This window comes from Microbacterium testaceum StLB037 (assembly GCF_000202635.1).
Taxonomy (GTDB): Bacteria; Actinomycetota; Actinomycetes; order Actinomycetales; family Microbacteriaceae; genus Microbacterium; species Microbacterium testaceum_F.
Window position 1 is genome coordinate 2,053,722 of record NC_015125.1, and the last position, 56,864, is coordinate 2,110,585.

47 protein-coding genes and 1 pseudogene (1 of these 48 only partly in view) are annotated in these 56,864 nt (G+C 72.2%); 32 read left to right on the top strand and 16 right to left on the bottom strand.

Annotated elements, in window-relative coordinates; all coding sequences use genetic code 11:
- Positions 1-55: 55 nt before the first annotated feature.
- A complete protein-coding gene (locus tag MTES_RS09395) occupies positions 56-1,030 on the bottom strand; it encodes a zinc-binding dehydrogenase (RefSeq protein WP_013585015.1) in 975 nt (324 codons plus the stop codon).
- Between the two features lie 236 nt (positions 1,031-1,266).
- On the opposite strand from MTES_RS09395, the gene MTES_RS09400 reads away from it, so the two are divergent.
- Entirely contained in the window at positions 1,267-1,851 is a 585-nt protein-coding gene (locus MTES_RS09400) for a TetR/AcrR family transcriptional regulator (RefSeq protein ID WP_013585016.1), read from the top strand.
- A gap of 23 nt (positions 1,852-1,874) precedes the next feature.
- Here MTES_RS09400 and MTES_RS09405 read toward each other — a convergent pair whose 3' ends face one another.
- The gene (locus tag MTES_RS09405; protein ID WP_013585017.1) at positions 1,875-2,189 is read right to left on the bottom strand and encodes a YbjQ family protein; all 315 of its coding nucleotides are present in this window, start codon (positions 2,187-2,189) and stop codon (positions 1,875-1,877) included.
- Positions 2,190-2,329: 140 nt separating this feature from the next.
- On the opposite strand from MTES_RS09405, the gene MTES_RS09410 reads away from it, so the two are divergent.
- The 3 genes from MTES_RS09410 to MTES_RS09420 all read left to right on the top strand — a co-directional run bounded on the left by MTES_RS09410 (position 2,330) and on the right by MTES_RS09420 (position 5,903).
- A complete protein-coding gene (locus MTES_RS09410; protein WP_013585018.1) occupies positions 2,330-3,874 on the top strand; it encodes an MmgE/PrpD family protein in 1,545 nt (514 codons plus the stop codon).
- Positions 3,874-5,052, top strand: a complete 1,179-nt coding sequence (locus MTES_RS09415; RefSeq protein WP_013585019.1) for a thiolase family protein — start codon at positions 3,874-3,876, stop codon at positions 5,050-5,052. Before MTES_RS09410 ends, MTES_RS09415 begins: the two co-directional genes overlap by 1 nt.
- 140 nt (positions 5,053-5,192) lie before the next feature.
- Positions 5,193-5,903, top strand: a complete 711-nt coding sequence (locus MTES_RS09420) for a Type 1 glutamine amidotransferase-like domain-containing protein (protein ID WP_013585020.1) — start codon at positions 5,193-5,195, stop codon at positions 5,901-5,903.
- Positions 5,904-5,966: 63 nt separating this feature from the next.
- On the opposite strand, the gene MTES_RS18855 is transcribed toward MTES_RS09420, so the two are convergent.
- Positions 5,967-9,431, bottom strand: a complete 3,465-nt coding sequence (locus MTES_RS18855; RefSeq protein WP_013585021.1) for a choice-of-anchor I family protein — start codon at positions 9,429-9,431, stop codon at positions 5,967-5,969.
- 168 nt (positions 9,432-9,599) lie between these two features.
- On the opposite strand from MTES_RS18855, the gene MTES_RS09435 reads away from it, so the two are divergent.
- From MTES_RS09435 to MTES_RS09445, 3 genes are all read left to right on the top strand, one after another.
- Positions 9,600-10,319 (top strand): VIT1/CCC1 transporter family protein, encoded by a 720-nt coding sequence (locus MTES_RS09435; protein WP_013585022.1) that lies wholly within the window; start codon positions 9,600-9,602, stop codon positions 10,317-10,319.
- Positions 10,320-10,615: 296 nt separating this feature from the next.
- Entirely contained in the window at positions 10,616-11,785 is a 1,170-nt protein-coding gene (locus tag MTES_RS09440) for an acyl-CoA dehydrogenase family protein (RefSeq protein ID WP_013585023.1), read from the top strand.
- Positions 11,786-11,864: 79 nt separating this feature from the next.
- Entirely contained in the window at positions 11,865-12,653 is a 789-nt protein-coding gene (locus tag MTES_RS09445; protein ID WP_013585024.1) for an enoyl-CoA hydratase-related protein, read from the top strand.
- A gap of 19 nt (positions 12,654-12,672) precedes the next feature.
- Here the strand turns inward: MTES_RS09445 and MTES_RS09450 are convergent, their stop codons facing one another.
- Positions 12,673-13,200: a MarR family winged helix-turn-helix transcriptional regulator gene (locus MTES_RS09450; protein ID WP_043361281.1), complete on the bottom strand. Its 528-nt coding sequence runs from the start codon at positions 13,198-13,200 to the stop codon at positions 12,673-12,675.
- 261 nt (positions 13,201-13,461) lie between these two features.
- Here MTES_RS09450 and MTES_RS09455 point away from each other — a divergent pair.
- The 3 genes and pseudogenes from MTES_RS09455 to MTES_RS19870 all read left to right on the top strand — a co-directional run bounded on the left by MTES_RS09455 (position 13,462) and on the right by MTES_RS19870 (position 17,235).
- Positions 13,462-14,239 (top strand): annotated as a pseudogene (locus MTES_RS09455) (electron transfer flavoprotein subunit beta/FixA family protein).
- Positions 14,239-15,192 carry an electron transfer flavoprotein subunit alpha/FixB family protein gene (locus MTES_RS09460; RefSeq protein WP_013585027.1) on the top strand — a complete coding sequence of 318 codons (954 nt, stop codon included), beginning with the start codon at positions 14,239-14,241 and terminating at the stop codon, positions 15,190-15,192. The pseudogene MTES_RS09455 and the gene MTES_RS09460 overlap by 1 nt, the downstream one beginning before the upstream one ends.
- 1,053 nt (positions 15,193-16,245) lie before the next feature.
- Positions 16,246-17,235: a cytochrome b/b6 domain-containing protein gene (locus MTES_RS19870; RefSeq protein WP_231848064.1), complete on the top strand. Its 990-nt coding sequence runs from the start codon at positions 16,246-16,248 to the stop codon at positions 17,233-17,235.
- Between the two features lie 346 nt (positions 17,236-17,581).
- On the opposite strand, the gene MTES_RS09470 is transcribed toward MTES_RS19870, so the two are convergent.
- The gene (locus tag MTES_RS09470; protein ID WP_013585029.1) at positions 17,582-18,136 is read right to left on the bottom strand and encodes a TetR/AcrR family transcriptional regulator C-terminal domain-containing protein; all 555 of its coding nucleotides are present in this window, start codon (positions 18,134-18,136) and stop codon (positions 17,582-17,584) included.
- Positions 18,137-18,205: 69 nt separating this feature from the next.
- Between MTES_RS09470 and MTES_RS09475 the strand changes: the two genes are divergently transcribed.
- Genes MTES_RS09475 through MTES_RS09495 form a run of 5 tightly spaced genes read left to right on the top strand, consistent with a single transcriptional unit; the run spans position 18,206 to position 22,253 of the window.
- The gene (locus MTES_RS09475; protein ID WP_013585030.1) at positions 18,206-18,802 is read left to right on the top strand and encodes a biotin transporter BioY; all 597 of its coding nucleotides are present in this window, start codon (positions 18,206-18,208) and stop codon (positions 18,800-18,802) included.
- Positions 18,799-19,878, top strand: a complete 1,080-nt coding sequence (locus tag MTES_RS09480) for a class I adenylate-forming enzyme family protein (RefSeq protein WP_013585031.1) — start codon at positions 18,799-18,801, stop codon at positions 19,876-19,878. The genes MTES_RS09475 and MTES_RS09480 overlap by 4 nt, the downstream gene beginning before the upstream one ends.
- Positions 19,862-20,968, top strand: a complete 1,107-nt coding sequence (locus MTES_RS09485; RefSeq protein ID WP_013585032.1) for a thiolase family protein — start codon at positions 19,862-19,864, stop codon at positions 20,966-20,968. Before MTES_RS09480 ends, MTES_RS09485 begins: the two co-directional genes overlap by 17 nt.
- Positions 20,965-21,651 carry an energy-coupling factor ABC transporter ATP-binding protein gene (locus MTES_RS09490; RefSeq protein ID WP_013585033.1) on the top strand — a complete coding sequence of 229 codons (687 nt, stop codon included), beginning with the start codon at positions 20,965-20,967 and terminating at the stop codon, positions 21,649-21,651. The genes MTES_RS09485 and MTES_RS09490 overlap by 4 nt, the downstream gene beginning before the upstream one ends.
- Entirely contained in the window at positions 21,645-22,253 is a 609-nt protein-coding gene (locus tag MTES_RS09495; RefSeq protein WP_013585034.1) for an energy-coupling factor transporter transmembrane component T, read from the top strand. The genes MTES_RS09490 and MTES_RS09495 overlap by 7 nt, the downstream gene beginning before the upstream one ends.
- Positions 22,254-22,405: 152 nt before the next feature.
- Here the strand turns inward: MTES_RS09495 and cofE are convergent, their stop codons facing one another.
- Positions 22,406-23,158, bottom strand: a complete 753-nt coding sequence (gene cofE, locus MTES_RS09500) for a coenzyme F420-0:L-glutamate ligase (RefSeq protein ID WP_013585035.1) — start codon at positions 23,156-23,158, stop codon at positions 22,406-22,408.
- Position 23,159: 1 nt separating this feature from the next.
- Positions 23,160-23,666, bottom strand: a complete 507-nt coding sequence (locus tag MTES_RS09505) for a GNAT family N-acetyltransferase (RefSeq protein ID WP_013585036.1) — start codon at positions 23,664-23,666, stop codon at positions 23,160-23,162.
- Between the two features lie 97 nt (positions 23,667-23,763).
- On the opposite strand from MTES_RS09505, the gene MTES_RS09510 reads away from it, so the two are divergent.
- Positions 23,764-24,666 (top strand): DUF817 domain-containing protein, encoded by a 903-nt coding sequence (locus MTES_RS09510; protein WP_043361284.1) that lies wholly within the window; start codon positions 23,764-23,766, stop codon positions 24,664-24,666.
- Between the two features lie 48 nt (positions 24,667-24,714).
- On the top strand, positions 24,715-25,275 hold the full coding sequence (locus tag MTES_RS09515) for an acyl-CoA thioesterase (RefSeq protein ID WP_013585038.1): 561 nt from the start codon (positions 24,715-24,717) through the stop codon (positions 25,273-25,275).
- A gap of 19 nt (positions 25,276-25,294) precedes the next feature.
- Here MTES_RS09515 and MTES_RS09520 read toward each other — a convergent pair whose 3' ends face one another.
- Entirely contained in the window at positions 25,295-26,275 is a 981-nt protein-coding gene (locus tag MTES_RS09520) for an acetylxylan esterase (protein ID WP_013585039.1), read from the bottom strand.
- 162 nt (positions 26,276-26,437) lie between these two features.
- Here MTES_RS09520 and MTES_RS09525 point away from each other — a divergent pair, with 162 nt between their 5' ends.
- Complete coding sequence (locus MTES_RS09525; protein ID WP_013585040.1) at positions 26,438-30,190, top strand: proline dehydrogenase family protein; 3,753 nt, start codon at positions 26,438-26,440, stop codon at positions 30,188-30,190.
- Between the two features lie 195 nt (positions 30,191-30,385).
- Here MTES_RS09525 and MTES_RS09530 read toward each other — a convergent pair whose 3' ends face one another.
- Entirely contained in the window at positions 30,386-32,482 is a 2,097-nt protein-coding gene (locus MTES_RS09530; RefSeq protein ID WP_013585041.1) for an RICIN domain-containing protein, read from the bottom strand.
- Between the two features lie 192 nt (positions 32,483-32,674).
- Here MTES_RS09530 and MTES_RS09535 point away from each other — a divergent pair, with 192 nt between their 5' ends.
- From MTES_RS09535 to MTES_RS09560, 6 genes are all read left to right on the top strand, one after another.
- Positions 32,675-33,685: a LacI family DNA-binding transcriptional regulator gene (locus tag MTES_RS09535; RefSeq protein ID WP_013585042.1), complete on the top strand. Its 1,011-nt coding sequence runs from the start codon at positions 32,675-32,677 to the stop codon at positions 33,683-33,685.
- A gap of 136 nt (positions 33,686-33,821) precedes the next feature.
- Entirely contained in the window at positions 33,822-35,081 is a 1,260-nt protein-coding gene (locus MTES_RS09540) for an ABC transporter substrate-binding protein (RefSeq protein ID WP_013585043.1), read from the top strand.
- Between the two features lie 70 nt (positions 35,082-35,151).
- Positions 35,152-36,114: a carbohydrate ABC transporter permease gene (locus tag MTES_RS09545; RefSeq protein WP_013585044.1), complete on the top strand. Its 963-nt coding sequence runs from the start codon at positions 35,152-35,154 to the stop codon at positions 36,112-36,114.
- Positions 36,111-37,004 (top strand): carbohydrate ABC transporter permease, encoded by an 894-nt coding sequence (locus tag MTES_RS09550; RefSeq protein ID WP_013585045.1) that lies wholly within the window; start codon positions 36,111-36,113, stop codon positions 37,002-37,004. Before MTES_RS09545 ends, MTES_RS09550 begins: the two co-directional genes overlap by 4 nt.
- Before the next feature lie 11 nt (positions 37,005-37,015).
- On the top strand, positions 37,016-38,272 hold the full coding sequence (locus MTES_RS09555; protein WP_013585046.1) for a family 1 glycosylhydrolase: 1,257 nt from the start codon (positions 37,016-37,018) through the stop codon (positions 38,270-38,272).
- Positions 38,269-39,783: an alpha-N-arabinofuranosidase gene (locus MTES_RS09560; RefSeq protein WP_013585047.1), complete on the top strand. Its 1,515-nt coding sequence runs from the start codon at positions 38,269-38,271 to the stop codon at positions 39,781-39,783. Before MTES_RS09555 ends, MTES_RS09560 begins: the two co-directional genes overlap by 4 nt.
- Here MTES_RS09560 and MTES_RS09565 read toward each other — a convergent pair whose 3' ends face one another.
- Both MTES_RS09565 and MTES_RS09570 read right to left on the bottom strand, forming a co-directional pair.
- On the bottom strand, positions 39,784-40,677 hold the full coding sequence (locus tag MTES_RS09565; RefSeq protein WP_013585048.1) for a hypothetical protein: 894 nt from the start codon (positions 40,675-40,677) through the stop codon (positions 39,784-39,786).
- A 399-nt stretch (positions 40,678-41,076) separates the two neighbouring features.
- Positions 41,077-41,658 carry a 1,2-dihydroxy-3-keto-5-methylthiopentene dioxygenase gene (locus MTES_RS09570; protein ID WP_013585049.1) on the bottom strand — a complete coding sequence of 194 codons (582 nt, stop codon included), beginning with the start codon at positions 41,656-41,658 and terminating at the stop codon, positions 41,077-41,079.
- A 216-nt stretch (positions 41,659-41,874) separates the two neighbouring features.
- Here MTES_RS09570 and MTES_RS09575 point away from each other — a divergent pair, with 216 nt between their 5' ends.
- From MTES_RS09575 to mtnK, 4 genes are read left to right on the top strand one after another with little or no spacing between them, the layout of a single operon-like run.
- Positions 41,875-42,969, top strand: a complete 1,095-nt coding sequence (locus MTES_RS09575; RefSeq protein WP_013585050.1) for a substrate-binding domain-containing protein — start codon at positions 41,875-41,877, stop codon at positions 42,967-42,969.
- Positions 42,966-44,528, top strand: a complete 1,563-nt coding sequence (locus tag MTES_RS09580) for a sugar ABC transporter ATP-binding protein (protein WP_013585051.1) — start codon at positions 42,966-42,968, stop codon at positions 44,526-44,528. The genes MTES_RS09575 and MTES_RS09580 overlap by 4 nt, the downstream gene beginning before the upstream one ends.
- On the top strand, positions 44,525-45,571 hold the full coding sequence (locus tag MTES_RS09585; protein ID WP_013585052.1) for an ABC transporter permease: 1,047 nt from the start codon (positions 44,525-44,527) through the stop codon (positions 45,569-45,571). The genes MTES_RS09580 and MTES_RS09585 overlap by 4 nt, the downstream gene beginning before the upstream one ends.
- The gene (gene mtnK / locus MTES_RS09590) at positions 45,568-46,764 is read left to right on the top strand and encodes an S-methyl-5-thioribose kinase (RefSeq protein WP_013585053.1); all 1,197 of its coding nucleotides are present in this window, start codon (positions 45,568-45,570) and stop codon (positions 46,762-46,764) included. The genes MTES_RS09585 and mtnK overlap by 4 nt, the downstream gene beginning before the upstream one ends.
- A gap of 444 nt (positions 46,765-47,208) precedes the next feature.
- On the opposite strand, the gene mtnB is transcribed toward mtnK, so the two are convergent.
- From mtnB to MTES_RS09605, 3 genes are read right to left on the bottom strand one after another with little or no spacing between them, the layout of a single operon-like run.
- Positions 47,209-47,841 (bottom strand): methylthioribulose 1-phosphate dehydratase, encoded by a 633-nt coding sequence (mtnB, locus tag MTES_RS09595; RefSeq protein WP_043361288.1) that lies wholly within the window; start codon positions 47,839-47,841, stop codon positions 47,209-47,211.
- Positions 47,838-48,539, bottom strand: a complete 702-nt coding sequence (gene mtnC, locus MTES_RS09600) for an acireductone synthase (protein WP_013585055.1) — start codon at positions 48,537-48,539, stop codon at positions 47,838-47,840. The genes mtnB and mtnC overlap by 4 nt, the downstream gene beginning before the upstream one ends.
- Positions 48,536-49,720 (bottom strand): translation initiation factor 2B subunit, eIF-2B alpha/beta/delta family, encoded by a 1,185-nt coding sequence (locus tag MTES_RS09605; RefSeq protein ID WP_013585056.1) that lies wholly within the window; start codon positions 49,718-49,720, stop codon positions 48,536-48,538. Before MTES_RS09605 ends, mtnC begins: the two co-directional genes overlap by 4 nt.
- A gap of 393 nt (positions 49,721-50,113) precedes the next feature.
- On the opposite strand from MTES_RS09605, the gene ddaH reads away from it, so the two are divergent.
- Together ddaH and rocD are read left to right on the top strand one after the other, a co-directional pair.
- Positions 50,114-50,998: a dimethylargininase gene (gene ddaH, locus MTES_RS09610; RefSeq protein WP_013585057.1), complete on the top strand. Its 885-nt coding sequence runs from the start codon at positions 50,114-50,116 to the stop codon at positions 50,996-50,998.
- Complete coding sequence (gene rocD, locus MTES_RS09615; protein ID WP_013585058.1) at positions 50,995-52,212, top strand: ornithine--oxo-acid transaminase; 1,218 nt, start codon at positions 50,995-50,997, stop codon at positions 52,210-52,212. Before ddaH ends, rocD begins: the two co-directional genes overlap by 4 nt.
- Positions 52,213-52,315: 103 nt before the next feature.
- Here rocD and MTES_RS09620 read toward each other — a convergent pair whose 3' ends face one another.
- The gene (locus MTES_RS09620) at positions 52,316-53,854 is read right to left on the bottom strand and encodes a molybdopterin-dependent oxidoreductase (RefSeq protein WP_013585059.1); all 1,539 of its coding nucleotides are present in this window, start codon (positions 53,852-53,854) and stop codon (positions 52,316-52,318) included.
- A 49-nt stretch (positions 53,855-53,903) separates the two neighbouring features.
- A complete protein-coding gene (locus MTES_RS09625; RefSeq protein WP_013585060.1) occupies positions 53,904-54,845 on the bottom strand; it encodes an SDR family oxidoreductase in 942 nt (313 codons plus the stop codon).
- 151 nt (positions 54,846-54,996) lie between these two features.
- Here MTES_RS09625 and MTES_RS09630 point away from each other — a divergent pair, with 151 nt between their 5' ends.
- A complete protein-coding gene (locus MTES_RS09630) occupies positions 54,997-55,836 on the top strand; it encodes a helix-turn-helix transcriptional regulator (protein WP_013585061.1) in 840 nt (279 codons plus the stop codon).
- A gap of 103 nt (positions 55,837-55,939) precedes the next feature.
- A protein-coding gene (locus MTES_RS09635; protein WP_013585062.1) for an alpha/beta fold hydrolase crosses the window boundary here: on the top strand, positions 55,940-56,864 show its 5' portion. The gene runs 242 nt beyond the window's last position; the window shows 925 of its 1,167 coding nt (coding positions 1-925); its start codon is at positions 55,940-55,942; its stop codon lies off the right edge, out of view.

Consider the following 56,864-nt stretch of genomic DNA (forward strand, 5'->3'; position numbering starts at 1 on the left):
CGGGTGTCTTGGACACTCAAGGGGCGGGCGGCGGTCGCGGCGGCCGCGCCTCAGCTCACGGGCGCAGCAGCACCTTGCCGACGCGGGGCGAGTCGCTCGCCGTCACGGCGTCGACGATGTCGTCGAGGCCGAAGGTCGCGGCGACCGGGAGGGTCAGGGTGCCGTCGGCGAGGTAGCGCGACAGCTCTCCGAACAGGGCGCCGCGGGTGTCGGCATCCATCGTCTTGCTGACGACGCTGCCCCAGAAGCCCTTCACGGTGGCCTGGCGGAAGATGAGGTCGCCGGCGCCGAGCTCGAGCTTGCCCGCGCCCATCGAGCCGAAGATCACGAGGGTGCCGTTCTCGCTCAGCAGCGACAGCACCTGACCGGCCGCGGGACCACCGACGGAGTCGACGCCCGCGACGACGGTGCCGTCACCGATGAGGGCGAGGGCCTTGTCGCGCCAGTCGTCGGCGTCGGTCGACACGACGTTGTCGATGCCCTGCGCGGCGAGTTCCTCGACGGCGCTCTGGCGACGGACGAGACCGAGGACGTGGATGCCACGGGCCTTGGCGATCTGCGCGACCATACGGCCGACCGCGCCGTTGGCGGTGTTCTGCACGATCCAGTCGCCGGCCTTCAGGTCGAGCGAGTGCAGCAGGCTGATGGCGCTGAACGGCATGGACACCAGCTGCGCGGCCATCTCGTCGGGGAGACCGTCGACGACGGGGATGAGGCCGGCGGCCTTCGTGACGACCTGCTCGGCCCACACGCCGAACGTGCCGCCCGTGGCGACGCGCTGGCCGACCGTCAGGCCCTCGACGCCCTCGCCGAGCTCTTCGATGACGCCGACCGCTTCGGTGCCGGCGCGGGCGGGCAGTTCGGGCTTGAAGCCGTAGGTGCCGCGGATCGTCCACAGGTCGTGGTTGTGGATGGGCGACATCAGCACGCGCAGGCGCACCTCGCCGGGGCCGGGGGTCGGGTTCTCGACCTCTTCGACGCCGAGGACGTCGGCCGGTTCGCCGAACTCGTGGTGGATGACTGCGCGCATGGATTCCTCCTGTGGTTATTTTGTAACGACTGGTCTAATATAGACCCTGGCCCTGCGAACGCAACCGTGAGGACCCTGAGCGTGTCGAGGGGTCCGCGGCGGCTTCGACAGGCTCAGCCACCATCGCGGGGCAGCGGCCTCGCGGCGCAGGAGCCTGAGCTTGTCGAAGGGTCCGGGAGCCGACGGGGCTGGTGGCTTCGACAAGCTCAGCCACCTCGGGGAGAAAAGGGAAACGCATGGGCAGGACGCCGAGCTTCGAGCGCGCCGCCGTCGTCGACGCCGCGCGCGACGTGTTCTGGCAGCGGGGTTACGCCGAGACGGGCATCGCCGAGCTCGAGGACGCCACGGGACTCACCCGCTCGAGCATCTATAACGCCTTCGGCAGCAAGCGCGGACTCTTCGACGCGGTCCTCGCGGCCTACCTCGACGACGTCGTGCGCACGCGCCTGCGCCCGCTGGGCGGGGGAGACCCCGGCGCACTCGAGGCGTACGTCGCCGAGATGATCGACGGGATCGCCGCCGACACCCCGCGGGCGCGGCTCGGCTGCCTCCTGCTGAACGCCGGCTCGTCGCCGCTCGCGACCGACGACGCCGAGGTCCGCACCCTGGTCTCGGACTACGCGGCCGAGATGCGCACGGCGATCCGCGCGGCGGTCTCCGATCGTCGCCCCGACCTGGGTCCGGATGCCGTCGACGCCCTCGCCGCGGTCTGCGCCTCGCTCGTCGTGGCGGGACTCACTCTCGCCCGCGCCGATCGCGACGCGGCGCTCGCGACCCTGGCATCCATCCCCACGACCCTGGAGTCGTGGGGCCGGGGCTGACCGCTCTCGCCGGGACCCGCGGCTCAGGCCAGCTTCACCGCGGTGCCGTAGGCCACGACCTCTTGGAAGTTCTGCGCCACCTCGCTCGTGTCGAAGCGCATCGCGATCACCGCGTCGGCGCCGAGGGCCTGTGCTTGTTCGATGAGGCGCTGCTTGGCCTCGTCGCGGCTCTCCTGGAGCTGCTTCGTGAGGCCCTGCAGTTCACCGCCGAAGATCGACTTGAGGCCGGCGCCGAACTGCACGCCGAGGTTGCGCGCGCGGACGGTCAGGCCGGTCACCTCCCCGAAGACTTCGGTGATCTGGCGGCCGGGGACATCGTTCATCGTCGTGACGAGCATGCGCTCAGTGTGGCAGCGGGTGAGCCCGGAGGCGAGAGGAAAAAGCCTCGGGTTTCGTGTGCGCCCGGTGTGTGTCCGGTGTCCTGCGTCTGTCGTCCTCCGGATGCCGCTGACCAGGCGATTCTGCCTACGCTGGGGTCATGACGATCACGCACCATGTTCGTGTCCACCGCAGCGAGGAGAATCTGGCTCGGGAGGGGCAGCTCGCGTGGTCTCTCGCGCGGGTGGCGGTGGACCCGGTTCCGGTGGATGCGGATGTGGTGGACATGATCATCAACCGGGTGATCGATAACGCGGCGGTGGCGGCGGCGTCGCTCAGTAGGGGGCCGGTGAGCGCGGCGCGGCAGCAGGCGTTGGATCACGCGGTGTCGATCGGGGGGTCGGGGGCGACCGTGTTCGGGTGCGCGTTGGAGCGACGGTCGAGCCCGGAGTGGGCGGCGTGGGCGAATGGGGTCGCGGTGCGCGAGCTGGACTACCACGACACGTTCCTCGCCGCGGAGTACTCCCACCCCGGCGATAACATCCCCCCGGTCCTGGCCGTGGCCCAGCACACCGGTCGCGACGGTGCCGCCGTGGTCCGCGCCCTCGCCACCGCGTACGAGATCCAGATCGATCTGGTTCGTGCGATCAGTTTGCATAAGCACAAGATCGATCACGTCGCCCACCTCGGCCCCGCCGCCGCCGCCGGCATCGGCACCCTCCTCGGTTTGGACCAGGCGACGATCTATCAGGCGATCGGGCAGGCACTTCACACCACCACCGCGACCCGCCAGTCCCGCAAGGGCGAGATCTCCACGTGGAAGGCGCATGCTCCGGCGTTCGCGGGGAAGATGGCGATCGAAGCCGTCGACCGGGCCATGCGCGGGGAAACGTCCCCGTCCCCGATCTATGAGGGGGAGGACGGGGTGATCGCGTGGCTGCTGGACGGCCCCGACGCGTCCTACGACGTCCCCCTGCCCGGTGACGGGGAACCCAAGCGCGGGATCATCGACTCGTACACGAAGGAGCATTCGGCGGAGTACCAGGCGCAGGCGTGGATCGACCTCGCCCGCCGCCTCGGCACCCACCGCCCCGAGCTGCGGGACCCGGCGAACATCGCCTCGATCGTCCTGCACACCAGCCACCACACGCACTACGTGATCGGCTCCGGCGCGAACGACCCGCAGAAATACGACCCCACCGCCTCCCGGGAGACGCTGGATCACTCCATCCCGTACATCTTCGCCGTCGCCCTGCAGGACGGCGCCTGGCACCACGTCCACTCCTATGCTCCCGCCCGCGCGAACCGCCCGGACACGGTGGAGCTCTGGCACAAGATCACCACCGCCGAAGACGCGGAATGGACCCGCCGGTACCACTCCGAGGACCCGAACGAGAAAGCCTTCGGCGGGCGGGTGGAGATCACCCTCACCGACGGCACCACCGTCACCGACGGCACCACCGTCACCGACGAGATCGCCGTCGCCGACGCCCACCCCCTCGGCGCCCGCCCCTTCGCCCGCGACGACTACCTCCGCAAGTTCCGCACCCTCGCCGAACCCGTCCTCCTGCCCGAGGAGATCGACCGGTTCCTCAACCTCGCCCAACGCCTCCCCGAACTCACCCCCGCCGAGGTCACGCAGCTCACCATCGTCGCCAAACCCGGCATCCTGGCATCCGCCCCCGCCCCGAAAGGACTCTTCTGATGTCTGAGCCGCGGATCGTCCTCGTTGCGGGAGCCCGCACGCCGATCGGGTCGTTCGGCGGGTCGCTGTCGAGCGTCGACGCCTACGAACTCGGCGCCGTCGCCGTCACGGAGGCTCTTCGACGAGCGGGTGTGGAGAAGGATGCCGTCGACGAGGTCGTCATGGGCTGCATCGCGCAGAACGGCCCCGACGCCTACAACGCCCGGCGGGTGGCCCTCGCCGCGGGGCTCCCCACGCGCGTCCCCGCGTTCACGGTGAATCGCCTCTGCGGCTCGGGTCTGCAGGCGATCTGGTCCGCCGCGCAGGAGCTCCGCTGGGGAGGCATCGACATCGCCGTGGCCGGCGGCGACGAGAGCATGTCGCGCACGCCGTTCCTGGAGTACGGTGCCCGCGGCAACGCGCGGCTCGGCGACCGGACGCTCCTCGACGGCACCCTCGCGATCCTCACCGACCCCTTCAGCGGCCGGCACATGGGCACGACGGCCGAGGTCGTGGCATCCCGGTACGGAGTCTCGCGCGCGGAGCAGGACGCCTTCGCCGTCGAGAGCCAGCGGCGAGCGGCCCTGGATGCCAGCCGCGCGGCCTTCGCGGAAGAGATCGTGCCCGTGACCACCGGGGGGAAGCGGCCGGTCGAGGTCTCGGTCGACGAGCATCCGCGGCCGGGAACCACCCTGGAGGCCCTCGCGGGCCTCCGCCCAGCCTTCGAGAAGGACGGGTCGGTGACGGCGGGCAACTCGTCGGGCATCAACGACGGCGCCGCCGCGACCGTACTCATGCGCGAGAACGACGTGCGCGACCGCGGGCTTTCGGGCCTCGCGACGCTCGAGGCCGTGACGACGGCCGGCGTCGACCCCGAGATCATGGGATACGCCCCGGTGCTCGCTCTGCAGCGCCTGTGGGACCAGACGGGACTGACCCCCGCCGACGTCGATGTGATCGAGCTGAACGAGGCCTTCGCGTCTCAGGCCGTCGCGGTGATCCGCGATGCGGCCCTCGATCCGGCAAAGGTGAACCCGTACGGGGGCGCGATCGCCCTGGGCCACCCGGTCGGGGCGACGGGCGCGATCCTGACTGTTCGCGCGGCCCTCGACCTGCAGCGCCGCGACCTCGAGTACGCGGTCGTCACGATGTGCATCGGCGGCGGCCAGGCGCTGGCGGCGTTGCTGCGGCGGTACTGACAGCCCCGTCCGGAGGTGCCGTCCCGCGGAGTCCGTGGCCGAAACGCCGCGCCGGACCGGGATCCCGCGGCACGTGAGGCGTGATCTCCGCGAGACGGTCGGCCGGTGGCATCCGCTGCTCCGAGCGGGATACTGGGCGGATGAGTGTTCATCTTCTCGGTGGCGGGCGCGACGTCGCGCGCTGCGGTGGCCTGCTGGAGCCCTTCGTCGCGGAAGCGCGGGAGCGGGCGGGGGATCGCGACCCGGTGATCGCCGTGCTGCTCGTGCTCGAGGCCGATGACGACAGCTCGGTCGCGCGTTTCCGCAGCGTCCTCGAGGCCGCGGGCGCGGAGAGCATCCGGGTGGAAGCGATCGTCGAGGGAGAGAGCTTCACGAATGCCGCGATCGAGGCCGACGGCGTCTTCGTCGGCGGCGGCCTGACCCCGGCGTACCACGATGCGTTCCGCGTGATCCGGGAGGAGCTGCGCGAACGGGTGGGCCAGGGGATGCCGTACGCCGGCTTCTCGGCGGGAGCGGCGATCGCGGCCGAGCGTGCGCTCGTCGGGGGATGGCTGCGCGGCGGCGTCGAGGTGTGCGGGGAGGACGCGGCCGAGGAGCTCGGCGAGCTCGAGGTGCGACCGGGCCTGGGACTCCTCGGCTTCGCCGTCGACGTCCACGCCGCCCAGTGGGGCACCCTCTCGCGTCTCGTGGCCGCGGTCGACGCGGGCCTCGTCACCGATGGCGTGGCGATCGACGAGAACACGGCCCTGGTGGTCTCGGCGCAGGCGGCCCCGGCCGTGCGCGGCAGCGGGCAGGTCTGGCGCGTCGAGTCCGCGGCATCCGGAGTGCTGGTTCAGTTGCTCCGCGCCTGACGGCCCCGACGAAACAGAAACGGCCCCCACCCGCGAAGGTGAGGGCCGTTCCGGTTCGATGGGTCAGACCGCGCGACGCCGGCGCAGAGCGAAGGCCAGGCCGCCCGCGACCACGAGGAACCCGCCCGCGAGCGCCAAGCCCCACGGCGCCTCGGTGCCGGTGTTCGCGAGGCCCTGGCCGGGACGCTGGCCCGGCTGCTCGGCATCCGGTCCCGGCGTGCCGGGCTGCTCGCCGGGGTTCTCTCCCGGTGCCTCGCCCGACGCCACCACCGCGCGACCGAGCGGAGCCGGGTCGACCACGGGGGTCGCCTCGAAGTACGCGAGCGTGGCGTCGAGGTCGATCTGTCCGGTGTCGGTGCGGTCGGTGCCCGCTGCGAAGGTCGGGAAGCCGTCGCCGCCGTTCGCGAGGAACGAGTTCGTCACGACCGTGAAGGTGTCGCCGTCGGCGATCGTCTTCCCCTGGTACGCCATCGACACGACCGAACCCACGCGGGGGTTGGCGGCGTCCTGCTCGTACTCGTACGAGAAGCCCTCCGACACGCCGAGGTGCAGCTTCGGGCGGTCGCCCTCGGCTTTCCACTGCTCGTTCAGGATGCCGCGCAGCTGCTCGCCCGTCAGCGTCACCGTCACGAGGGTGTTGGCGAACGGCTGCACGAGCGCGGCCTCCTTGTAGGTGACCACCCCGTCGTCGCCCTTGAGCAGGTCGGCGCGGAGTCCGCCCGGGTTCATCAGCGCGATCTGCGCCTTCGTGCCGGCGTAGGCGGGGTTCGCGGACGTCGCCCAGAGGTACACGTCGGCCACCCCGTTGCCCATCGACGACTCGACGCCGCGGTCGGCGCCCGACGGGGTGCCGCCGCGCAGGATGTCGCCGCTGATCCGGCCGACGGGCTTCGCGCCGATGACGTCGGCCTGCGCGACGTACTCCGCGACCTTCGCCTCGATCGCGGCATCCGGAGCGAAGGCCCCCGCGAGCGGGAACGTCGTCCCGGAGAGGGATGCCAGCGAGTCGGTGCGCGTGTCCCACGTGAGCGAGAGCCGGCCCATGGCCTTGCCGTACTCGTACGCCTGGATGACCGGGCGGGTGCGGTCGGTGCCCGCCACGGGCAGGTCGCACGCGTACGTCTGGTGCGTGTGCGCCGAGACGATCGCGTCGATCTCGGGCGAGGCGTTGACCGCGAGCTTGCCGAAGCCGGCCTGGTCGGCGGCGATCGCGGCGCAGTCGTCCGAGACCGCGGCACCCGAGTGGGTGAGCAGCACGATGACGTCGGCGAGGTCGCCTCTCGTGATCTCGTCGGCGACGCGGTTCGCGGCCTCGAGCTGGTCGCCGAACTCCAGGTCGGCGATGCCGGCCGGGTCGACCATGGTCGCGGTGTCGGGAGTCACGGTGCCGATGAAGGCCACGCGCACGCCGTCGACGTCCTTGACCGCGTACTCGTCGAGTGCGGGCTCCTTCGTGCCCTTCTTGTAGACGTTCGCGCCGAGGCCGTACTCGCCGCCGCCGTACTCGGGGAGCACCCGGTCGGTGAGGTCGGCGAAGCCGCGATCGAACTCGTGGTTGCCCACGGCCGAGACGTCGAGGCCCGAGGCCTTCAGAGTGTCGATGGTCGGCGAGTCTTCCTGGATGAGCGACGTGAAGGTCGACGCGCCGATGTTGTCACCGGCCGAGACGAACAGCGTGTTCGGGTTCGCGGCCTCGGTGGCCTTGACCGCACCCGCGATGACGGCCGCGCCGGCCTCGCCCTGGGAACCCGCTTCGAGGCGGCCGTGGAAGTCGTTGACCGTGAGGATGTCGATGTTCTTGAGGTTCGGGTTCGAGACCTCGAACAGGGTCGTCGTGCCCGACACCTCGTTGCCGACGGCGACCAGCGGTCGGCCCGTGGGCGACGCATCGGCGGCGATGAAGTCCACGCCCTCGGGCCCGAGGTCGCCGGCGCGCGAGAGCAGCTCGCGGTCGACGGTCTCGTCGCCGGTGAGCTGGTCCTCCACCGAGACCGAGAAGTCGCGGTTGTTCACATACCCGGCGTAGGTCGCCGCGGCCGGGTCGGTGATGTCGTAGGTCATCACGCCGCCGACGCGCTCGAGACCGACGAACGCGTAGGTGCGTCCGTCGACCTCGCCGATCGCGAGGTTCTCGGGCTCGGGGCCCTTGTCGTCGCTGCGGCCCTCGAGGTTCGAGGCCGAGTGGTTCGAGTTGAAGAAGTCGGGGTTCGCGTCGTGGGTGATGCGCTCGACGTCCGAGCCCGAGTCGAAGACCTGCTCGCCCGCGGTGTTCCACACCGAGAAGCCGCGACCGCCGAACGTGTAGAGCTCGGAGTAGCAGGTGCCGTCGGCGTTCAGGCCCATGTCGGTCGCGACGTTGAGGCGGCCGAGGTCGGCGTCGTCGAGCGAGCCGGCCAGCGGGCTGTCGGCGCAGACCGGGGCGAGGCCGTCCTCACCGAGGTCCTTCACACGGGCGGTGTCAGTGAAGTCGCCCCACTCGCGGCCGTCGCCCTCGTTGGCGGTGACGAGGAAGGTCTCGCCGTTCGCCTCATAGGCCTGGATGCCGTCGGGCATGTACATGCCGAACAGGCCGGGGTAGCTCTTCTGGGTATAGGTCGGAGCGTCCTCGGGGTCGCGGTCGCTCGCGTCGAGCGTCTCGACGCCGTAGTCCTTGAATCCGAGGGGACGGATGCCGGTGACCTCCGCCGACGCCAGGTCGACGACCGCGATGGCGTTCGCCTCCTGCAGGGCGACGTACGCGGTACCCCCGGCGATCGCGACGTACTCCGGCTCGAGGTTGCGGCTCACGCGGTTCGCGGCGAGGGGGGTGTCGCCCTGGTCGGGGGCGGCGACGTCGGGACCGAAGACGCGGACGGCGGGGTCGAGGGTCTGAGACCCGCCCTGCTCGAAGCCTCCGAAGCCGGCGGTGCGCACGGCATCCTGGGTCGGCGCCGCCTTCTCGGCGGGAAGGGCGACGACGCCGATCGAGCCCTCGGGGTCGGTGGAGAAGTCGTCGGCGGGCTCGCCCTCGTTCGCGACCACGGCGACGGTGCCGTCGGCCGAGATCGTGACCATGTCGGGGAGGGCGCCGACGGTGACCTCGCCGAGCACGGTCGGCTCGGCGGCATCCGCGTCGAAGAAGACGAGACGGCCCGGTGCGGTCTTGTTGGCGGCTTCGAGGGCGATCACGCCGAGGCCGTCGGCGCGGACAGCGAGGGAGTTCGCCACGCCGGTGCCCGCGATCGAGTAGAGCTTGGTGGGCGTGGCGGGTGCGCTCATGTCGAGCACGTCCACGGCCCCGGCCTGCGCGTTCACGACGAACAGGCGGTTCTTGTACGCGTGCACGATCTCGGCGGCCGACTGGTCGAAAACGCCGGTTTCGTACGTGCCGATCGGGCGCAGGCTCATCGCGCTGTCGGCGGGGGTGTCGCGCACCGGATCGACGACGATCGCGGCGGATGCCGCGGTGACGCTCGAGAGAGCGAGCGCGCAGACGGCCGCGGTCGTCGCGGCCAGCGCGACGGTACGGCGAAGGAAGGGCGAAGGCATGGCTGTGTCCTCGGGGGCAGGGGGCGGCGTGCGGCGGGGGCGGCACGGGCGCGCCGCGGGGGCGGCGAACGCGCCGAGTCTGCCCGCGGACGGTGACGTGGCGGTGAACGAGGGCAGAACGTCGCTCTCGCCGTCCGGCGGCGCGCGGCCGCGGTCTAGCCTGAGCGGATGACCACGCTTCCCGGTGCCCACCCCGACGAGCCGCACCGCCAGGGACTCGCCCAACGGCTGAACGGCCTGCGCGCCGGAGTCCTGGGGGCGAACGACGGCATCGTCTCGACCGCCGCGGTCGTCGTCGGTGTGGCCGGAGCGACGAGCGAGGTCGGGCCGGTTCTCATCGCCGGGCTCGCCGCTCTCGTCGGCGGAGCCGTGTCGATGGCCCTCGGCGAGTACGTGTCGGTCTCGAGCCAGCGCGACAGCGAGCGGGCGCTCATCCAGAAGGAGCGCCGGGAGCTCGCGGAGGATCCGGATGCCGAGTTCTCCGAGCTCGTCGGGTTGTACGAGGCCCAGGGGCTCACGCGCGACACGGCGACCCGGGTGGCGACCGAGCTCACGGCATCCGATGCGCTGAAAGCCCACCTCGCGATCGAGTTGAACATCGACGCCGACGACGTGGTGAGCCCGTGGACGGCGGCTCTGGCCTCGGCGGTGGCGTTCACGGTCGGGGCGCTGCTGCCGCTGCTGACGATCCTGCTCGCGCCGGTCGGGATCCGCGTGCCGCTGACGTTCGCGGCGGTGCTCGTGGCGCTGGCCGTCACGGGGTACGTGGCCGCGTGGATCGGCGGGGCGCGCCGTGGTCGATCGATCCTGCGCACGGTGATCGGCGGCGCGCTGGCGCTCGGGGCGACGTATCTCGTGGGGTCGCTGTTCGGCGTCGCCGCGGGGTAACGCCGGGTGCCCGCACCGATCACCGCCGTTTGGGGTGTGAAACGGTATGTCGCCCTCGGCGTGAGCGCCGGGCATCGCCCATAAACGCCGTTTCGGGTGAGAAACGGTGTGTCGCCGGCGGCGTGAGCGCCGGGCATCGCCCATAAACGCCGTTCCGGGTGAGAAACGCGGTGTCGCCGCGTTTCCCGACAGGAACAGCGTTTATCGGTAGGGTGCTTGCGGGGCCTAGCGGATAGTAGGACGTCCAGGTAATCTGGCCAGAGCGACGACGCCGTCGCCCCACGAAGGAGAGCCGCATGGACACCATCCCTGCTCCCGCGCTCGACGCTCCGGTCCTGTCCGCTGACGAACGCGCCGCCATCCTCGACGCCGTCCGCGACTTCGCCGCCACCGAGCTCGCCCCGCACGCCCTGGAATGGGATGCCGAGAAGCACTTCCCCCGCGACGTCCTCCGCCGCGCCGGGGAGCTGGGCCTCGGCGGCGTTTACGTCCGGGACGACGTGGGCGGCGCCGGGCTGTCGCGCCGAGACGCCGTCGCGATCTTCGAGGAGCTCGCCTACGGCGACCCCACCGTGACGGCGTACATCACGATCCACAACATGGTCGCGTGGATGATCGACGCCTATGGCACGTCGGTGCAGCGCGAGCGATGGCTCCCCGGTCTCGTGGCCATGGACGATCTCGGCGCCTACTGCCTCACCGAACCGGGAGCGGGCTCCGACGCGGCGGCGATCACGACCTCGGCGATCCGCCACGGCGACACCTACGTGCTCACGGGCGTGAAGCAGTTCATCTCGGGTGCCGGCGAGGCATCCGTCTATGTCGTGATGGCGCGCACGGGCGAGCCGGGCGCGCGCGGGATCAGCGCGTTCCTCGTCCCCGCCGACGCTGAGGGACTCTCGTTCGGCCCCCTCGAGAAGAAGATGGGCTGGAACGCGCAGCCCACGCGGCAGGTCATCCTCGATGAGGTGCGCGTGCCCGCCGAGAACCTGCTCGGCGGCGAGGGCCGCGGCTTCTCGATCGCGATGACGGCGCTGAACGGGGGCCGCCTCAATATCGCGACCTGCTCGATCGGCGGGGCGCGCTGGGCACTCGACCGCGCGATCGCCTACGTCCACGAGCGCTTCACGTTCGGCGAAGCGCTCGCCGAGAAGCAGTCGGTCGTGTTCGCGGTGGCCGACATGGCGACCGAGCTCGAGGCCGCACGTCTGCTCGTCCGCGAGGCGGCGACGGCTCTGGATGCCAAGGACCCCGACACCGCGACCCGCTGCGCGATGGCCAAGCGCTTCGCGACCGACGTCGGGTTCCGCGTCGCGAACGAGGCGCTGCAGCTGCACGGCGGATACGGCTACCTGCAGGACTACGGCATCGAGAAGGTCGTCCGCGACCTCCGCGTTCATCAGATTCTCGAGGGCACGAACGAGATCATGCGCCTCATCATCGGTCGGAGCGTCCTGGCGGCATGACGTCGAGCCCCTGGCGGTGTCGGGGGATCGTGGGAACATGCGGGGGCGGGGTCGTCCGCGCCGACAGAACGGGAGCACCATGACGGAACAGGATGCCGGGTACGAGACGATCCGCGTCGAACAGCGCGCACGCGTCGGGTGGATCACCCTCGACCGGCCCGAGGCGCTGAACGCGCTGAACACGCGGACCATGCACGAGGTCGTCGCCGCGGCGGAGGCGTTCGACGCCGACGAGGGTGTCGGTGCGATCGTGGTGACGGGGAGCGAGAAGGCGTTCGCCGCGGGAGCCGACATCAAAGAGATGGAGGGCAAGTCCAGCGTCGAGATGACTCTGACCGATCACTTCGGCGGTTGGTCGCGGTTCGCGGCCGTCCGCACCCCCGTGATCGCGGCGGTCTCGGGCTACGCCCTCGGCGGCGGGTGCGAGCTCGCGCTCATGTGCGACGTCATCCTCGCCTCGGATCGCGCGAAATTCGGCCAGCCCGAGGTGCAGTTGGGCGTGATCCCGGGCATGGGCGGGACGCAGCGACTCGTGCGGGCGCTCGGGTACTACAAGGCTGCCGAGCTCGTCCTGACCGGACGCATGATCGACGCGGCCGAGGCCGAGCGGGTGGGGCTCGTGTCGCGGGTGGTGCCCGGGGCCGACCTGCTCGACGAGGCGCAGGCGGTCGCCGAGACGATCGCCGAGAAGCCGCTGCCGGCCCTGTACGCGGCGAAGGCTGCTCTCGACGCCGCTCTCGAGACCTCCCTCGCCGAGGGCCTGCGGTTCGAACGTCAGGCGTTCGCGGGCCTGTTCGACACGGCCGATCAGAAGGAGGGGATGGCGGCGTTCCGCGAGAAGCGGGCTCCGTCGTTCACCCACCGATGAGCGCGACGACGGGCGGGTCTCACAGCGGGTCGGGCACCGGGGCGGGGTCGGCGAAGTCGCCGGCGCCCTTGCGGAAGCGCGCGATGATCCGCACGAGCTCCGTCGCGTCGTCGTCATCGAGCCCGAGGTCGGCGAACACCGCGTTCAGCGCCGCCGTGGCCTCGTCGACCCGTCGGCGTCCGGCATCCGTCAGCGCGAGAAGTGCGGCGCGCCCGTCGGTGGGGTGCGGCTCGCGCGTCACGAGCCCGTCGCGCGTCAGGCGCTCGACCGTGTTCGTCACGCTCGTCGGATGCACCTGCAACCGGGCGATCGCGCTGGCCATCGGCATCCGCCCCTCCCGCGTGAACGCGAGCAGTCGCAGCAGTTCGAAGCGCGAGAACGACAGGTCGAAGGGCTTGAGGGCTCGTTCGATGGATGCCATGAGCAACTGGTGCGCCCGGATCACCGAGGTCACGACCGTCATGCCGTCGGCCGCGTCGTCCCACCCGTGCGCGAGCCACTGGCGTTTGGCTTCGGCGATCGGGTCGACCGGCAGTCGTCGGGTCATGGGTCCTCCTCGCGTTTCACGGTACCGCGCCCCCGTCATGCGCGTGGCGGACTCGCGGCCGACCGGCGCGCGGTCGCTGAGCGGGGTGCGGGGGCCGAGCGGCGCGCGGTGGCTGAGCTCGTCGAAGCCTCCGCGGGCCTCGCGGTCGTGGGCGGTCCCTTCGGCGGGCTCAGGGACCTGGGTTGCGCGGTGGTGGCTGAGCTCGTCGAAGCCTCCGTCCCCCGAGCCTGTCCGTATTCCCCGAACGAAGGAGCCGGGTCGATGAAGATCGTGGTGCTGATCAAGGAAGTCCCCGACACGTGGGGCGAGCGGCGGCTCGACCTCGAGACCGGGCTGACCGACCGGGCCGCCTCGACGCCGGTGCTCGACGAGATCGACGAGCGTGCGGTCGAGGCCGCCCTCGCCCATGCCGACGCGCACCCGGGCACCGAGGTGATCGTGCTGACGATGGCGCCGGCGTCGGCTGCGGCCACCGTTCGCAAAGCCCTCGCGATGGGGGCGACGTCGGCCGTGCACGTGGTGGACGAGGCTCTGCGCGGGGCCGACCTGCTGCTGACCGCCGAGGTGCTCGCAGCGGCGATCCGTCGGACCGGGTTCGACCTCGTGATCGCCGGGAACCTCTCGACCGACGGCGGCGGCGGCGTGCTGCCCGCGATGGTCGCCGAGCTGCTCGAGGTCCCGCAAGGTGACGGCGCTGTCGAGCCTCGCGGTGAGCGACGACGCCGTGGCCGGCGACCGCGTGAGCGATGCGGGGACGATGCGGGTGACGGCCTCGCTCCCCGCGGTCATCTCGATCACCGAGGCGCTGCCCGAGGGGCGCTTCACGACCTTCAAAGGCATCATGGCGGCGAAGAAGAAGCCCTACGAGGCGGTGGATGCCGCTGCCCTCGGCATCGACGCCGAGGATCCCGCCGTGCCGCGCTACATCATGGTGTCGGTCGCCGAGCGTCCGCCGCGGGAGGCCGGCGTCAAGATCATCGACGAGGGGGATGCGGGCGAGAAGCTCGCCGCCTTCCTCCTCGCCGAGGGGGTGGCGTGATGGCCGTCGCGCTCGTGCTCCTCGAGGTGCTTCCGGGTGGGGCGCTCGCCGCTTCGTCTGCCGGCCTCCTCGCCGCGGCGCGTCGGGTGGGCGACCCGGTGGCCCTCATCGCGGGTCCGGCCGACGCCGCCGCCGAGGCTGCCGCCCTGGGGGCGGTGCGGGTGCTCGCCGTCGACGTCGAGTCCGACGCCCTGACCCTCCCCGTGGTCGACGCGCTCGCCGCGGCCGTGGCGCGCGAGAGCCCCGACCTCGTTCTCGCGTCGAACTCCGTGGAGTCCCGCGATGCCGTCGCCCGGTTGGCTGCGCGCCTGCGGCTGCCTCTCGCGGCCGACGTGGTCGGCGTGGAGCGCGACGACCTCGGTGTCGTCGCTCACCACGCCGTCTTCGGCGGTGCGTTCACCGTGGATGGCGCCCCGACGTTCGGGACGCTCGTCGCCACCCTCCGACCCGGGGCCGTGACCGAGCGTCTCGACGCGCAGCCTCTCGCCGTCGAGCGGCTGGAGGTCGTGGCATCCGGGGTTCCGTCCGCCCGCGTCGAGGGCTTCTCGGAGACCGCGGCGCCCTCGTCGCGTCCGGAGCTGCGCGGGGCGAAGGTCGTCGTGGCCGGGGGCCGCGGGGTGGGCTCGCGCGAGAACTTCGCCCTCGTCGAGCAGCTCGCCGACGTGCTGGGAGCCGCGGTCGGCGCCTCGCGCGCCGCGGTCGACGCCGGATATGTGCCGGTCTCGGCGCAGGTCGGGCAGACCGGCGTGACGGTGTCGCCGCGGCTGTACATCGCCCTCGGAATCTCGGGCGCGATCCAGCACCGCGCCGGGATGCAGACCGCTACCACCATCGTCGCGGTCGACAAAGACCCCGAGGCACCGATCTTCGCCATCGCCGACTTCGGTATCGTCGGAGACCTGTTCACCGTCGTCCCGCAACTCATCAGCGCGCTCGAGGCCCAAAAGAAGTAGATGGCGTCCACACCCCGCACCCCGCGTCGCGGGCTGCCGCGCGTCCCCGGCGGGGAGCCCTGGCCGCCCGCGGTGTCCGGCGCGTCGGAGGCGGATGACGACATCTCCGCGGACGGCGCGGCGCCGGGTCAGGATGCGCGGGGCGATGCCGTGGCCGTGCCCGCCTCGCAGAATCGAGCCGATCTCGCAGATTCCGCGGGGGATTCTGCGAGTTCCGCGCGAATCTCCGAGCCCGGGCCGCCCTCGGATCCGGATGCCGCCGGCTCCACGCCCGCGTCGGCGGTGCGCCGGGGGCTGCCCCGTGTTCGGGGCGGCGAGCCGTGGCCGCCGGCCACCGCGCTCGCGGATTCGGAGCATGGTGCCGGATTCGGACGCGGGAGCGAGACGGATCCGGATCCGGCGACGCCTTCCGAATCTGCGACCGCGGCGGCCTCGCAGAATGCGGCTCATCTCGCAGATTCCGCGGGGGATTCTGCGAGTTCCGCGCGAATCTCCGAGCCCGGGCCGCCCTCGGTTCCGGATGCCGCGGGCTCCTCGCCCGCGTCGGCGGTGCGCCGGGGGCTTCCCCGCGTTCGGGGCGGCGAGCCGTGGCCGCAGGCTACCGCGCTGACGGATTCGGAGCATGGTGCCGGATTCGGACGCGGGGGCGGGATCGGTCCGCATTCGGTGGCCCTTTCCGAATCTGCGACCGCGCCCGGCTCGCAGAATGCGGCTCATCTCGCAGATTCCGCGGCGGATTCTGCGAGTTCCGCGCGAATCTCCGAGCCCGGGCCGCCCTCGGATCCGGATGCCGCCGGCTCCACGCCCGCGGGCACGCCCGGGCGCACACCCGCTGGCCCCGCTCGCGCCGGCCACCCCCTCGCGGGTCCCACCTCCGCCGGCTCCACCCCCGCAGGCTCTCCCCCCGCGCACCCCGATCCCGCAGGCCCCTCCCCCGCAGGCTCCACCCCCGCAGGCCCTACCCCCGCGGGAGCCGATCCCGCAGGCCCTGCCCCCGATGGCCCCACCCCCGCGGGCCCCGCCCCCGCCCCCGCCGCCCGCCCGCCCCTCGCCGTGCCGACGACGGTGTGGCCGGGGGCTGCGGCATCCGCTCCCCGCCCCGCGAGGTCGGAGCCGAAGCGCATCGGCCCCTACACGCCGCTGCAGTGGCTCGGCTCGGCGGCCGTGCTCGGCGTCTTCGCCCTCGCGCTGGCCGGGATCGCCGTGCTGTTCGCGCGCTTCGTCCTGGCGATCGAGCCGGGGCGGGATTTCCTCGCCGCCTTCCCGGGCGAGTACGCCCTGCCCGAGGGGGCGCCGGTGGGACTGCCGGTCTGGCTGAACTGGTCGCACTTCCTCAACAGCTTCTTCCTGCTGTTCATCATCCGCTCGGGCTGGCAGGTGCGGCGAGAGAAGCGTCCCGCCGCGTTCTGGTCTCCCCGCAAGAACAAGAAGCGGCGCATCAGCCTCGCGCTGTGGTTCCATCAGGCGATCGACATCCTGTGGATCGCCAACGGCGTGATCTTCGTCGTGCTGCTGTTCGCGACGGGGCAGTGGATGCGGATCGTCCCGACCTCGTGGGAGGTCTTCCCGAACGCGGTGTCAGCAGCGTTGCAGTACGTCTCGCTGGACTGGCCGACCGAGAACGGCTGGGTGAACTACAACAGCCTGCAGCAGCTGTCGTACTTCGCGATCACCTTCATCGCGGCGCCTCTCGCGATCCTGAGCGGCGTGCGCCTCTCGGGCGTCTGGCCGAAGGATGCCGAGAAGCTCAACCGCCTCTACCCGGTGGAGTGGGCGCGCAAGATCCACTTCCCGGTGATGCTGTTCTTCGTGGCGTTCATCGTCGTGCACGTCGCCCTCGTGCTGGCCACGGGCGCGCTGCGCAACCTCAACCACATGTACGCCGCGCGCGGCGCGGTCGACCCGGGGGAGTACACGAGCGACCCGACCGGACTGCTGATCTTCGCGGCATCCCTCCTCGCGATGGCCGCGGGGTGGGTGGCCGCGCGTCCCGCGGTTCTCGTGCCGATCGCCCGCCTGTTCGGCGACGTCAAGCAGCGCTGACGTCCCCACCGGCGGCCGGATGCCGAGACCACACCCGTTCGTCGAGCCCGCATGCCCTGGCGTGTAAACGCCTGCGGTTTCGGCGATGACATGCGGTTTCGGCGCGGCCCGCCCCGCGTGCCCCACGCGGGGGCGAAGGGCAGCCCGACCGAGGAGGGATGCCGAGACCGCACCCGTTCGTCGAGCCCGCACGCCCTGGCGGGTGAGCGCGTGCGGTTTCGGCGATGACATGCGGTTTCGGCGCGACGCGCCGCCGCGTGCCCCACGTGGCGGGGGACCGCGTGCGGTGTCGGCGCGGCGCGGCCCCGCCGGGCCACGCGCGGCGGCCGCGGACCCGCGCCGGCCGTCAGACCCGCCCGCGCGCGCGTAGACCCGCGGCGATGAGGTCGAGGCCGAAGGCGAAGTCGTCCGACTCGAGGCTCGACGCCCCCGCGTCGCGGGCTCCGGCGCTGTCGTACTGCAGGCGCTGCTGCTCGTGCCAGACGAAGCCGAGCGCGTAGTGGAGCACCGTGGTCGCGCCGCGGCGCGCGGTGTCGGCGTCGAACCCGGCGGCGGCGACCGCGCTCGCGAGCCGGTCGTGGGCGAGCGAGGACCCGAGGCCGAGCGCGAGGGTGCTCGAGACGACCTCGGCACCGTCCCGATACGTGAGGAGCGCATCGCGCAGGGCGTGCGCTTCGGCGCCCAGGTCGACGGGGATTCCGGATGCCATCCGGCCGACGATGCGGTCCGAGAGCTCCGCGAGCAGCGTCTGCTTGTTGGGGAAGTGCCAGTACAGCGCGCTGGGCTGAACCTCGAGGGCGGTCGCGAGGCGGCGCATCGTGAGGTCGGGGAGTCCGTGGTCGTCGAGGATCCGCAGGGCGGTGCGGGCGACGTCGTCGGCGGAGTGTCCTCGAGGAGCCATGCGTCTGAGTATAGTGAACGCTGTTCAGGTGAACAGTGTTCAGGTGACACGGTTCAGGAAAGGCCCGCCATGACCCGCACTCTCGACGCCACCGACCTCGCCCGCGTGGCCGTCTTCGCCGCGCTCATCGCGGTTCTCGGTCTGCCCGGCAGCTTCCCCGTCTTCGGGGGCGTGCCCATCACCGCCCAGACGCTCGGGGTGATGCTGGCCGGAGCCGTGCTCGGTCCCTGGCTCGGCGCCCTCTCGGTGACCGTCGTGCTGGCTCTCACGGCGGCGGGCCTTCCGCTGCTCGCGGGAGGTCGCGGCGGCATCGGCGTCTTCCTCGGCCCCTCCGCCGGATACGCCCTCGGATGGATCCTCGGGGCGATCGTCATCGGTCTCCTCGTCCACGCGGGAGGCCGGCGCCCCGTCGCCTGGCGCACGGCTCTCGCCATGCTCGTCGGGGGAGTCGTGGCGATCTACGCGGTCGGCATCCCGGTGCAGAGTGCGGTGACCCGTCTGCCGCTCGGCGAGACCGCCTTGACGAGTCTCGTCTTCGTCCCGGGCGATCTGCTCAAGGCCGCCCTCGCGACCGCTGTCGTGTCGGCTCTCGTACGGGCATACCCGCGAGGGTTCCGCCGCGCCTGGACGACCCCCGCCGCCCGCGCCGCGGTCGCGTCGGCGTGATCGTCACCCTCGACGGCGACGCTCCGCGGCTGTTCGAGCGGATCGCCGCGACCCGCGCCGCCGGAGACGCCGTGCTGATCGCCGACCCGCGGTGGAGCGCCGATCAGCGCGCGGGCGTGGAGCGCGTGGCATCCGGGATCGAGGAGACGGATGCCACGGCCTGGGCGACCCTGACCTCGGGCAGCAGCGGCACCCCGCGCATCGTGCGGCGTACGGCCGCGTCGTGGACGAACTCGTTCGCGGCGGTGGCGGCGCTTCTCGACGCGGGACCCGATGACGTCGTGGCCCTCCCTGCCCCGCCCTCGTCGTCGCTGACCCTGTACTCGCTGGCGCACGCCCTCGAGGGCGGTCCGCGTCCGGCGCTCGGTCGCGATCCCGCGGCGACGTGTCTGCACGCGACTCCGGAGGGGCTTCGCGCCGTCCTCGACGACGGATCCCTGCCGCGGTTGCGTACCGCTCTCGTCGGTGGTTCACCCCTCGACCGGGCGCTGCGGGCCCGTGCCGAAGCCTCGGGCGTGCGCGTCGTCTCGTACTACGGGGCGGCGGAGCTGTCGTTCGTCGCCGTCGACGCGGGCGAGGGATTGCGCGCCTTCCCCGGGGTCGACCTCGAGGTGCGGGGCGCCGAGGTGTGGGTGCGGTCGTCGTTCGTGGCATCCGGATATCTGGGGTCGGACGGCCCCCTGCGACGCGACGGGGAGTGGGCGACCGTCGGAGATCGCGCCGAACTGCGGGACGGACGCCTCCGCCTGCTCGGCCGCGCCGACGACGCGATCCTCAGCGCCTCGGCGACGGTCGTCCCGCACGAGGTCGAGGAGGTCCTGCGAGGGATCCCGGGCGTGCGCGACGCGGTCGTGTTCGGGATGCCGCGCCCCCGCGTCGGCGCGCTCGTGGCGGCGCTCGTCGAGCTGACGGATGCCGATCCCGCGGCGGTGCGCGCCGAGGCCGCTACCCGGCTCGGCCCCGCGCATCGTCCGCGGCGCTGGGCGTTCGGGACGATCCCGCGAACCCCCTCCGGTAAACCGGCGCGCGCCGAGGTCGCCCGTCTCGTGGAGCACGGCCGTGGCGCCGGACACTGACCCGGTCGTCGTCGCGGCCCGACGCAGCCCTCTCGCCGTCCGCGGGCGCGGCCTCACCGACGTCGACGCGGGCTCCCTCGCCGGGACCGTGATCGCGGCGACCGTCGCCGACGCCGAATCCCCGCCGATCGCGGATGTCGTCCTCGGCAATTGCACGGGACCGGGCGGCAACCTCGGCCGCATCGCCGCGCTCGCGGCCGGCCTCGGGACCGGCGTCCCCGGGGGCACCGTCGATCGGCAGTGCGGGAGCGGACTCGCGGCGATCATGGATGCCGCGCACGCGACGCGCGCCGACGGTCGGGCACGCGTGGCGGGCGGGGTCGAGAGCGCCTCGACCGCTCCCGTTCGCGTCCAGGACGGCGCGCCCTACGCCCGAGCCCCGTTCGCCCCGGCGGGCTTCGCCGACCCCGACATGCTGCGGGCCGCCGAGGATCTGGCCGCCCACGACGCTCTCACCCGCGAACGCCAGGACGCCTATGCCCGGCGCAGCCACGCCCGCGCGACGACCGCGCGGGCGTCGGGTCGCTTCGACGCGGAGATCGTGCCCGTGGCGGGCGTGAGCCGCGACGAGGGCATCGGTACGTCCGCGGCGCTGCTGGCGCGTCTCGCCCCGCTGATGACCGGAGGCACCGTGACGGCGGGCACCTCGACCCGCATCGGCGACGGAGCGGCGGCGGTCGTCGTCGCCCCCGCCGGGTCGGGGCCGGGGCTCGCCATCCGCGCTACCGCGGTCATCGGGTGCGACCCAGCCCTGCCCGGCATCGGCGCCGCCCCCGCGATCCAGGCCGCGCTCACACAGGCGGGGCGGAGCCTCACCGACGTCGCCGCGATCGAGCTCGTCGAGGCGTTCGCCGCGCAGAGCATCGCCGTGCTGTCTCGCCTCGGGCTCCGCGACGACGACGAGAGGGTCTGCGCCGAGGGCGGAGCGCTGGCGCTGGGACACCCGTGGGGAGCGAGCGGAGCGGTCGCCGTCGTGCGCCTGTTCTCCCGCCTCGTCCGTGCGGGGGCGCCGGCGGGAACGCTGGGCCTCGCCGCGGCATCCGTGGGTGGCGGTCTCGGTGTCGCCGCCGTGTTCGAGGTCGTGCGGTGAGTGTCGTGCACTGCCGCGGGCTGACCGCTCGGCTGGGCGACCGCGAGGTTCTGCAGGACGTCGCCCTCGACCTCGGGGCCCGGACCATCGCGGTCATCGGCGACAACGGTTCGGGCAAGTCGACCTTCGCCCGCCTCATCACCGGGCTCGTGCGGCGCGCGTCGGGCGAACTCGCCGTCCTCGGCCTCGATCCGGAACGGGATGCCGCCGACCTCCGCCGTCGCGTCGCCCTCGTGCTGAGCAACCCGGACGCGCAGATCATCATGCCCACCGTCGCGGAGGACGTCGCTCTGTCGCTCCGCGCGCTGCGCCTCTCTCGCGAGGAGCGGGGTCGCCGCGTCACCGCGGTGCTCGAGCGCTTCGGGCTGGACGCGCTCGCCGACCGCGCGGCTCACGACCTGTCCGGAGGGCAGAAGCAGCTGCTCGCGCTCGCCGGTGCGTTCGTGCGCTCTCCCGACCTCGTCGTCGCCGACGAGCCGACGGCGTTCCTCGATGCACGAAACGCTCGCGCAGTCGCCGATCACCTGCTCGCCGACTTCGGGCATGCGCTGATCGTGGTCACGCACGACCTCGCTCTTGCGCGCCGGTGCGAGACGGCCGTGCTGTTCGAGGACGGCGGGGTCGTGGCATCCGGAATCGCCGCCGATGTCGTCGAGCGCTACGAACGGGCCGTGGCGTGCTGAGCGTGTTCCGCCCCGGGAGGGGATGGCTGCACCGGATGCCGGCCGGCCCGAAGCTCGCCCTCTTCGCGGTCGTGGCGGTCGTCGTCGCGGCGCTGCCTCCGGTGTGGGCGACGGTTCCGGTGGCGGTGGTGGTGCCCGTGGCCCTGTATGCCGTGGCGGGAATGGGGTTGGGCGCGGGCCTTCGCGCGCTCGGCGGTCAGGTCTGCGCGCTCCGCTGGATGATCGCGATCACGGCGGCGGGGCAGCTGATCTTCCTCGGGCTCGAGCCGGCCGCAGCCAACACCGCGCGCGTTGCCGCAGCGGTTCTCGTCGCGGGGCTGGTGCCGCTGACCACGCCCGTCTCCGCGATGCTCGATGCGCTCGAGCGGGGGCTCCGGCCGCTGCGCCTCGTCGGTATCGATCCGGCGCGCGTCGCACTGCTCTGGATGGTGACGCTCACGACGATCCCCGTCCTCGCCCGCCACGCCGCCGAGGTCCGCGATGCCCAGCGGGCGCGGGGGCTGCGCCCCTCGCTCCTGCGCGGGACCCTGCCGTTCCTCGTCGTCGCCCTGCGTCACGCCGACGATCTGGGCGACGCGCTCGCGGCCCGCGGCATCCGCTGATCCACCCCAGATCACACGATCCGCACGAGATCACGCGTCCCGTGGGTGTCGGAATGTGTGCTCTCGGACCGGACGTGTTGTTTCGGAGCCCGGCGCCGGGCGGCCGGGCCGCACACCGACCCCCGGGGTGGAGAGGGGAGAGGCGGGCGGGGTCAGTCGCGCGCGGCGCGGCCCGCCGCGAAGCCCTCGGCGTACGCCTCGTCGGCGCCCTGGCGGAACATGTCGCGCTCGGGGTCGCGCACGATCGAGCGCGCGCCGGGGAGGTCGAGCTCTCCCACCAGGTCTCCGCGCCCGCGCACGATCGCGACGGGGCGGCGCGACGCCTTGCCCTTGACGAGGTCGGTGGCCGCGGCGAGCTCATCGGCCACGCACGGCAGGGTCACGACGAGCGGGCGGCCCTCGGCATCCACCGTTCCGCGGAGGTCTTCGAAGACATGGATGCCGCCGGCCCCGATCGCGTGATCCGTCTGCCCCTCGCGCCACGCGCGGCCGAGGGTGTCGGTGATGATCACGCCGACCCGGGCGACGGCGCGCAGCCCCTCGGCGATGCGCCGCGCGGAGGCGTCGGGGTCGACGGGGAGGAGGAGCACCGTGCCCTCGGGGGTGTTGCTGGCGTCGACTCCCGCGGCGGCCGAGACGATCCCCAGGGGGTTCTCGACGATCCGGGTCACGTGTCCGGTGGGGGAGGTGCGGGATGCCACGAGCCGCACGGTCTCGCGCGTGATGGCGTCCTCGCGGTCCGAGGCCCGGATGATCCGCCCCTCGGCCTTCGACACGATCTTGCTCGTGACGACGACGATGTCGCCGTCCTGGAGCGGTTCCGTGAGGGCATCCAGGATCACCCGGACGAGGTCGTCCCCCGGGGTGATCTCACGGATGCCGTCGAGGGCCCAGACCTGCAGCACGTCAGCGGACGAAGCGCACCTCGGTGAGCTCCTCACCGAGGAAGGGTTCCACGTGCGAGGCGCCGTCGAGCGCGAAGCCGTTGCGGGTGTAGAAGCGGTGCGCGCGCGGGTTGTCGTCGGCGACCCAGAGGTACGCGCCCTCGTCGGCGTCGATCGCGGCGTCGAAGAGCTGCTGGCCGATGCCGGTGCCGTGGAAGGCATCGAGAAGGTAGATGAAGTACAGCTCGCGCTCGCGCGGAGCGTCGTCGTCGCGAGCGGGACCAGAGCCGACGAAGCCGACGATCTCGCCGTCGACGAGCGCGGCGTGCATCCGGTAGTCGTCGCCCTGGGAGGCCCAGTGGGTCCAGAGCTCGGCCATGCGGCGGGGGGAGACGGCTTTGAGGGCCGCTTCGCTGATCAGGTGATCGTAGGTCTCGTGCCAACAGGTGGCGTGCACGCGGCCGAGGGCCTCGGCATCCACGTCGCGCACCGGACGGACGACGATGTCGGTTCGGGGTTCGGCGGTCATGGCGTGACTCTACGCGGGGCTTTCGCCAGGCGGAAATCGGCGGCCGCGCGCGGGATGATGCGGTACGAGCGGCACTTTGTCAGACGTGCATGCCAGCATGATCGCCGTGTCGGAACGCCCCCGGTTGACCTCCGTCGAGGCGCGTCTCGACGCCCTCGCGAACCGCCTCCTCGCCGCAGCTCCCGCCTCGGGCGCCCGGGCGCGACTGGTCGAGTTCGCCGTGTTCGTCCTCAAGCAGGCCTGGGCGTGCGTGTTCGGAGCCGCGTTCCTCGCCGTCGTGCTCGCGGCGAAGCTCTGGTACCCGGCCGACGCTCCGCTCGCCCGCAACGACGCCCTCACGATTGCCGCGATCCTCATCCAGATCGTCATGGTGGTGGGGCGTCTCGAGACCCTGCGCGAACTGCGCGTGATCGTCACGTTCCACATCGTCGGGACCGTGATGGAACTCTTCAAGACCGACGTCGGCTCGTGGATGTACGCGGCCGACGGCGTGCTGCGCCTCGGCGGGGTTCCGCTGTACAGCGGCTTCATGTACGCGGCGGTCGGCAGCTACATGGTGCGCGTGTACCGCCTGTTCGACCTCCGGTTCACGCGCTATCCCCGTCAGTGGCTCACGGCGGTCGTCGCCGTCCTGATCTACGCCAACTTCTTCACGCACCACTGGATCATCGACCTCCGCTGGGTCCTGATCGCCGCCGTCGTCGTGCTCTGGGGCCGCACGATGATGCACTTCCGCTTCTTCCGCGGACGATTCCGGATGCCGATCCTCCTGGCCTTCGCGGGGGTGGCGGTGTTCATCTGGCTCGCGGAGAACATCGCGACCTACGCCGGCGCGTGGCTGTATCCCTCGCAGGTCGGGGCATGGCATCCGGTCGACGTGTCGAAGCTCTCGTCGTGGTTCCTGCTCATGATCGTGTCGGTCGTGCTCGTGACGTGGGTGTATCCGCCGCGGGAGCCGGATCCTCCGGCACAAGACGAGGGCCGAGCGCTTGTGGGCTGAGCACAACGGAATCGCCGATCCGTCGTGGGATCGTTACGCTCGCCCCTCGTGAACGTCCTCTGGCGGACCCTGCTGGTCCTCTTCCGCGCACGCCGTCGCCTCCGCCGCGAGGGGCCCATCGATCCGAACACGGTGACCCGCGTCCGCATCCGCGTGCTGCCCACCGACATCGATCTGCTGCGCCATCTCAACAACGGCCGGTACCTGTCGCTGTTCGACCTCGGCCGGTGGGATCTCCTCACGCGCGCCGGCCTGATGGCGGCCATGACGAAGCAGGGGTGGTACGCCGTGGTGGCGGCCGAGACCATCACGTTCCGCCGCTCGCTCGAGCTGTGGCAGCGCTTCGACCTCGAGACGCGCATGATCGGGCACGACGACCGCGCGGTGTACCTCGAGCACCGCGCGCTGGTCGCGGGCGAGATCTACGCCCGCGCGATCATCCGCGCGCGCATCCTCCGCCGCACCGGCGGGACCGTTCCGCACGACGAGCTGTTCGCCGCGGTCGGGCGCCCCGACGGGCTGCCCGACATCGAGCAGTGGGTGCACGACTGGGCCGACGGTTCGGCGCTGCCGTCGACGAAGCGACCGGCTCCCAGCGTCTGGGAGTGAGCGCCCGCGGCGGGGCGTCTTACGCGAGCCCGAAGCGCGCGTCGAGCCACGCCACCTGGCGCAGCCAGTGCCGGTACCCGCCGCCCTCGTGGCCGTTGTAGGTGTACTCCTCGAGCGCCGCGTCGGTCGAGGAGAGCGCGTGGAACGCGGCGAACACGCCGGAGGGCAGCACGACGTCGTCCATCAGACCGACGGAGAACAGCGCGGGGGCGTGGATGCGCCGCGCGAGGATCGCCCCGTCGACGTACGACAGGGTCCGCAGCGCGTCCTCCGCCGCATCGCGGTGCACCGCGAGGAAGCGCGTGATCTCGGTGAACGGTGCCGACGGCGTGCGCACGATCGCGTTCGGGAAGTCGCACAGGAACGGCACGTCGGGCATGACCGCGGCCACCGCGTCGCCCGACAGGGCTGCGGCGGCGATCGCGAGCCCGCCTCCCTGGCTGCCGCCGGTGACCGCGACGCGCGTCGGGTCGACCCCGGGGAGGGTGCGGACCACGTCGACGAGGCGGGCGGCATCCGTGTACAGGCGGCGGTAGTAGTACTCGCGGGGATCCAGGATGCCGCGGGTCATCACGCCCGGGAAGGCGGCGGCGGAGCCGTGCGGGTCGGGGGTCTCGCCCACGCTCCACGTCGATCCCTGGCCGCGCGTGTCCATGATGACGTGGACGTAGCCCGCGGACGCCCACTGGTGCTTCTCGCCGGCGAGACCGCGGCCGCCGCCGTAGCCGATGAACTCCACGACGGCGGGGAGCACCTCGTCGCCGTGCGGTCGCACGACCCAGCCGCGGATGGCGTCGCCGCCGAAACCCGTGAAGGTGAGGTCCTGCACCGACAGTGCCCGCAGCGGGCCGTCCACCGGGGTGAGGACGGCGGGGCGGGCGGCATCCCGGGCTTCGGCGAGCGTCTCGTCCCAGAAGGCGTCGAGGTCGTCGGGAGCGGTGAGCGCCGGGCGGTACTCGCGCAGCAGCTCGAGGGGCATGTCGGTGAAGGTCTGTGCCATGCGGGAACTCCAACGGTGAGGGGGCTGCACCGACAGTAGCGAATGCGGGGGGATCCGCGGGCGGGCCGGCCCCGCGCCCGGCCCCGACCCACGGCGCCCCGATCCCCGGGTTGCCCGGCACGCCGCCGGGATGCCACGCGCGCGATCCCTAGGCTGGCCGACATGAGCAACGAAGACCCGCGGGGCACCGGTTTCACGCTCTCCTCCGCCGTTCCCGTGCGCGCGGCCGCGCGGGCGGCCTCGTTCGTCACGGTCCCGCGCGAGCCGCGTCGCGGGGAGCTCCCGGCCGACCCCGCGGCCGCTGCATTCCTCGCCGCCGCGGCGGACGGCGTTCTCCGCCCCGAGGGCACGGCGGCCCCCGCCGCGGCGCTTCACCGTCTCGTCGCCGATCTTCCCGCGAGCCTTCCCTGGGCGGCGCGCGGTGCCCTGCAGCTCGGTGGCGCGGTCGCGCCGGTGCTGCCCACCCCGGCGGTCCCCCTCGCGCGGCGGGCGCTGCGCGAGCTCATCGCGGGCCTCACGGTCGACGCGCGCCCCGAGCGACTCGGTGCCGCGCTCGCGGCGCGGGCCGAGGGCGGCGGCACGCCCGACGTGCGGCTGGTCGGCCCGGCGGTGCTCGGCGAGTCCGCGGCGCGGCGGCGGGTCGACGGCATCCGGACCCTGGTGGCTCGTGACGACGTCGATCGGGTGACGCTGTCGGTCGCCGACGTCGTCGCGCGTTCCTCCGCTTGGGCCTTCGACGCCGACGTCGACCACGTCGCCGAACGACTGCTGCCGCTCTTCCTCGCCGCGGCCGAGAGCGGCACGCACCTCACGCTCGCCGCCGAGGGGCGTGACGACCTCGACCTCACCGTGGCCGCGCTCACCCGTGTGCTCGAGGAACCTCGCCTGAACGGACTCGCCGCGGGCATCGCCCTGCCGATCGCCGTCGTCGAGAGCCTCGATGCCGTGCGCGAGTTGGCCGCGTGGGGGCGCCTGCGCGCCGGCGCCGGGGGCGCGCGCCTGACGGTGCGCCTCGACGACGCACCGCCGCAGACGCCGGAGGCTCTGACCGCCGCGCGGCACGGATGGAACGCCCCGACGCTCACCCGGCGGGACGACATCGACGCTCAGTCCGTGCGGGCCCTGCGCGAAGCGCTCAGCGCGCGCGGGCGCGAGGGGCTCGCGGTGGAGTTCGCCACGGGCGACCCCGAGCGCGGCGCCCTCGCGCTGGCCGTCGCCGCCGACACCGACGCGACCCTGACCCTGGTGCTCGCGGCTGGCACGTCGTGGATACCGGACGAGCCGTTCGTCACGACGGTCGCGGCCGTCCACCCCGACGACCTGGATCTCGTCGCCGGTCGGCTCACGTCGGCCTACGCGGGCATCGTCGCCGCCGCCCCGGACCTGCCGGTCGCGGGCCCCGTCGTCGATGCCCCCGACGGTGCGGCCGGTGAGGACACCGTGCCGCTCGACGACCTCTTCGCCCCCGAGACGGCCGCCGTCGCGGCGCGAGCGCACCGCGCGGCCGTCGCGGCCGAGGGTCCCGCGCCGTCCGCTCGCGTCCCGCAACGCGGGCTGACGCCCGACCCCGCGATCCTTCGCGAACCCGCCGACGGCGACGCCGCCGAGCCCGGACTCACGCAGGCGGTGCTGGGCATCGCGCGGGAGGCCGCGGCATCCGGAGACACCTCCGCCCTCGGCCCGGACGTGCAGCAGATGCTCTTCGGAGGGCAGGCGTTCGTCGACACGGCCGTCTTCTCGGCGCGCGAGAGCGCGGAGCTCGCCGGGGGCGCTCCCGGCTTCCGCAACGTCGCCGACACCGACCCGACCCTGCCGGACGACCGCGCCTGGGCGCTGGCGGCCATCGGGCGCGCGAGCGGTTCGACGGCCGGGGACGCCACCGCGGCGGCGGGCCGGATCGACGACCAGGCCGGCCTCGACGCGGCCCTCGCGCGGGTGCGTGAAGCCGCGGAACCGTGGGGGGCTCTCGCCGCGACGGACCGCGCCGCGGTGCTCCAGTCCGCCGCGCGCGCCCTCGAGGACCGGCGGGCCGAACTGATCGAGGTGCTCGCCTCCGAGGGCGGGGCCCTGATCGCCGAAGCGGACGCCGAGGTGAGCCAGGCCGTCGACGCCGCCGCGTACTACGCCGCCACCGCCAAGGAACTCGACCGCGTGTCGGGCGCCGTCTTCGTGCCGGACCGGGTGACCGTCGTCGCTCCCCGGTGGAACGCGCCCGTCGGACTCTGCGCGGCAGAGACCCTCGCGGCGCTCGCCGCGGGCTCGGGCGTGCTGCTCACCCCGTCGCCGCGCGCGCGTCGCGCCGGGGCCGTCGTGGCCGAGGCGCTCTGGGCCGCCGGGGTCCCGCGCGATCTGCTGACCTACGCCGATCTCAACGAGGATGCCTCGGGCCGCGCGTTGATCGTGCACCCGGGCGTGGACCGCGTCCTCCTCGCCGGTGCCCGCACGACCGCCGAACGGTTCGCCGAGTGGCGGCCGACGCTGCCCCTGCAGGCGTTCACCGCCGGCCGCAACGCCGTGATCGTCACCCCGTCCGCCGACCTCGACGATGCCGTCGCCGACATCGTCGAGGGAGCCTTCGCACGTGCGGGGCAGGCCGCGACCGCGGCGTCGCTCGTGATCCTGGTGGGCGCGGCCGCAAGGTCGACGCGCTTCCTCGAGCAGGTGAAGGATGCCGTCACCTCGCTCCGCGTCGGCCCGGCCGACGACCCGCTGTCCGACGTCGGTCCGCTCGTCGAGGAGCCGTCGGGAGAGGTGCGCCGCGCGCTCACCGTCCTCGCGGAGGGGGAGCGCTGGCTCGTCCAGCCGCGCGAGCTCGACCTCGGCCCGGAGATGTCCGGCCGATTCTGGACCCCGGGCGTGCGCACCGGGGTGAGCGTCGGGTCGCACCTGACCCGGGCCGCGGTGGCCGCGCCGGTGCTCGGCATCCTGCACGCTTCCACCCTGGCTCGAGCGATCGAGCTGCAGAACGCGATCGGCTCGGGATACGTGGCCGGGATGCACACGCGTGACGCGCGGGACCTCGACCTCTGGATCGACAGCGCGGAGGCCGCCGTCCTGCGCGTGAACCGACCGACCACGGGCGCGGTGGTGCAGCGCGAGCCCGTCGGCGGCTGGGGAGACGCGGTCGCCGGGTCGGGCGCGATGTCGGGCGGACCGAACCGCCTCGTGACCCTGGGGTCGTGGCGGCCGTCGTCGGGCGGTGCATCGTCGTCGACGCTGCACCTGCGCGGACTCGACAGCCGCATCACCGCGCTCATCGAAGCCGCCCAGCCGACCCTGTCGTACGAGGCCTTCGACTGGCTGCGGCGCGGAGCGCTCTCGGACGCCGTCGCCTGGGACCGCGAGTTCGGCCGGGTGAAAGACGTCTCGCGCCTCGGCGTCGAGCGGAACCTCTGGCGCTATCGCCCCGCCGACGTCGCGGTGCGCGCGACGGCCGACGCCGCCTGGCAGGCCGTCCTGCGGGTGCTGGTCGCGGCCGTGCGCTCGGGATCGACGTTCAGCCTGAGCTCTCCCGTCGGTCTTCCGGGGGCGGTGCGCCACCTGCTGGGCGAGGCGGACGTCGCGGTGTCGGTCGAGAGTGACGCGGAGTGGTTGCAGCGGCTCGCCGGTGGCATCCCGGATGCCGAGTCCGCCGACGCCGCGGAAGAGGTCGAGGGTCCGGAGGCCCCCGTCGAGCCCGCCTTCGCGGCACCGCGCCCGACGCGCGTGCGCCTGGTCGGACCGGCCGGGACGACCGCTCCGCTGCGCGCCGCCGTCGCCGAGACGGTCGCGGGCGACGTGTCGCTCACGGTCTACGCCGACGAGGTGACGACGGCGGGCCGGCTCGAGTTGCTGCCGTTCCTGCGCGAGCAGGCGGTGTCGATCGGGGCGTTCCGCTTCGGCCGCGTCGACGCCTGGAGCGCCGAGGTCATCTGAGGTCGCGTCGCGCGGCCGCCCGGCCCGCGCACCCCCCCACTTCTCCCTTGAGTGTCCAGAACACCCGGACGATTTCTCGAGGAGTCCGGGTGTTTTGGACACTCAACCCGGTGAGGGGGCGAGGGGCGAGGGGCGAGGGCCGGGCGCGGGATGCCCGCCCGGCGCACGATCGCGCACGCCGGGCGGGCCCGGGTCCTACTGGATGCCCTCGCGCACCAGGCGCCACTGCTGGCACGTGAGACCGTTGGCGGTCCACTGCTGAGCGACGGCACCGTCGGCGGTCGAGCAGCCGTCGATCTCGAGCAGCTTGCCGCTGTTCGCGTTGGTGAAGGTCCACCACCCGCCGCTGGTCGCGGCGTTCCAGTTCTGCGTCGCGTTGCCCGTGGGGCCCCACTGCGCGGCGTCGACGCCGTCGCCGGTCGCGGCTCCCGGGATCTCGAGCAGCTTGCCGCTGTTCAGGTTCACGAGCTGTGTCGCAGACCCCGTGGGACGTAGGGTCCAGCGCTGCGTCGCGTTCTCGGTCGGACCCCACTGCCCCACGGCGGCACCGTCGGCGAGGGAGGCCGAGGCGACCTCGAGGAGCTTCCCGCTGTTGCGGTTCACGACCTGGAACTGCGGGTCGAGCGCGCTGGAGCGCCACACGTGCAGCGTGTCGAGCTCAGCGAAGCCCGTGCCCTTGGTGAACCGGATGGTGTTGACGCCGGCGTTCAACGTCACGGTCTTCTGCGCCCAGGCGTAGCGGCCCCAGTCGACGGTCGCGGGGTAGGAGATCGTCGAGCTGGTCCCGCCGTTGACGCTGACGCCGTGCGTGGACGTGCTGCCGCTGCCGTTGTCGTACCGGACGTTCAGCGTGTACGAACCGGCGGCGGGGACGCGGACGGTGAACTGCACCGAGCTCCCCGCGTTGTTGATGTTGCCGACCTTGCGACCGTTCGACGCCTGCGCGTGCGTGACGATCGTGGCATCCGTGATCGTCGCCTTCTCGGCCTCGTACTGCTGGGCGTCCACGGGGATCGAGCCCACGCGGATGTCGTTGAGTCCGGTGGCGGTGTTCTCGACGTTGGTCGCCTGGTAGAGCGTGCGCCCGTCGGTGCCGACGTCGAGACCCTGCGCGAACCCGCTGAAGTTCCCGCCCTGCGTGTCGCTCGCGTCGTACGTGACGGCCATGGGGAGGCGTTCCCAGGCGCCGGCGCCGAGGTTGTAGTTGACGTAGAGGTTCTGGCCGCCGTCGATCGCGCCCGAGGGGGTGAGCGACCACTTGGATGCCACGATGACCATGCCCTTCGGACCTCCGCCCGGCACCCACTTCACGTACGGCGAGGAGCCGATGCCGCGCCCGTCGGCGAGACGGATGGGGGTGCCGATGCTGGTCGTGTCGCCCCAGTTGAGTCCGTCGGCGGACGTCTTGAAGTACACCGGTGCGGTGTTCTGCGACTGGCTCGGGCGGTTCACGACCTCGAAGGTGGCGAGGTAGCGCCCGTCGGGGAGCTTGGTGACCGTGATCATTCCCGGGCGGTCGCTCTGGTTCGGCGGTGCGGAGACGTTGGACAGCGCGCCCCACGTCTGCCCGCCGTCGGTGGAGCGGCGGTAGGACACGGCCTGGAGGACACCGGATGCCTTCTGCCGCTCGTCCGAGTAGTACGCCACCAGACCGCCGCCGCCGTCGACCGCGAAGGAGGGCTCCCAGACGGTGGTCGTCGTCGAGGAGGGGCTGGGGTCGTACACGGCGGGTCCGCCGGAGTCGATGGTGCTGAGGAACGACCAGGTCGCGCCGCGGTCCGCGCTCTTGTAGACGACGAGTCGGCTGCTCGAGCGGTCCTCGGGCATGATCATGCCGGTCAGCAGGAGCGTGCCCGCGGGGAGCGAGCCGGACGCCTGCGGGAGCTCGTAGAGGAACGGCTGCGCCGTGCGCGTGTAGCCGGGGAAGGTGCTGCTCGGATCGACGTCGGCGATCTTCGTCCACGAGGACCCGTCGTCGGTGCTGCGGTAGATCGGGTAGACCTGTCGCCCGTTCTGGAGGACGAGCTTGTCGAAGGTGACGAGCTGCGTGCCGTTGTTCGAGCCGTTGTTCTTGAGGACGACGATCTTCGCGTACGTCGTGCCGGCGGGAGTGCCGCCCTCGGGGTTGAAGGACGAACCTGCCGGGGGCGAATAGACCAGCGAGCCGTTGCCGGTCGTCACCGCGGAGGCGGGGGCCGCGGCGGCGAGCCCGCCCACGGTGAGGACCGCGGCGGTCAGGACCGCGGTGAGAAGGCGCGATCGTCGTCGCGCGAGGGACCAAGGGTGTGGCATGTTCTGTGCTCCTCTGGATCGAGGCGGCTGCCGGTGCGCGCCCGCGTCGGCGCAGCGACCCGCTCAGGGTGATGTCTCCACCGCACTACTACAACGTTGTAGAGACGGGTCGACCGTAAAGGGCCGCGAGGTTCGCCGTCAAGACTCGCGTGTGCAACGTTGTAGAGTCTCGACCAGAACGAGGGGGATGCCATGACGGCGACGCTGCACGACGTGGCCCGCGTGGCCGGGGTGTCGATCAAGACGGTCTCGAACGTGATCAACAACTACCCGCACGTCCGAGAGGCGACCCGCGAGCGGGTCGAGGCCGCGATCGACGAGCTTCAGTATCGGCCCAACCAGGCCGCCCGCACGCTGCGATCCGGGCGCACCGACATGATCGGCCTGATCGTGCCGGATCTGCGCAACCCGTACTTCGCCGAGCTCGCCGACGACGTCATGCGCGCGGCGCGCGCGCACGGGTTCTCGGTGCTCATCGAGCAGTTCGACGCGGATCGCGACAGCGAGCTCGCGGCCTTGCGCGGGGCGCGCAGGCGGGGTCTCGACGGCGTGCTGTACTCCGTGCTCTCGCTCGGGGAGGACGACGCGCCCCTCCTCGACGAGGTCGGCATGCCGATGGTGCTGCTGGGGGAGCGGATCTTCCACTCCGCCCACGATCACGTCACGATGCGCAACACCGAGGCGGCCCACGCGGCCACGGCGCACCTTCTCGCCGCGGGGCGACGGCGCGTCCTGGCCTTGGGGTCGCACCCGGGAGAGATCGTCGGGTCCGCGGGGCTCCGCCTGCGCGGCTACGAAGCCGCTCTCGCCGAAGCGGGTCTCGAGGTCGATCCGGCTCTCGTGGTGCCCGTCGATCGCTGGCATCGCGTCGACGGCGCCGACGCGATGCGCGCGGTGCTCGATGCGGGACTGTCGTTCGACGGGGTGGTCGCCTTCAACGACTCCCTCGCGCTCGGGGCGATGCGCGTGATGCTGGAGCGCGGCATCCGCATTCCCGAGGAGGTCGCCCTCGTCGGCTTCGACGACCTCGACGAGACCCGTTACTCCCTGCCGGCGCTGACGACGATCGACCCCGGCCGCTCCGAGATCGCGCGCGTCGCCGTGGATCTGCTGGTCGAGCGCATCACGGGCGACGCGGCCACCGAACCGCGCGAGGTGCTCGCGGATTTCCGCCTCGTCGAGAGGGAATCGGCGGCGGTCTGAGATCGCGCGCTTGACATCCCGCGACGGTCGGGCGATCATCCATTTACAACGTTTACCTCCATCGTTGTAAATTGCTTTGCACCAGACTCGGCACCCGAGCCGAGAAGACGACGCAGTCACACGAAAGGCATCGAAGATGATGAAGCGCAGCTTGTCCGTCCTCGCGACGGTGGGGGCCGCGGCCCTGCTCCTCGCGGGTTGTTCCGGCTCGTCGGGTACCGCATCCGACGGCCCCGCCGAGATCACGTTCTGGCACGGCTACACCGAAGCCGACGGCAAGGTCCTCGACCAGATCGTCGCCGACTTCAACGCCTCGCAGCAGAAGTACAAGATCACCACCGAGACCAAGACGTGGGCGGTGATCGACGACACCCTGCTCCCCGCGCTGAGCTCCAAGGAAGGCCCGCAGATCGTGGCGATGCCGGCCGAGCGCATGCCGGTCTACGCCGATCGCGGTGCTTTCGCCGACCTGAGCGACTTCTACGCCTCGTCCGACAGCAACACCGCCGACCTCGTGCCCCAGGCCGTCGACATGATCAAGGTCGGCGGCACGCCCTACGGCGTCCCCACCGGCTTCGTGCCGCTGGCGATGTTCTACAACAAGGCGCTGTTCGCCTCCGCCGGCATCACCGAGGCCCCCACGACCTGGGACGCCTGGGTGGCGGACGCCAAGAAGCTCACCGTGGACGAGAACGGCGACGGCACCCCCGAACAGTACGGTGTCGCGATCCCCGACCACGCCACGGTGGCCAACGGCCTGTGGCCGAGCCTGCTCCTCAGCGGCGGGGGGCAGATCGTCGACGGCGACAAGGCCGTCATCGACTCGCCCGAGAACGCGAAGACCATCCAGTACTGGACCGACGCGATCACGAAGGACAAGATCTCGCCCACGGGTCTCGACGGCATCGCCGCCGACCAGCTGTTCAGCTCGGGCAAGGCCGCCATGCACGTCGGCGGACCGTGGATGGCATCCATCGCCAAGGACAACAACATCGACTACGGCATCGCCGCCATCCCCGCCGGTCCCGCCGAGCAGGCAGCCTCGGCGATCGGCGTCGCGATGGGCGTCACCGAGTCGGCCGACGACGCGCAGCGCGCGGGCGCCGAGGCCTTCTTCACGTACTTCTTCCAGAAAGATGTCGCGACGCAGTGGTCGCTCGCCTCGGGCTGGCCTCCGCTGCGCACCGACATCCCGCTGAGCGACGTCTCGTCCAACCCGGTGGTCGCCGCCCTCAGCGAGATCGCGCCGACCGGTCGCGCGCTCCTGCCCGGAGTGGTCAACGGCACCGACGTGATCTCCGACATCGACGAGCTCACCCAGAAGTCGGTCGCGGGCGGCGACGTCACCGAGCTGCTCTCGACGGCCCAGAGCAAGATCCAGCAGGCCATCGAGTGACGAACGCACGGGAGGGGCGCCCGCGTCGCCCCTCCCGTGTCCTCACCCCCGCTTCTCGAACAGGACGACCATGACCACTCACGCCCCGAGCGCGCCGCCCCGCCGGCGCGGGGCCTACCGCCCGCCGGCACCGATCGGCGGTCGCGGGCCTCTACGGCACAGCCCCCGCCACCGCCTGACCGTGGTCGCCTTCCTCACCCCGGCCATCGTCATCCTGACGGTCTTCGTGGCCTGGCCGATGGTCTCGGCCCTGCGCCTGTCGTTCACGGATGCCAGCGGCTTCGGCCGCGAGAAGTTCGTGGGCCTCGAGAACTACGCGCGGGTGTTCACCGACCCCGACATCGTGAGCGCGATGGGGAACACAGCCCTGTACGCGCTGCTGTTCACCCCGATCGCGATCGCCCTGGCCCTCGCCTTCGCGCTGCTGCTGAACAACCCGCTGCTGCCGCTGCGCGGCCTGTTCCGCACCGCCCTGTTCACCCCGTTCATCGTGTCTCTCGCGGTCGCCGCCTTCGCGTGGTCCTACCTCCTCGACCCGCAGATCGGTCTGCTGAACTACTGGCTCCGGGGTCTCGGCATCCAGCTCGGAAACGTGCTGCAGGACCCCACGCTCGCGATGCCCGCCGTCGTGCTTGTCGCCGTGTGGAAGAGCTTCGGCTTCTACATGGTCATCTTCCTCGCGGGGCTCCAGGACATTCCGACGAGCCTCTACGAGGCCGCCCGCGTCGACGGCGCGAGCGCGTGGCAGCGCTTCCGCAGCATCACGTTCCCCATGCTCGGCAACACCATGGGCTTCGTCGTCATCGTCGCGCTCATCGCCGCCCTGCAGGCCTTCGACCAGATCTATGTCATGACCGGCGGGGGCCCTTACGGCACCACGCAGACGATCGTCATGGAGATCTACCAGTCCGGCTTCCGCAAGCTCGAGCTCGGCTTCGCCTCGGCCCTGTCCTACGTGCTGCTGCTCATCACCCTCGTGCTGAGCCTGACCCAGTTCCTCTTCTTCTCACGACGAGAGAAGGATGCCGCATGACCGCCCTCGCTCCCGCGCCCGCCGCCTCGGCATCCGCGATCCCCGTCCGTCGGCGCTCGCCGCAGGCCCGTCGTCGCCGCCTCGTGTCGGTGACCCTGCTCGTCGTGGTCGCCGCGGCCACCCTCGTGCTGATGCTGCCGATCCTCATCATCGTGTTCACGGCCTTCAAGCCGGTGGCCGAGGTGAACGCCTACCCGCCGACCCTTCTCCCGGGGCAGTGGACGTTCGACAACTTCGCGCGGATCTTCACCGAGCTGCCCTTCGCCCGCCTGATCGCCAACAGCTTCGTCTTCGCCGGCGGGGTCACGCTCTTCGCGTTGGTGTTCGACTCCCTCGCCGCGTACGCCCTGGCCCGCCTGGACTTCCGGGGTAACAAGATCCTGCTGATCGCGATCATCGCGAGCCTCATGATCCCGTTCCAGGCGACCCTGATCCCGATCTACCAGCTCGTGTCCGACCTCGGATGGGTCAACTCCTACGCGGGACTCATCGCCCCGCGCGCCGCCGACGCGTTCGGCATCTTCTTCCTGCGGCAGTTCTTCCTGTCCCTGCCCCGCGACCTCGACAACGCCGCGCGCATCGACGGGGCGAGCGAGCTGCGCATCTTCCGCAGCATCGTGCTGCCGAACGCGGTGCCGGCGCTGCTGACGCTCGGCATCTTCACCTTCGTCAACAACTGGAACGACCTGCTCTGGCCGCTCGTCTTCACGACCGACTCCGAGATGGGCACGGTGACCTCCGGCTTGACGCTGCTGACGGGACCCGGCGGGATCATCCCGCAGGGCGTGATGATGGCGGGCTCGCTGATCGCGGTGCTGCCGCTGGCCATCCTGTTCCTGCTGATCCAGCGGCGGTTCGTCGAGAGCGTCGGAACGTCGGGACTGAAATGAGAGAGACCCCCATGTCGACGACCCCCTGGTATCGCGACGGCCGGCTGCACTTCGGCGCCGGCATCGAGAACACCTTCGTGCCGCAGGAGCGCCCGGGTGAGCGCGCGATCGACGAGTACGCCCTCACCGAGCACTACGACCGCTGGAGCGAGGATCTCGATCTCGCCGTGGCGGTGGATGCCGAGTTCTTGCGCTGGGGGATCCCGTGGCACGTCGTGTCGCCCGAGCGCGGAAAGTGGGACTGGTCGTGGACCGACCGGGTGCTCGACGGCTTCGCCGCACGCGGCATCCGTCCGATCGTCGATCTGCTGCACTACGGCACGCCGACGTGGATCGAGGGCGAGTTCGCCCACCCCGACTACGCCTCGTTCGTGGCCGAGTACGCCGCGCGCGCCGCGGAGAGGTATCGCGACCTCGCCACCGACTACACGCCGGTCAACGAGCCGATGCTGCACTCGCTGTTCAGCGGCGAGTACGCGTACTGGCCCCCGTACCGTCGGGGCGAGGCGGGCCTCGTCGAGATCTCGACCGCGATCGCCCGCGGCTTCGTCGAGACACAGCGGGCTGTGGCGGACGTCCTGGGCGAGCGCGCCACCTTCGTGCACGTCGACGCGTCGATGCGGTACGCCGGGGACCTCGACGCCCACGAGCACCGCGAGACGGCCGAGCGGTACCGCCACCAGGCCTTCCTCGTCGAGGACCTCGTGACCGGTGCGGTGGGGGCGGAGCACCCGCTCCTCCCGCTGCTGCGTGCGCACGGCACCTCCGACGAGACGCTCGCGTGGTTCGCCGAGAACGCCGTGCAGCCCGACGTGATGGGCGTCAACTACTACCCCCGGCACTCGACGGAACTGTTCGAGAGCGGCATCCATCACTCCGGGGGCTTCGCCGATCCGCGCCCCACGCGCGACGACGGCGTCGAGGGGCTCGCCGAGATGCTGCGCACCTACGCCGCCCGCTACGGCGCGCCGGTGATGCTCGCCGAGACGTGCGTGACGGACGACGTCTCCACCCGCCTGCGGTGGCTGGACGATTCCGTGGCCACTGTCCAGGGGCTTCGCGCCGACGGCGTCGATGTCGTCGGCTACACGTGGTGGCCGCTGTTCGACATGTACGAGTGGACCTACCGGCACAGCGACGAGCCGCGGTCCGCCCACCTTCTGACCATGGGGCTCCACGACCTCGTGGAGACCGAGACCGGGCTCGCGCGCCGCCGCAACCCCGTCGCCGACCGATTCGCCGAGTACGCATCCCGAGGAGCACGATGACCACCGCCCGCCTGACTCTCGACACCCGCTTCCCGATCGGGGCCGTCCGTCGCCGTCTGTTCGGCGGGTTCGTCGAGCACCTCGGCCGCCACGTCTACGACGGTATCTACGAACCTGGTCACCCCGAGGCCGACGACCAGGGCTTCCGCCGCGATGTGCTGGAGCTCGTGCGCGAGCTCGGCGTCTCGACCATCCGCTACCCCGGCGGCAACTTCGTCTCGGGCTTCCGGTGGGAGGACAGCGTGGGGCCGCGCGAGCAGCGCCCGCGCCGCCTCGACCTCGCGTGGCACTCGACCGAGACGAATGAGATCGGCCTCCACGAGTTCTCGGACTGGCTCGACAAGGCCGGCAGCGACCTCATGCTCGCCGTCAACCTCGGCACCCGGGGCGTCCTCGAGGCCCTCGACCTGCTCGAGTACAGCAACGTGCCCGGGGGCACGACCCTGTCGCAGCAGCGCATCGACAACGGCCGCGCGGAGCCGTTCGGCGTGCGCGTGTGGTGCCTCGGCAACGAGATGGACGGGCCCTGGCAGCTCGGCCACCGCTCCGCCGACGACTACGGCAAGATCGCCTCGCAGACGGCGAAGGGCATGCGTCAGCTCGACCCCTCGATCGAGCTCGTGGTGTGCGGGTCGTCGGGGGCGTCCATGCCGACGTTCGGCGAGTGGGAGCGCGTCGTGCTGGAGCACACGTACGACGACGTCGACATGATCTCGTGCCACGCCTACTACCAGGAGCACGACGGAGACATCGACTCGTTCCTCGCCTCGTCGGTCGACACCGACCGCTTCATCGAGGCGGTCGTCGCCACCGCCGACCACGTGGGTGCCGTGCGCGGCAGCGCGAAGAAGATCGACATCTCGTTCGATGAGTGGAACATCTGGTACCAGACGCGCTTCCACGACGTCGACCAGATCACCGGTGTCGAGAACTGGCCCGTCGCCCCGCGCCTGCTCGAGGACGTGTACTCGGCTCTGGATGCCGTGGTCTTCGGCAGCCTCATGATCTCGCTGCTCAAGCACGCCGACCGGGTGGCATCCGCGTCCCTCGCCCAGCTCGTCAACGTGATCGCCCCGATCATGACCGAGCCCGGCGGACCGTCCTGGCGGCAGACGACGTTCTTCCCCTTCGCGATCACCTCCCGGCTCGCGCAGGGCGACGCCGTGCGCCTGCAGGTCGAGGCGCCGCTCATCGAGACCGAGAAATTCGGCGCGGTTCCGTCGGTGGACGCCGTCGCCACCCACGACGCCGAGACCGGTGCCACCGCGATCTTCCTCGTGCACCGCGGCCGTGAAGACGCCGTCGACCTCGCGATCGACATCAGCGGACTGGGCGATGTCGAGCTCGTCGAGACGCACCTGCTGCACGACGACGACCCGTACGCCCGCAACACGCTCGACGAGCCCGAGCGCGTGCAGCCCGGGACCGTCGAGGCGCGCGTGGAGGGCGGCATCCTGCACGTGACCCTGCCGCCCATCTCGTGGGCCGCGCTCTCGCTCGTGACCTCCTGACTACCGCGAGGAGATCGTCGCGACGAGCGCGATCTCCTCGTCGGTCCAGAGGTACTGGTCCCGCAGAAGGCGGACGACGTCGCGCGTCGTGTCGGCGGCCGCGAGGGCCGCGCCGCCGTGCACGGGCAACGCCGTCGGCTCGACGACGGATGCCGCTTCCCGCAGTTCGTGGACGAGCTCCGGCCGCTGCGCGCTGACGTCTCTGTCCGCGATGACGAGCAGTGTGCGGGTCCCCTCGATCTCGCGGTGCGCGTCGCGGTGCACATCGACCCAGAAAAGGACGGTCGCCGCGCCCACCACCATCATGATGACGACCCCGACGGGGATCGCCCCGATGTCGGTGAAGAAGACGGGCACCGGCGTGGCATCGGCGTCGACCCGGAGGAGAGCGATCACGCGGATGCCGCTGTAGAAGGCGTAGACCGCCACGGCGATCGCGAGCACGCGGATGGACGGTCTCCGCGCCTCGGGCGAGATCGCGGCCGTCACTGCGGCGCACGCGCACACGAGGGCGAGCGCCCCGACGCGGATCGTCGAGGCCCCCTCCGCGGGCAGGAGGAGGGAGGTCACGGCGACGGCCGCGACCGAGCCGAATGACACTACGACGCACGCCCTGGCCACGCCCGAGGGGAGGATTGCGTGGAAAGCGAGCGGGATCATGGCCGGACCCAGGACGAGCAGCGCGTTCGCCGTCGCGAGTGTCGCTGACCCGCCCACGTTGATCCACAGCAGGTACATCGCCGCCGCGCCGACCTCGACGACGCCCGCCGCGATCCCGTACCGGACCGATGTGCCGGTGGGGCCGTGCCGTCCCGTGAGCCACAGCCCCGCGCCCAGGAGCGCGCTCGTGACCACCAGGGCGGTCACGGAGAGGATGATCACCGAGAGGATCACGGGGCGGACTCCAATGCTCGACGCGGGCGTGGCCCTGAGGGCTTGAAGTCAACGACGCCGGGGTTGCGGAGGCAACCGCTCCGTCGGGGGTGCCGCTACCCGCTACTGTTGCTGACCGCTCGCGCGGGCGTGCGCGGTCATCCCGGCGCTGGGGGATGCGCGCCGGCGTCCGCGGGTCATCCCGGCGCCGCGGCACGCGGGAGCGTCCGGGCTGGCCGCCTCACGCGGGTCGTTCGGGCGGCGCGGGCACGCAGAAACGCCCGTTCCCCGCAGTTCTCCTCACGGATTCTGCGAGAAACGGGCGTTTCTGCGAGGTTCGGCCGGGGCCGGGGCCGGGGCCGGGGCCGGGGCCGGGGCCGGGGCCGGGGCCGGGGCGTGGCGCTCGACCCGAGCCGGCGCTCAGGCCAGCTGCGCGCGGCGCTCGGCGAGCTGGTCGAAGGTCGCGAACGACTCGGCGATCGGACTGCCGGTGAAGTGGCCCACCCAGCCGTCGTCGTCGTGGAAGAAGCGCACGCTCACGTAGTGGGGGGCGGTGCCCATGTCGAACCAGTGCGTGGTGTTCGCCGGAACCGAGATGAGGTCGCCCGCCTCGCAGTACACCGCGTGCACCTTCTCGTTGGCGTGCAGGTAGAACACGCCCGCGCCCTTGGCGAAGTAGCGGTCCTCGTCGTCGTCGTGCTGGTGCTCCGAGAGGAACTTCTGCCGCGACGGGGTCTTCACCTCGTCGTAGTTCTCCTGGGCCGGGTCGAGGGCCACGACGTCGACGAGGGTGTAGCCCTCGCGGTCCTTCACCTCGCCGATCTCGTCGGCGTACAGCGCCAGTACCTCGTCCTGCGACGCGCCGGCGGGGACGTCACGGACCTCCCAGCGCGAGAAGCGCGCGCCGAGCTCGGCGAGCGCCGCACGGATCTCCGCTTCGTCGGTGGTCTCGAGCACGGGCGTGCTCGGGTCGGTCTCTTTCCAGACGGTCAGGAGCGTCACGGCTCCTCCTCTCGGCGCGAAATGGGCGGAATGAACCGATTGTCTCGCCGATTCGCGTCGAGTGCCCACTTCGCGGGCGGGATCACCGGTGCCGGTGTAACAAAGTGCAACCTCGAATAACCCGCCCTCGGTCGGTGCTGCTTGACTGCTCGACGGCCGACCGACACAGCACCCGGGCGGACCCTCGCACCCGACTCCTCGACGAAGGGGACCACCGTGTCCGTTCGATCCCACCGCTGGGCGACGCTCCTCGCGACCGCCGGCATCGCCGCCCTCGCCCTCTCCGGCTGCGCGCAGCAGAACACCGCGGCCCCCGCGGCCTCGGCGGCTCCCGTCCAGAAGGTCGAGAACCTTCCCGCGCCGTTCGACGGTGCGCCCGTGAAGGTGGCTCTGGTGCAGCAGTCCGGTGCCGGCGACTTCTTCACCGCGTGGACGGCGGGCGCGAAGGCGCAGGCCGCCGCGATCAACATCGACCTCACCGTCTACGACGCCCGCAACGACAACGCCAAGCAGGTGTCCGACCTCGAGCAGGCGATCGCGTCGAAGCCCGCCGCGATCATCGTCGACCACGGCCAGACCGACACGATCGAGTCGCACGTGCACGACGCGGTGGCCGCCGGCATCCCGGTCATCGTCTACGACCTCGCCCTCAACGACCCGACCGGTGTCATCGTGACCTCGCAGTCCGACGCGTCGATGGCGCAGGGCGTGCTCGACCAGCTCGTCGCCGACGTGGGCGACGGCGCCAAGGTGGGCCTGGCCAGCACCGACGGCTTCGCGCCGCTCGAGCGCCGCAAGAAGGTCTGGGACGAGGTCGTCGCCGAGCACAACCTCGACCAGGTGTTCTTCACCGGCAAGGTGACCGAGTCGACAGCGACCGACAACATCCCGCTTATCGACGCCGCTCTGAAGGCGAACCCCGGGATCCAGGCGATCTTCGCGCCCTACGACGAGATCACGAAGGGCGTCGTGCAGGCCGTTCAGCAGAACAACCTGCAGGACAAGGTCAAGGTGTACGGCATCGACATCTCGAACGCCGACATCGAGGTCATGACCGCCGACGGCAGCCCCTGGGTGGCCACGAGCGCGACCGACCCGTCCGCCGTCGGCGCGGGCGTCGTGCGCGCCCTGGCGCTCTCGCTCGCCGGTCAGCTCGACGAGACGAGCGTGCAGTTCCCCGCGATCACGATCACGCGCGACTTCCTCCTCGAAAAGGGCATCACCAACGTCGCTCAGCTGCGCGAGGCGGAGCCGTCGCTCCTGCTGAGCGACACCGTGGTGGCCGACTGGCTTCCCGCGATCTCGGGATGACCTCACCCCTCCACGCCGACGCCGCTCCGGCCGACGACACCCCCGTCGTCCGCCTGAGCGGCGTCGGCGTACGCTTCGGCAGCAATCAGGTGCTGCGCGACGTCTCCCTCGCGCTCCGCCCCGGCACGATCACCGCGCTGCTCGGGACCAACGGCGCCGGCAAGTCCACCCTCATCGGAGCGATCTCGGGCGCGAACGCGGCCTACACCGGTGAGATCGCGATCGGCGGCTCGACCCAGCGCCTGACCTCGCCCGCGCGAGCGCGGCGCGCCGGCATCGAGACCGTGCACCAGCGCATCGCGGACGGGATCGTCGCCGGTCTCAGCGTCGCCGACAACCTCGGGATCACCGATCTTGCGCGCGGCGGTCACCGTCTCGTTCGGCGGGCCGACTCGGAGCGGGTGGCGCGCGCGGCCCTGGAGCGTCTGGGGCTGTCATGGTCCGACGAGGTTCTTCGAGCGGATGCCGCGCGCCTGGGCACCTCCGACGCCCAGCTCGTGGTGCTCGCCCGCGCCCTGCGCTCGACGCCGCGTCTGCTGATCCTCGACGAGCCCACCTCGGCCCTCACCGCGGCCGAGGCCGATCGCCTGTTCGCCGTCCTGCGGGTCCTGCGCGATGAGGGGCTGGCGATCCTGTTCGTCAGCCACCGGTTCGGTGAGATCGAGCGGCTCGCCGATCGCATCGTGGTGCTTCGCGACGGTCGGATCGAGCTCGAGGCCGAGCGTCCGTTCGACTGGCACGCGGCGCTCGAGGCGATGCTCGGCGTCCCCACCGAACTCCAGCAGCACGTCGAGGAGCCGCTGCCCGCGGCCGCCGAGGTCCTCGCGGTCGAGGGGGCGCGTCTGCTCCCCGGGAGTGCGCCGCTCGATCTCCGGGTGCACGGCGGCCAGGTCACCGGCATCCTGGGTCTGCTGGGGGCGGGCAAGACCGAGCTCGCGGAGCTCGTGACGGGGGTGCGCGCGGACGCCGCGGCGCGCCTGCGACTCGACGGCGCCGAGTACCGCCCCACGGATCCCGGAGCCGCGCAGGCCGCGGGCGTCGTGCTCGTGCCCGAGGACCGCCAGCGCCAGGGCATCCAACCCGGATGGTCGATCGCCCACACCGTCGGGCTGCCCGTGCTGCGGACGCTGTCGCGTTTCGGGGTCATGGCTCCGGGTCGCGAACGCGCGGCCGCCGACGCCGTCGTCTCGGACTACGACGTCGTCGCTCCCTCGATCGAGACGCGCGTCGACGACCTCTCGGGCGGCAACCAGCAGAAGGTCGTCGTCGGTCGCTGGCTCCGCACCGAACCGCGCGTCGCCGTTCTCGACGAGCCGTTCCGCGGCGTCGACATCGGCGCGCGTCGGCGCATCGGCGCGGCCGTGCGCGAGCGGGCGACGACCGGCGCTGCCGTTCTCGTGCTCTCGAGCGACGTGGACGAGATCCTCGAGGTCGCCGATCGGATCGTCGTGCTCGTGTCGGGCCGCATCGCCCTCGATACCCCCGCCGGGCAGCTCGACCGCGCGCGCATCGTCGCGGCGCTGCTCGACGACCCCGGCCATCGGAAGGAAACCGCATGACCACCGCTTTCGCGCCCGCGCGACCGAGCGTCGGATCCCGCATCGTCGACGGAATCGCGAAGTGGGGCTTCGTGGCCGTGACCGCGCTGCTCATCGTGTTCTTCGCCGTCACCCAGCCGGCGTTCGCCACCCCCGAGAACATCTTCGGGATGCTGAAGTTCATCGCCCCGATCGGCATCGCCGGTCTCGGCGTGACGCTCGCGATGACCGTCGGCGGCCTCGACCTCTCGGTCGGCGCGAACGCGGGGTTCGCGGTGTCGATCGCCGCGTGGACGATGGTCATCGGCAACCAGGTCGGCGGGATCGCCGTGGGCGTCGTGCTGCTCTCGGGAGCGCTCATCGGGGCGATCAACGCCGCGCTCATCGTTTTCGCGCGCATCCCCGACCTGCTGGCGACCCTCGCGACGATGTTCACCGTGGTGGGGCTGAAGCTCATCATCGTCGACGGCAAGTCCATCTCGTCGCAGATGACCCTGGACGACGGCACGACCGCACCCGGACGTTTCACGCCCGACTTCGTGTGGTTCGACCGCGGCGCGATCGGGCCGGTGTCGGTCCCCGTCGTGCTCTTCCTCGGGCTCACCGTCGTCCTGTGGTTCGTGCTCGATCGCACCCGCTGGGGCCGGGCGCTGTTCGCGGTGGGCTCGAACCCCGAGGCCGCGCGGCTCGCCGGCATCCGCGTCACGGTCTACCGGGCCGCGGCGTACATCGGCTGCGGCATCCTGGCCTCCATCGCGGGGCTCGTCCTGGGCGCGCGCATCGGCCAGGGAGACGTCACGGCGGGGAACAGCCTGTTGCTGGATGCCGTCGCCGTCGCTCTCGTGGGAGTCTCGGTGCTCGGCATCGGACGGCCGAACGCGTGGGGCACGGCGCTCGGAGCGGTGCTCATCGCCGTGATGGTCACGGGCTTCTCGATGATGGGGCTGCCCTACTACATCCAAGACTTCGGCAAGGGAGTCGTGCTGCTGGTCGCCCTGCTGTTCAGCTTCACGTTCCGCCGCCGCAAGACCACCATCGTCGCCGGGAGCACCACCGCATCATGACTCTTCTCACCGATCAGTTGACCGTCGAGTCGGTCCCGGCCTACCTCACCGCCCGCCCGCACCTGGCGGGGCCGGTGGATCCGGCATCCATCGTCTCGGTCGTCGAGGTGGGCGACGGAAACCTGAACCTCGTCTTCATCGTGACGGATGCCGCCGGGCACGGCGTCGTGGTGAAGCAGTCGCTCCCGCACGTCCGCGTCGATCCGTCGTGGCCGCTCACGCGCGAGCGCGCGGCGCGCGAAGCGGTCGTGCTCGCCGCGCACGAGCGGATCGACCCCGCGCACGTGCCGGCGTTCTACGGCTTCGACGTCGAGGCCCTCGCGCTGTCGATCGAGGACCTCAGCGACCACGCGGTCTGGCGCGGCGAGCTCATCGCCGGACGCCTGCACCCCTACGCCGCCGCGGAGCTGGGGCGCTACGTCGGGGCGATCGGGTTCGCGACGAGCGTGTTCGGCACGCCGGGGCCCGAGCGCCGCCGCCGCATCGCCGAGGCGACGAACCCCGAACTCAGCGAGATCACCGAGGATCTGGTGTTCACCGAGCCGTACGTCGACCACGAGCACAACGGCTGGCTCGCCGAGAACGACGACGACGTGCGCGAGCTGCGGGCGGATCGCGCGTTCGTGCGCGAGATGGGGCTGGCGAAGCAGCGGTTCCAGGAGAGCACGCAGAGCCTCATGCACGGCGACCTGCACACCGGCTCGGTGTTCGTCCGCGCTGAGGGCGCGTCGGTGCGCGCGTTCGACTCCGAGTTCGGCACGTACGGCCCCACCGGCTTCGACCTGGGCGCCGTGTGGGCGAACCTCGTGATCGCGGCGGCGCGGGCACACGTGCTCGGGCGGTCCGCCGACGCCGAGACGCTCCTGCGGCTCCCGGTCGAGCTCGTCGACGCCTTCGAGGCCGAGTTCCGCCTCCGGTGGCCCGAGCGGGTCGACCCCCGCGTGTACGGGGACGATGTGCTCGAGCACACCCTGGCGGTCGTGCGGTCGGATGCCGCCGCCTACGCCGCGGCGAAGGCGGTGCGCCGGATCGTCGGGTTCTCGAAGGTCGCCGACATCCAGACGCTCCCCGAGCCCGAGCGGGCTCTCGCGTCGCGTCTGGTGCTGCGCGTCGCGCGCACCCTCGGTACGGCGCGTCTCGAGGATGCCGACCCGCGCACGCTCACGGCACGGACGGTGGCGCTGCTGGGCTGAGGCGCCGGGCTTTCGCCGTCGCGCGCGTGCCGTGGTGCGCGTGCGGCCGTGGTGCGGGCTGGGTGATTCGCCTCGTTCTGCGCCGACAAACGCTGTTCCTCGCGAGACACGGTGTCTCTCCGCGTGTTTCGCCAGGAATGGCGTTTATCGGGCTGCGCTGCGCCGGTCGGCGCGCGACGGCGACGGAGACGTGACGGCGGCCGCGGCGGTGCGCGACGGCTGGCGGCGCGCGATGGCGACCGCGGCGGCGCGCGGCGAAGGCGGAGCGTGGCATCCGTCCCGGTCCCGCGCCGATAAACGCTGTTCCTCGCGAGACACGGCGTCTCTCCGCGTGTTTCGCACGGAACGGCGTTTATCGGCCGTGAGGCGGCGCGGGTGAGCCTGGCCCCGGCCATCGGCCGTGAGGCGGCGCGTAGGCCCCGGCTGTCGGCCGCGGGGCCGGCGTCAGCGCGTCGCGACCGCGAAGCGCAGCAGCCACTCGGTGATCTCGAGGTGGCGGCGGGCGGCGGCGATGTCGGTGCCCCACGCGTAGATCCCGTGGCTCGCGACGATGAGCGCGGGCACCTCGGGGATCTCGGCGGTCGCGGGGCGGTAGACCTCGTCGAACCACGCCGCTTCGACGGTCATGTCCTGGTGGTTGCGGATGACCGGGATCGTCACGGTCTCGTCGTGCGCGCGGTGGCCGATGCCCTTGAGCATCTCCATGTCGCGGATCTCGACTCCGCCCGGCCACCGATGCCCGGCGACCACGGCGTCGAAGGCGTGCACGTGGAACACCGCGTTCGCCCCCGTGCGCGCCGCGATGTGCGCGTGCAACCCGGCCTCGGCCGAGGGTGGGCGCGTGTCGGAGGGGTCGATCGCCGCGCCCACGCCGTCGATGAGCACGACGTCGCGGTCCGTGAGCTCCGACTTGTCGAGACCGGACGCCGTGACCGCGAGGACGAGCGGGTCGCGCTCGACGACGACCGAGAGGTTGCCCGAGGTGCCGCGCATCCAGCCGTAGCCCGAGAAGCGCGAGGCCTCCGCGGCGAGGGCGGCGCCGGCCGCGCGCACCCGCTCGGGGGCCGGCAGGGTCATCGGGTGAGCTCGATCTCGTCGAAGGATGCCACGGTCTCGGTGCCGAACTCCGACCCCGCCCACGGCTCCCCGGCGCGGTCCAACGCGACGACCTGCCAACCGGCGGCCCGCGCCGCGGTGACCTCGTCGGGGTGGTCGGTGAGGAACAGCGCGCGCTCGGGGGCGACACCGAGGGCGGCCGAGATGCGCTCGTACGAGGCGGCCTCCTTCTTGGGGCCGGCGCTGATGGTGTCGAAGAAGTCCTCGATCAACGGCGTCAGGTCGCCCTGCGGCGCGTGGCGGAACCACGGCACCTGCGAGGCGATCGACCCCGACGAGTACACGGCGAGACGGATGCCGCTCTCGTGCCACGCCCGCAGGCGCGGGGGCACGTCCTCGAAGAACTGCGAGTGGATCTCACCCGCCGCGAAGCCCTCGGCCCAGATGATCCCCTGCAGGCTCTTCAGCGGCGTCGACTTGACGTCCGATGCCATGAGCCCGCGCAGCGCCTCGGCGACCTCGACGTCGGTGGCGTCGGCATCCAGTCCCGTCTCGGCGATCGCGGCGGCGCGGGCAGTGCGGACCGTGTCGTCGTCGCGGCCGAGCACCTCGTCGAGGCGCGGACGGGCGTAGTCGTACAGGTCGCCCAGGATGAACCCGGCCTCACTGGTGGTGCCTTCGATGTCGAGCACGACCACGTCGGCGGAAAGGGAGGTCATTCGGGGTCCTCGTCGGTTCGGGCGCTCACGGGGCGGAACGCGATGGTCTCGGGCTGAGCGGTGGATGCCACGGGCGCGGGGTTCTCGCGCGAGCGACGTCGGCGCAGCGCCGGGGCGGGCGGCTCGGTGGCGCTCGCGTCGGGATCGGTCGAGAAGTGCTCGCCGACGCGGGCCGGTTCGAAGGTGCCGCGGCTGGTCGCGATGCGGGTCACGAGTCGCGGCGGGGTCACGTCGAACGCGGGGTACCACGCGTCGGTGACGAGCGGGCTGGCGGTGCGCCGCCCCAGGACCTCGAGCACCTCGGTCGGGTCTCGGTCCTCGATGACCACGTCGTCACCGGTCGGCGCGGCCGGATCCGGGGCCTCGACCATGGCGTAGTACGGGATGCCGAACGCCGCCGCCGCGGCCGCGTGCGCGAGAGTCCCGACCTTGTTCACGACCGAGCCGTCGAGGGCCACGCGGTCGGCCGCCGTGACCACGGCGTCGATCGGGCCCGTGCCGACTCCGCGCGGGGAGGACTGGGCGGCGGCGGCCATGCCGTCGGTGATGAGGGTGACGCGCTGGCCGAGTTCGCGGAGCGAGTGCGCGGTCAGCCGCGCGCCCTGGAGGTAGGGGCGCGTCTCGGTCGCGACCCACTCGATCTCGCGCCCGGCCTCGCGAGACGCGGCGACGAGGCCGAACAGGTAGGCGTCGGCCCAGCAGTGCGTGAGGATGCGCGGAGACTCCGGCAGCAGCGAGAGCGTCGCCCGGCCCAGGCGCAGGCTCGCCTCGTGGTAGTCGCGATCCACGGCCGTGGCGGTCTCGAGGGTCGCCGCCACGAGGACGTCCGTGTCGTCGGCGTCGCGACCGGCCGCGAGGATGCGGGCCACGGCGTCGCGCGGGTGCGCGTTCGTGGGGCGGGCGGTGGCCAGGGCGCGGCCGGCGCGGCCGAGGGCCGTGCGCGCTTCGCCGAGCGGGAGGCCGCGCACTTGGAGCGCCGCGAGCGCCATCCCGGCGGTGGCCGCGTAGAGGGGGCCCGAGCTCTGGGTCACCATGTCGCGGATGGCCGTGGCGACCTCGTCGGGGGTGGTGGCATCCACCCATTCGATCCGGGCGGGGAACACGCGCCGGTCGAGGATGCGGACGACACCGGCGGTCTCGTCGAGGACGACGGAATGCTCGAGGGTGGCGGTGGGGGACATCCCGGTCATCTTCCCACGCGGCGCCGGGTGGGGGCGGGCGCGTGACGCCGCGCGACGATCGCGCGGTGGCCGTGGCGGTGGCGGTGGCGGTGGCGGTGGCCGGGGGCGGCCGGTCGGGGCCGGCGGGGGCGGCCGCGGTGGAAGCTCGCAGTTTCGCGCCGAACCCGCGGGTTTCCGTCGTGAATCTCCGAGGTTCGTGCGTTTCTGCGAGATTCGAGCGTCGCGCGCGCCCACCCGCGCGCGCCCGCTAGCTCCCGCCCGCGCGCCCGTGCGAGAATGAGCGCGGCGTGCTCGGACCGACCTTTCCCCGCACGGTGCTCCGGCACCGACGGGTTCGAAGGGCCACCGAGCCCCAGGACAGCGTCCGCCGCACCTTTTCTCCGAGGAGCAGAGATGTCCGCTACCCCCATCGCCACCACCGCCGAGGCCACGCCCACCGAGCGGGTGCAGCAGCACCGCCGGTACCTCATGTGCCGGCCCGAGCACTTCACGGTGAGCTACAGCATCAACCCCTGGATGGAGCCCTCGCGCCCCACCGACACGAACCTCGCCGTGCAGCAGTGGCAGTCGCTGTACGACACCTACGTGTCGCTCGGCCACGAGATCGAGCTCATCGACCCGCTCGAGGGTCTGCCCGACATGGTCTACACGGCCAACGGCGGGTTCGTGATCGACGGCGTCGCGTACGGCCCCAAGTTCCGCTTCCGCGAGCGCGCCGCCGAGGCGCCGGCCTTCATCGACTGGTTCGCCGCGAACGGCTTCGAGGTCGCCGAGCCCGTCGAGGTCAACGAGGGCGAGGGCGACTTCCTGCTCGTCGGCGACACGATCCTCGCCGGAACCGGCTTCCGCTCCACCGGTGACAGCCACCGCGAGGTGGGCGAGGTGTTCTCGCGCGAGGTCGTCTCGCTCACCCTCACCGACCCGCGGTTCTACCACCTCGACACCGCCATCGCGGTGCTCGATCCCGTCGAGGGTCCCGGTGGCGTCGAGAAGGCGAACATCGCCTACCTGCCGAACGCGTTCGATGAGCGCAGCCAGGCGATCCTGCGCGAGCGCTACCCCGACGCGATCCGGGTCTCGGATGCCGACGGCGCGGTGTTCGGCCTCAACTCCGCGAGCGACGGCAAGAACGTCATCATCTCGCCGCGCGCGGTCGGCTTCGAGGCGCAGCTGCGCGAGCGCGGCTACACCCCCGTGAAAGTCGACCTGTCCGAGCTGCTGCTCGGCGGCGGCGGCATCAAGTGCTGCACGCTCGAACTGCGCGGCGGTGCCCGATGAGCGCCACCGTCGACAACCTCGGCCTCTCCCTGATCGAGGCCGAGAGCGCGCACGTCGCGCACAACTATCACCCGCTGCCCGTCGTCGCCGCGCGCGCCGAGGGAGTCTGGATCACCGACGTCGAGGGCAAGCGCTACCTCGACCTGCTCTCGGCGTACTCGGCCCTGAACTTCGGTCACGGGCACCCCGCGATCCTCGCCGCGGCCCGCGAGCAGCTCGAACGCCTCACGCTCACGAGCCGCGCGTTCCACAACGATCGCCTGGGGCCGTTCGCCACGGCCCTGTCGCAGCTGTGCGGCAAAGACCTCGTGCTGCCGATGAACACCGGGGCCGAGGCGGTCGAGACCGGCATCAAGGTCGCGCGCGCCTGGGGCTACCGCACGAAGGGCATCCCCGCGGATGCCGCGACGATCATCGTCGCGAACGGCAACTTCCACGGGCGCACCACGACGATCGTCGGCTTCAGCGACGACCCCACCGCGCACGACGACTTCGGCCCCTACGCCCCGGGTTTCGTGCACGTTCCCTACGGCGACGCGGGTGCCATCGCCGCGGCGATCGACGAGAACACCGCCGCGGTGCTCCTGGAGCCGATCCAGGGCGAGGCGGGGGTGGTCGTCCCACCCGCGGGCTTCCTGCAGCGGGTGCGCGAGATCTGCACGGAGAACAACGTGCTGTTCATCGCCGACGAGATCCAGTCGGGCCTCGGCCGCGTGGGCGAGACGTTCGCGTGCGATCGCGAGGGCGTCGTTCCCGACGTGTACCTGCTCGGCAAGGCACTGGGCGGTGGCATCCTGCCCCTGTCCGCCGTCGTCGCGAACGAGGACGTGCTCGGCGTGATCCGCGCGGGGGAGCACGGCTCGACGTTCGGCGGCAATCCGCTGGCGGCGGCCGTGGGACTTCGGGTCGTGGAGATGCTGGCATCCGGAGAATTCCAGACCCGCGCGAAGGCCCTCGGCGAGCACCTCGAGGCGTCCCTGCAGGCGCTCGTGGGGCACGGGGTGACCGCGGTGCGTATCGCGGGACTCTGGGCCGGTGTCGATATCGACCCCGCCTACGGCACGGGCCGCGAGATCGCCGAGAAGCTGCTGGCGCGCGGCGTGCTCGTCAAGGACACGCACGGCCAGACGATCCGCATTGCGCCGCCGCTGACGATCCGCGCGACCGAGCTCGACTGGGCTGTCGAACAGCTGCGGCACGTGCTGCCTCACTGAGCACCGCTCCAGATCACACGATCCTGTCGAGAGCACCCGATCGACGCGGCCAAGTCCGGGTGCTCTCGCGCGGTTCGTGTGCTCTCGGCGGCGGGTGCGGGTCTCAAGCCACTGAGACCGTCAGCTCGTCCCAGCCCGTCGCGCCGTCGGGGGCCGGGGGCGCCTGGTCGGGCGTCTGGGTCTCGCCGGTGGCCGAGATCGCGCGGCAGCGCACGGTGTGCGAACCGCTCGTCGCCGTCCACGGCAGGCTCCACTGCACCCAGGTGTCGGTCGAGATAGCTGTGGCGAGCTTCGCCGGCTGCCACGGACCGTCGTCGATCTGCACCTCGACCCCCGAGACGCCGACGTGGGTCTGCCAGGCGACACCCGCGATGACCGCGTCGCCCGCGGCGATCCGGGCGCCCGCCCGGGGGACGTCGATGCGCGACTGGAGCTTCACCGGCCCGCGCTCCGACCACCCGCGCGAGGTCCAGTACCCCTCGGCGCGGTCATAGCGCGTGACCTCGAGCTCACTGACCCACTTCGTCGCCGAGACGTACCCGTACAGGCCGGGGACGACCATGCGGACGGGGAAGCCGTGCTCGAGGGGCAGCGGCTCGCCGTTCATGCCGATCGCCAGCAGAGCGTCGCGGTCGTCGGTGAGCGCCTCGAGGGGGGTGGATGCCGTGAACCCGTCGACCGAGTGGGAGAGGACCATGTCGGCCTCGGCCGTCGGCTTCGCGCGCGCGAGGAGGTCGCGGATCGGCACGCCGAGCCAGCGGGCGTTTCCGATGAGCGATCCGCCGACCTCGTTCGACACGCAGACGAGGGTGGCGACCGTCTCCTTCTGCGGGAGGGCGACCAGGTCGTCCCACCGCAGCACGACCTCCTGCTCGACGAGGCCGTGGACGCGCAGACTCCACGTGGCCGGGTCCACCTGCGGCACCACGAGCGCGGTGTCGATGCGGTAGAAGTCGGCGGCCGGGGTGATCACGGGGGAGAGGCCGTCGATACCGAGATTCGCGGTCGCAGGCACCGTCGCGGTCGTCGTCGGGGTCGGCAGGCGCAGGGCGGAGCGCACCGCGCTGACCGCCCGGGCGCCGCTGCTCAGCGCGACGGACCCGGCGGCAGCGAGAGCTCCGGCGAGGACCGCGACGCCGGAGAGGGCGAGGACCCCGCGACGGGTGGGACCGGTGGAGGTCTCCGTCGCGACGGTCGCGGGGCGGAGTCGGCCGATGAGCAGGCCCGCCACCAGGGCGGCCGCGGCGCCCGCGACCAGCGACGGCACCGGAGACAGCAGCCCCGCGTCGGGACGGACCAGCGAGACGAAGGCGCCGACCACGCCGACCGCCGCCAGAACCACCCGTCCCCACGGGGGCCGGCGCCCCTCGAGGGCTCCGGCGGCTCCGGCCACGGCCAGCAGCAGCACCGCGATGCCGACGAGCAGGGCGGTCTTGTCGCCGGTGCCGAAGAGGCTGATCGCGAGGTCTTTCGCCCACGCGGGGGCGATGTCGATCATGCCCCCGCCGATCACCGCGAAGGGGCTCGCCGAGGGGGAGATGACAGCGGCGGCCAGCTCGCCGAGACCCGCACCGAGAACGGTCGCGCCGATCGCGGCGACGATCGCCGGGAGGTCGCGGGTGCGGGAGGATACGGGGGCCACGAGGGGAGCCTACGGAGCGCTGGGGGTCGCGGCGCCGGAGGCGCGGAATTCATAGCGAACCGGCATGCACCCCCGCGAGCCGGATCGAGGTGTCCCACACCCGCGCAGCTTCGGCGAGGTCGCGCAGTGGGCGGTACAGCGCGTGGGTGCCGGGAGCTCCGCCGAGGTGCCCGAAGCCGCTCGGGCCGTAGAGCACGTCGCTACGCGGGTCGTCGGTGGTGGCGGCCAGCAACGCCGGAAGCCCGGCGGACTCGACCGTGCCGAGCAGCAGGCCGCGCGTCGACAGCCACCGCACCACGCGGACGCCCGTGGTGTCGGCCGCACGTCCGATCTCGGGACGCGCCGCGAGCAGGTTCGTCGGGGCGACGCCGGGGTGCGCCACGACGCTGCGGATGCCCCACCCTTCTCGCCGCGAGCGCTCGTCGAGCTCTCGAGCGAACAGGCCGAGGGCGATCTTGGATGCCGCGTAGGCGCGCTGGCCGTTGTAGCCGCGGGCGCTCTCCAGGTCGTCCCAGTCGATGCGACCGCGGGCGGCGGCGACGCTCAGCTGCGTGACCACCCGCGCCCCGCCGGTTCTCAGGAGCGGCAGCAGGTGTCCGACGAGAGCGACGTGGCCGAGGTGGTTCGTCCCGAACTGCAGCTCGTGCCCGTCGACGGTCGTCTGCCGCTCCGGCGGGGTCATGACCCCGGCGTTGTTGACGAGCAGGTGCACCGGCATCCCTCCCTCCCGCAGGGCGGCACCGAACGCCGCCACGGACTCGAGAGACGCGAGGTCGAGATCATGCACCTCGATCCGCGCGGAGGGGTGACGATCCCGGATGCCACGCGCCGCCCGCTCGCCCTTCTCCCGGTTGCGGACGGGGAGCACCAGCTCGGCCCCGGCCGCCGCGAGGCGCTCGGCCATGACGAGTCCCATGCCGTCGCTGCCGCCGGTCAGGACGACGCGGCGGTCGGCGAGGGAGGGGAGGGGAAAGGTGATGTCGCGGGTCATGGGGGCTCCTCGTTCGGTCGTCGCCCCAGCATCACGTGATCGTCGGCGCGGAGACAGGGCCTGTCGATCCCCGGCTCGCGAGGCCCGGGTTCGTGAGAGGGGGATCGGCGCGCCCTGGTTCGTGGCGGCCCGGGACGGTAGACAGGACCCCGTGATCGATCGAGCCGCGCTGGCGGACTTCCTGCGCACGCGCCGCGAGGCGCTGCAGCCCGAGGACGTGGGCCTGCCCCGCGGCGTGCGGCGGCGCACCCGCGGCCTGCGGCGCGAAGAAGCCGCCGCGCTCAGCCATATGTCGACCGACTATTACGCCCGCCTCGAGCGAGAGCGCGGACCGCAGCCGTCGGAGCAGATGCTGGCATCCATCGCCCAGGGGCTCCACCTGTCGCGCGCAGAGCGCGATCACCTGTTCCGCTTGGCCGGGCACGTGCCCTCCGAGCACGGGCTCGACGGGGAGCACATCAGCCCGGGGCTCCTCCGCGTGCTCGATCGCCTCGACGACACCCCGGCGGAGGTCGTCACCGAACTCGGCGAGACTCTGCGGCAGTCTCGCCTCGGCGTCGCCCTGATGGGCGACGCGGGTCTCCGCCATGGACCGATGCGGAGCCTCGGCTACCGCTGGTTCGCCGACCCGGCCTCGCGTGCGGTGTACGCCCCGGACGACCACGCGTTCCTCAGCCGTCTCTTCGCATCGGGGCTGCGCGAGATCGTCGGTCGACGCGGACCCGGGTCTCGCGCCGCGGGTCTCGCCGACGACCTGCTGCGCCGGAGCGAGGAGTTCCGCGCGCTGTGGGCTCTCCACGAGGTGGGGCTTCGGGCGAAGGACACCAAGCACTTCCTGCACCCGACCGTGGGAGAGATCGAGGTGCACTGCCAGACGCTGACCGACCCCGGAACGAGCCACTCGCTGCTCGTCTACACCGCGGCACCGGGGACGGAGAGCGCCGAGAAGCTGCGGCTGCTGGCCGTGGTCGGGCCCGGCGTCCCCGCGTGAGGCCGGGGCGGTGCCCGCGCCCGAGCTCGTACCCGTGCGTCCGCGCCCGCCCGCGCCCGCCGGCATCCGCCTGCGCCCGCCGCGCGGCGGGTAGCGTGCTGACATGCGCGAGAACGTCCGCCGGGTGCGGCGCCCGGCCACCGGCGGAGCCCCGGCGTTCGACCTGACGTACGTGCGCTCCGGGCCGCGCGGGGCGACGCCCGTGCTCGTGATCCCGGGCGGGCCGGGACTCGCCTCGGTGCTGCCGTACCGGGGCCTCCGGCGCTGGGCCGCCCGGGGCGGGCTGGACCTGATCATGGTCGAGCACCGCGGTGTCGGTCGCTCCCGCAACGACCTGGCCGGCGATCCCCTTCCCCCCGAGGCCATGCGCATCACGGAGGTGCTCGACGATCTCGCGGCGGTGCTCGACGCGGAGGGTGTCGACCGCGCGGTGATCGTCGGCTCGTCGTACGGCAGTTACCTCGCCATGGCGTTCGGGGCTCGGCATCCGGAGCGGGTCCATGCCATGCTGCTCGATTCCGCCCTGCAGTCGGCCCATGACATCGATCTTGAGCGCGCGTGCCTGCGGGAGCTGTTCTGGGATGCCGACGACGACATGGCGCGCGGGGTGAAGCGCCTCGTGGCCGCCGGGGTCTCGGAGCGGATCGTGCTCGACATCGTCCGCGCCGCCTACGAGCTCGGCGGAACCGACCTCGTACACCCCCTCGTGCGGCACCGGCCCGGATTCGCGTGGCGCGCCCTGGGCGCCTACGCCACGCGCGACGCCGAGATCGCGCGGTTCCCGGGGATCTACGAGTTCGACCTCGTGGGCACGATCGCGTTCCGCGAGCTGGGCTACGGCGGCACCCCCGACGGCCACCCGCTCGATCCCGCGCGCACCTACCTCCCTCTCGCGCCCCGCTACCCGGCGTTCGTCGGAGAGCCGTACGACCTCATCGAGGCGGTCCGCTCCTTCGACTGGCCGCTCGTGGTGCTCTCGGGAGACCGCGACCTGCGCACCCCGTCGGCGATCGCCGAGCGGGTGGTCG

What these genes read in the sequence shown, in the direction of transcription:
- MTES_RS09395 (WP_013585015.1), bottom strand. Translation starts at nt 1,030, where the DNA reads ATGCGCGCAGTCATCCACCACGAGTTCGGCGAACCGGCCGACGTCCTC.
- MTES_RS09400 (WP_013585016.1), top strand. Translation starts at nt 1,267, where the DNA reads ATGGGCAGGACGCCGAGCTTCGAGCGCGCCGCCGTCGTCGACGCCGCG.
- MTES_RS09405 (WP_013585017.1), bottom strand. Translation starts at nt 2,189, where the DNA reads ATGCTCGTCACGACGATGAACGATGTCCCCGGCCGCCAGATCACCGAA.
- MTES_RS09410 (WP_013585018.1), top strand. Translation starts at nt 2,330, where the DNA reads ATGACGATCACGCACCATGTTCGTGTCCACCGCAGCGAGGAGAATCTG.
- MTES_RS09415 (WP_013585019.1), top strand. Translation starts at nt 3,874, where the DNA reads ATGTCTGAGCCGCGGATCGTCCTCGTTGCGGGAGCCCGCACGCCGATC.
- MTES_RS09420 (WP_013585020.1), top strand. Translation starts at nt 5,193, where the DNA reads ATGAGTGTTCATCTTCTCGGTGGCGGGCGCGACGTCGCGCGCTGCGGT.
- MTES_RS18855 (WP_013585021.1), bottom strand. Translation starts at nt 9,431, where the DNA reads ATGCCTTCGCCCTTCCTTCGCCGTACCGTCGCGCTGGCCGCGACGACC.
- MTES_RS09435 (WP_013585022.1), top strand. Translation starts at nt 9,600, where the DNA reads ATGACCACGCTTCCCGGTGCCCACCCCGACGAGCCGCACCGCCAGGGA.
- MTES_RS09440 (WP_013585023.1), top strand. Translation starts at nt 10,616, where the DNA reads ATGGACACCATCCCTGCTCCCGCGCTCGACGCTCCGGTCCTGTCCGCT.
- MTES_RS09445 (WP_013585024.1), top strand. Translation starts at nt 11,865, where the DNA reads ATGACGGAACAGGATGCCGGGTACGAGACGATCCGCGTCGAACAGCGC.
- MTES_RS09450 (WP_043361281.1), bottom strand. Translation starts at nt 13,200, where the DNA reads ATGACCCGACGACTGCCGGTCGACCCGATCGCCGAAGCCAAACGCCAG.
- MTES_RS09460 (WP_013585027.1), top strand. Translation starts at nt 14,239, where the DNA reads ATGGCCGTCGCGCTCGTGCTCCTCGAGGTGCTTCCGGGTGGGGCGCTC.
- MTES_RS09470 (WP_013585029.1), bottom strand. Translation starts at nt 18,136, where the DNA reads ATGGCTCCTCGAGGACACTCCGCCGACGACGTCGCCCGCACCGCCCTG.
- MTES_RS09475 (WP_013585030.1), top strand. Translation starts at nt 18,206, where the DNA reads ATGACCCGCACTCTCGACGCCACCGACCTCGCCCGCGTGGCCGTCTTC.
- MTES_RS09505 (WP_013585036.1), bottom strand. Translation starts at nt 23,666, where the DNA reads ATGACCGCCGAACCCCGAACCGACATCGTCGTCCGTCCGGTGCGCGAC.
- MTES_RS09510 (WP_043361284.1), top strand. Translation starts at nt 23,764, where the DNA reads ATGATCGCCGTGTCGGAACGCCCCCGGTTGACCTCCGTCGAGGCGCGT.
- MTES_RS09520 (WP_013585039.1), bottom strand. Translation starts at nt 26,275, where the DNA reads ATGGCACAGACCTTCACCGACATGCCCCTCGAGCTGCTGCGCGAGTAC.
- MTES_RS09525 (WP_013585040.1), top strand. Translation starts at nt 26,438, where the DNA reads ATGAGCAACGAAGACCCGCGGGGCACCGGTTTCACGCTCTCCTCCGCC.
- MTES_RS09530 (WP_013585041.1), bottom strand. Translation starts at nt 32,482, where the DNA reads ATGCCACACCCTTGGTCCCTCGCGCGACGACGATCGCGCCTTCTCACC.
- MTES_RS09535 (WP_013585042.1), top strand. Translation starts at nt 32,675, where the DNA reads ATGACGGCGACGCTGCACGACGTGGCCCGCGTGGCCGGGGTGTCGATC.
- MTES_RS09540 (WP_013585043.1), top strand. Translation starts at nt 33,822, where the DNA reads ATGATGAAGCGCAGCTTGTCCGTCCTCGCGACGGTGGGGGCCGCGGCC.
- MTES_RS09545 (WP_013585044.1), top strand. Translation starts at nt 35,152, where the DNA reads ATGACCACTCACGCCCCGAGCGCGCCGCCCCGCCGGCGCGGGGCCTAC.
- MTES_RS09550 (WP_013585045.1), top strand. Translation starts at nt 36,111, where the DNA reads ATGACCGCCCTCGCTCCCGCGCCCGCCGCCTCGGCATCCGCGATCCCC.
- MTES_RS09555 (WP_013585046.1), top strand. Translation starts at nt 37,016, where the DNA reads ATGTCGACGACCCCCTGGTATCGCGACGGCCGGCTGCACTTCGGCGCC.
- MTES_RS09560 (WP_013585047.1), top strand. Translation starts at nt 38,269, where the DNA reads ATGACCACCGCCCGCCTGACTCTCGACACCCGCTTCCCGATCGGGGCC.
- MTES_RS09580 (WP_013585051.1), top strand. Translation starts at nt 42,966, where the DNA reads ATGACCTCACCCCTCCACGCCGACGCCGCTCCGGCCGACGACACCCCC.
- MTES_RS09585 (WP_013585052.1), top strand. Translation starts at nt 44,525, where the DNA reads ATGACCACCGCTTTCGCGCCCGCGCGACCGAGCGTCGGATCCCGCATC.
- mtnK (WP_013585053.1), top strand. Translation starts at nt 45,568, where the DNA reads ATGACTCTTCTCACCGATCAGTTGACCGTCGAGTCGGTCCCGGCCTAC.
- mtnB (WP_043361288.1), bottom strand. Translation starts at nt 47,841, where the DNA reads ATGACCCTGCCGGCCCCCGAGCGGGTGCGCGCGGCCGGCGCCGCCCTC.
- mtnC (WP_013585055.1), bottom strand. Translation starts at nt 48,539, where the DNA reads ATGACCTCCCTTTCCGCCGACGTGGTCGTGCTCGACATCGAAGGCACC.
- MTES_RS09605 (WP_013585056.1), bottom strand. Translation starts at nt 49,720, where the DNA reads ATGTCCCCCACCGCCACCCTCGAGCATTCCGTCGTCCTCGACGAGACC.
- ddaH (WP_013585057.1), top strand. Translation starts at nt 50,114, where the DNA reads ATGTCCGCTACCCCCATCGCCACCACCGCCGAGGCCACGCCCACCGAG.
- rocD (WP_013585058.1), top strand. Translation starts at nt 50,995, where the DNA reads ATGAGCGCCACCGTCGACAACCTCGGCCTCTCCCTGATCGAGGCCGAG.
- MTES_RS09625 (WP_013585060.1), bottom strand. Translation starts at nt 54,845, where the DNA reads ATGACCCGCGACATCACCTTTCCCCTCCCCTCCCTCGCCGACCGCCGC.